Genomic DNA, 53413 nt, shown 5'->3' with positions numbered 1-53413 from the left:
CCAGCAGCGGCACCGCGGCCAGGCCGGTCACCAGCGCGGCGACGGCCGTGGCGACGCCGGCCGCGCGGTCGGTGCCCTGGACGGCGGCGGTGGCGGCCAGCAGCCCGCTGACCAGGACCGCCCAGACCATCAGCGCCGAGCCGGCGCGGCGGGCGGCTGCGGCAGCGCCTGAGCCAGGGTGGTTCCGGCCGGGGGAGTCCCGGGGTAGGAGCCGGGCGTGAGCGGACACGTCTTCGTCGTCGGCGCCGATCTGACCCGCCTGGTCTGCGACGACGTCCTCGTGCCCACCGGCCGCAGCCTGCGGGTGGCCGGCAGCTGGCGGGACCTGCTGCCCGACGACCTGGTCACCGACGAGGACGCCGAGGGCGTCTGCGTCGACCTCGCCTGGTCGGGCGCCGAGCGGGTGGTGGAGGTCCCCGGGACGGGCGACCCGCGGGTCTGGCTGCTGGACACCGTCGACGACTGCGGCCGCGGCCTGGACTGGCTGCTCGACGGCGCCCGTGAGGCCCTGGCCGCCGTCGCCCGCCGGGAGGTCGGCGAGCCGGTGCACGGGCGGGCGCGGCGGCTGGTGGGCCTGCCGGCCCTGGGCACCGGCTGGGGCGGGGCCGCCGGGCGCCGGGGCGACCTGCTGCAGCAGCTGCTGCCGGTGCTGCGGGACGCGGCCGCCGAGCACGGCTTCGACGTGGCCCTGGTGCTGCGCGGGCCCAGCGACCTGGCCGCCGCCCAGCGGATCCGCCGCGGCACGGCCGGCTGGGACCTGCCCGACCCGCTGCGGGCGCTGGCCGAGCAGCTGGGGGAGCGGGCGCGACGGGGGCAGCTGGCGCTGTTCATCGGCGCCGGCGTCAGCGCGGCGGCGGGGCTGCCCACGTGGGAGCAGCTGCTCGACGAGCTGGCCGGGCGCTCGGGGCTGGACGGGGACCTGCGCGCCGGGCTGTCCCAGCTGCCGCCGCAGGACTCCGCGGCGCTGCTGGCCCGCGAGCTGGGGCGCGAACGGCTCGAGGAGTTCGTCCAGGAGCGGTTCGGTCCCGGCCCCTACGCGCTGGCGCACGCCCTGATCGCCGACCTGCCGGTGCAGGAGTTCGTGACGACGAACTACGACCCGCTGGTCGAGCTGGCCGCCGCCGACATCGGCCGCGAGCTGTCGGTGCTGCCCTACGACGAGGCGCAGCCGGGCCGGCCGTGGCTGCTCAAGCTGCACGGCGACGCCGCGCACCCGGCCAGCGTCGTCCTGACCCGCGAGGAGTACCTCCAACTGGGCGACTCGCGGGCGGCGCTCGCCGGTGTCCTGCACTCGCTGCTGCTCACCCGGCACGTGCTCTTCGTCGGCACCTCGATGCTCGACGACGACCTGATCCGCATCGCCCACCAGGTGCGCAGCGCCGTCAACGGGCCCGGCCGCGAGCCGCGCCACCGGTCGGGCACCGTGCTGGCGCTGCGCGAGGACCCCGCCCGCAGCCGGCTGTGGGAGCAGGATGTCGAGACGGTCGCGATGTCGCGCGGCGACACCCCGGCCGCCGAGGCCGCCCGGCGGCTGGAGGTCCTGCTCGACCTCATCGGCTGCCTGTCCACCCCGCCCACCGGCTACCTGCTCGACCCCGCCTACCGCGGGATGCTCGACGAGGAGGAGCGCGGGCTGGCCGAGGCGCTGCAGGCCGTCGCCGCCCGGGTGCCCGAGGGGTCGGCGACGACGTCGGCGGCCGGGGAGGTCGCCGGGCTGCTGCGCCGGCTCGGGCACGGCCGCTCGGCCGGCCGCCGTGACGACCGGCCGGGGGAGGAGTGGTCCGGCGACGGGCCGGCCGACGCCGCCACCGAGCCGTGCGACGACCGGCTGCAGCAGCAGCGGCCCGGCTGAGCGGTCGCCGCGACGGGGTTGCCGTCCGACCTGGCGGGAAAGGCCCCTCCATGCGCCTGGAGAACGGCCTCGCCCTGCTGACCAAGGGGTACGCCTGGATGCCCGACCTGCGCCGCGCCCGCGGCCTGCGCGCGGCCGGCACCCTGCTCGGCGGCCTGCCCGCGGTCGGCATCGAGGGTCCCGAGGCGGCGCGGTTCCTCTACGACGAGGACCACGTGCACCGCTCGCACGCCATCCCCGAGCCGGTGCAGGGGACGCTGTTCGGCAAGGGTGCGGTGCACACGCTCGACGGCGAGGCCCACCGGGTGCGCAAGGCGATGTTCGTCTCGGTGCTCATGGACCCCGCCGCCATCGAGGCCCTCGTGCGGCGGGCGTGCGCGGACTGGGACACCGCCGCGCGGGACTGGGAGACCCGGCCGGAGGTCGTGCTGTTCGACGAGTCGGCGCAGGTCATCGCCGGCGCGGTCACCCGGTGGGCCGGCGTCCCCCTCGCGCAGGACGAGGTGCCGGCGCTGGCCCGCGACCTGCTCGCGATGGTCGACGGCTTCGCCACCGGCGGCCCCCGGCACTGGCGGGCGCGGCGGGCGCGTGGCCGCCGCGAGGAGTGGCTGGCGCGGATCGTCGGGCAGGTCCGCGCGGGGGAGGACGTCGCGCCGCCGGGTTCGGTGCTGCAGGTGGTGGCCGGGCACCGCGACGCCGACGGCGGGCTGCTCGACCCGCGCGTGGCGGCCGTCGAGCTGCTCAACGTCATCCGCCCGACCACCGCCGTCGCCTGGTTCATGGCCTTCTCCGGGCACGCGCTGGCCCGGTGGCCGGAGCACCGCTCGCGGCTGGCCGGCACCGACGCCGTGTTCGCCGAGGCCTGGGCGCACGAGGTGCGCCGCTTCTACCCGTTCGCTCCGTTCATCGGCGGCCGCGCGCCGCAGCGGCTCGAGTTCGAGGGACGGACGATCCCGCGCAACTCCATGGTGCTGCTCGACATCTACGGCCAGAACCACGACCCGGACCTGTGGGAGGACCCCTACGCCTTCCGGCCCGAGCGCTTCCTCGGCCGGGAGATCGGCGAGTTCGACCTGGTCCCCCAGGGCGGCGGCGACCCGCGGACCAACCACCGCTGCCCGGGCGAGCAGATCACCGTCGCGCTGCTGGCCGCGCTGGCCCCGCAGCTGGCCCGGATGCCGTTCGAGATCCCCGCCGACCAGGACCTGTCGATCTCGCTGCGCCGGATCCCGGCCCGCCCGGCCAGCGGCGTCGTCCTCCGGCCCACCAGGCGCTGAAGCCCGGGGCGGCAGAGGCCCCGGCGGTCCTCGTGCTCTGCCGCCGGTGCGGACCAGAGCACGAGGACGGGGGGAGATCCTCCCCGGCTCCCTCGTGCTCTGCCCCCGGTGCGGACCAGAGCACGAGGACGCCCGGCCCTCCTGCAGGGGCCCGCCGCGAGCGTGCGAACGGGGCAGGAGGGTCCTCCGTCAGGCCGCGGCGGTCTCCAGCCGGGACAGCACCGCCGGCAGTGGCCCGGGGGCGAGCACGACCAGCCGCTGGGTGGCTCGGGTGAGCGCGACGTAGAGGTCGTTGACCCCGCGCACACCCTCGTCGAGCACCCCCTGCGGGTCGACGACGACCACCGAGTCGAACTCCAGGCCCTTGGCCTCGCCCGGGGTCAGCACGACCGGACCGAGCGAGGAGTCCGCGCCGGGGCCGGACTGCACGTCGGGTCGCAGCTCACCCAGCGCCGCGACGACGTCGGCCACCCGGCTCGGCGGCACGAGCACCGCCGTCGTCCCCTCGTCACCGGCCAGCTCCGCGGCCACCGACGCCACCCGCCCGGGCAGCCGCGCCGACCCGGTCGTCTCGGCCACCGGCGGCGTCCCCCCGGTGCGCACCGAGCGCGGTGGCCGGGCGTCCGAGCCGCCGGCGTCCAGCACGTCGGCGGCGACCTCCATGATCTCGGCCGGCGTCCGGTAGTTGACCGTCAGCTCCTCCAGCCGCCAGGCGTCGCCGACGTGCGGGCGCAGCACGGCGTCCCAGCGGTCCGCGCCGGCCAGGCTGCCGGTCTGCGCCACGTCGCCGACCACGGTCATCGACCGGGTGGGGCAGCGGCGCACCAGCAGCCGCCAGGCCATCGGCGAGAGCTCCTGCGCCTCGTCGACGACCACGTGCCCGAAGGTCCAGGTGCGGTCGGCGGCGGCCCGCTCGGCGGTGGTGCGCAGGTCCAGCTCGCGGTGCCGGTCGGCCAGGTCCTCGGCCGACAGCAGGTCGCCGGCGCTGAGCACCTCGGCCTCCAGGTGCTCGTCCTCGAGGTCCACCGAGCGTGAGCCGTGCAGCACGTCGAGCGTCTCCTGCGCCCGGGCCAGCGCCCGCCGGCGGTCGCGGTCGGCGCGGGCCCGCTGGGCGCTGTCGTCGAAGCCGAGCAGCTCCTCGGCCTCCTCGAGCAGGGGGACGTCGGCCGGCGTCCAGGCTGCCGGGGACGCGGCGCTCCCGCGCGGGCGGTGCAGCAGCGCCCGGTCGGCGTCCGACCAGCCGGGGGTGGCCGCCGCGATGCGGGCCGGGTTGGCGTAGAGGTCGGTCAGCAGCCGCTCGGGGGTGAGCACCGGCCACAGCTGCGCCAGCAGCGACCGGACGCCGGGCTCCTCGGCCACCTCGCGGCGCAGCGCGGCGACGTCCTCCCGGTCGAACAGGTCGCGGCCGACGTCGATCCCCGCGCCGATGCGCTCGGCGTAGCGGCGGGTGAGCAGGTCGACCACCCGCCGGACGAACACCGGCCGGGCCAGGTTGTGCAGCGGGTCGGCACGGCGCGCGGCGTTCCGCGCCCGGCTGACGTCGACCGGGCGCAGCCGCAGCGCGAACCCGTCGACGACGACCTCCCGCGGTGCGTCGGGCACGACCTGCCGGTCGGCGATCGCGGCGCGCAGCACGTCGACCATCTCCAGCCGGCCCTTGACCGCGGCCGCCTCCGGTGACTCCTCCCCCCGGGCGTCGAGGCCCGGCCGCAGCTGGCCGAGCCCGGCGAGCAGCACGCCGGTCTCGCCCAGGGAGGGCAGCACGTCGGCGATGTAGCGCAGGAAGGTCGGCGTCGGGCCGACCACGAGCAGGCCGCGCCGGGCCAGCCGCTCGCGGTGCGTGTACAGCAGGTAGGCCGCGCGGTGCAGCGCCACCGCCGTCTTGCCGGTGCCCGGCCCGCCCTGGACGACCAGCACGCCGCGGTCGTCGGCGCGGATCACCCGGTCCTGCTCGGCCTGGATGGTCCGGACGATGTCGGTCATCCGCCCGGTGCGGGAGGCGTCCAGGGCGGCCAGCAGGGCCGCCTCGCCGGTGAGCCCGGACCCGGCGACCCCGTCGGTGAGCACCTCGTCGTCGAGCCGGACGACGGTGCGTCCGCGGGTGCGGATGTGCCGGCGCCGCTCGATGCCCAGCGGGTGCACCGGGGTGGCCGTGTAGAAGGGCCGGGCCGCGGGCGCCCGCCAGTCGACCAGCGCGGGGTCGCTCGCGGCGTCGTCGGCGGGCAGGCCGATCCGGCCGATGTAGAGGGGGCCGTCAGCGAGACGGTCGATGCGGCCCACGCACAGGCCCGCCTCGGCGGCGTCGAGGGCGGTGACCCGCTCGGTCTGGAACCGCACGGTGGCGTCGCGCTCCTGCAGCGCCTGCGGGTCGACCGCCGGCCAGGTGATGGCCTGGCGCAGCCGCCGGGTGGCCAGCTCCCGGGCGGCGTCGAGCCGGGTGTAGAGGTCGGTGACGTAGTGCTGCTCGCGGGTGAGCTCGGGGTGGGGGACGACGTCGGACCGGGTCGTCGGCAATGCACGTCCTCTGCTAGAATGGTCGTCAGTTCTCTTCTGCCGCCATTTTCGCACCATTCTCGGCGCGTGCGGCAATCGACCATCCTGCGCCATTCCGGGCCCCGCTGTCACCTCCTCCCGGCGTGCGCCGCGTCTCGCGCAGGCAGGCGTCGAGCGCCGCGGCCAGCTCGGCCGGCCGGCTGAGGGCGGCCAGGTGGCCGCCGGGCACCTCGTCGACGTCGAGACCCAGCCGCTCGCGGGCCACCCGCCGCTGCAGTGCCAGGGGGAAGAACCGGTCGTCGCGGCCGGCCAGCACCCGGGTGGGCACGGCCGGCCAGGCGGCGAGTGGCCACGGCTCGGTGAACGGGGTGCCCGACTGGTCCCCGGACTGCGCGGCGGCCGCGGCCCACACCTCCGCCGGGACGTCGTGCGAGAAGTCGGACTCGACGTCGTCGTCCGCGGGGCGGCCCTGCTCCCGCGCGTACGCCGCGCGGGCCCCGGCCTGGTCGACCGCCTCCCACCACTGGGCGCCGGTCTCCCCGGGCCGCGGCACCATCGCGTTGAGCAGGACCACCAGCCGCACCGGCCGGCGGGCGGCGACCAGCGGTGCGGTCAGCCCGCCCATCGACTGCCCCACGACCACGACGTCGCCGGCCGGCGGGCCGCCGTCGGCGCCCGCCGCCTCCAGGGCGGCGAGCGCCACGTCGGTGTAGGTGCGCAGGCCCGCGGCGTCGTCGCCGGCCGGCAGGTCCACGGCGACCGCCCGGTGCCCGCGCCGCTCGAGCTCGGGCACCAGCCGGTGCCAGTACCAGGCGCGCCCGCCGGCGCCGGGGACCAGGAGGAAGGTGGTGTCCACCTCCTCCTGACCGTCCGGCGGTCCGGGACTCATCGGCGGGCGCCGGTCAGAACAGCGTGCGCAGCGCCTCGGCGACCAGGGCCCCCGGCTCGTCGTCCATCTGCGCGGGGACCGCCGGCTCCCCACCGGTCAGGGAGAGGATGCCGCTGTCGACGACGGCCTCGTCCGAGGCGAGGCCGTAGCCGTACTCGACGGTGGTCTCCCAGTAGAGCCAGCCGTCGGCCTCGGCGAAGACGTAGCTCACCGACGCGTACCCGTGGGACGTCGAGGTCGCGGGCTCCGACCAGTCGGCGTAGCCGTCGTCGTCGGTGTCGTAGGCCACCACGTCGACGAGGCCGTCGCGGTCGGAGTCGGCGCCCCACACGTCCGGCAGCGCGTTGTGGGTCGTGTCCACGCCGACCTCCTCGACGTAGCCGTCCTCGTCGCTGTCGAAGGCGAAGGTGTCGGCCCAGCCGTCGAGGTCGGTGTCGACGGCGACCTGCTCGACGAGGCCGTTCTCGTCCCAGTCGATCGCCCAGGTGTCCTCGTAGCCGTCGCCGCTGTCGTCGAAGGCGTAGGCGTCGTGGTAGCCGTTGGAGTCGGTGTCGTAGGCGTTGTAGGCGTACGGGTCGGCCGACGCGGTGCCGGCGGTGGCGACCACCGTGGCGAGCGCGGCCACGGGGACACCGGTGCGCAGCAGGGTGCGGGTGAGGCGGGTGCGGGTCATGGCGGGGTGCCTTCCTCGGTCGGGAGCCGTCCTCGGCTCGCTGCGGGGACGCTCCCGCGCGCCACCTGTGCGCCACTGGGATCCGTCTTGGACGCCGGCTTGCAGACCGCCTGCGGCGCCGGACCGACGCCGGTGCCCGCGGGACCCCGGTCACGGGCCGGCGCCTGCCCGCAACCCGGATGTCATCGAGACGTCATGACGCGTGACTACCGTCGGGGGCTCACCCGGACGACAGGGAGAGCCATGAGCACCACCACGACCGAGCGGACCACGGACCGGATGACCTGGACCTGCCCCAACTGCCGCGTCGAGACCACCACGGCCAAGAAGCGCTGCACCGACTGCGGCACGTCCCGCTGGTGACCGCCCGCTCCGGGCCCCCTGCAGGGTCCCGCCGCGGCCCCGTCCCGGGGCCCGCCCCGAGCCTGCGAGGGGTGGGGAGGACGGGGTCCTTCCACGGTGGGGGGTAGGGGGTCCTTCTTCAAGCCGCCGGCGGGGCGCCCCGCAGCCGCACCACGGCCGCACGGTGGCGGCCGCGGCCGACCAGCCGCCACAGCACCCGCGTCCCCCGGCCCACACCCGCGAGCAGCCGCGCCCGCTCGGCGGGGGACGCGTCCTCCAGCGCCAGTCCCAGCACGAGCAGCCGCTCCCGTCCGGACAGCCCCGGCCGTGCGGCGCGGGTGATCGCCGTCCAGGCCGCGGCCGGCAGGCAGGCCGCCACCCGGGGGAGCAGGTCGCGCTCCTCGGCCGCGGTGTGCACCTCGACGGCCGCGGCGAGGTCGAGGCACGCCAGGGCGAAGGCGTCGCGCGCCCGTGGCGACCGCGCCACCGCCCACTGCCGCCCCGAGGTGCCCACGCCGCGCAGCGCCGCGTCGACGACGGCGCAGCGCGCGTCCCACCCGTCCAGCAGGGCCCGCGTGGTCGCGGCGGCGTCCGCAGGCAGCGCGTGCAGCAGTGCCGGCCACAGCAGCTCCCGCTCGAGGGCGAGGTGGGTCCGCAGCACCCGGCCGAGCAGGTCGGCGTGGCGGGTCAGCATCGCGGTGCGGGCCGCCTCGTCCGGCGGCGCCCAGGTGACGAGGTCGGCCAGCAGCGGCAGCTCCCGGCGGAGCAGCCGGTGCACGACGAGCTGGTGGTCGACGGCCCGCGACGCCGGGACGGGGGGCGGATCGGGGCGAGGCGCGACGGCGGTGCGGCGACGGACCACGGTGACGCTCACGGGACACCTCGGGTGGTGCTGGGCCGGCCCGGTACGACGGCAGCGTAGGGACGCCGGCTGCGGCCCGACAGGGGTCCCGGCGCGGTTCCGACTCCGACGCGGGTGCTCCCGGGCGGCGACAGGGACGGCGCCGTCCGTTACGTTCGGAGCGTGAGCGCCATCACGCGGAACTGTGTGCGCGTGAGCGGCCCGGAGGCCGGCCGGCCGATGCTGTTCGCCCACGGGTTCGGCTGCGACCAGACCATGTGGCGGGCCGTCGCGCCCGGCTTCGCCGCCGACCACCGGGTGGTCACCTTCGACCACGTGGGCTCCGGCGGCTCCCGGATCTCGGCCTACGACCCGCAGCGCTACGGCTCGCTGCGCGGCTACGCCGACGACGTCGTCGAGATCTGCCGGGCGCTGGAGCTGACCGACGTCGTCTTCGTCGGCCACTCGGTGAGCGCGATGATGGGCGTCCTCGCCGTCGCGCAGGCGCCGGAGCTGTTCGGCGCGCTGGTCATGGTCGGCCCCAGTCCCCGCTACGTCGACGAGGAGGGCTACACCGGCGGCTTCTCCCGCGCGGACGTCGCCGCGCTGCTGGACTCCCTCGACAGCAACCCCCTGCAATGGTCGGCGGCGCTGGCGCCGGTGGTCGCGGGCCCCGGCAACGCCGAGGTGGCCGAGGAGCTGGCCGAGAGCTTCTGCCGCACCGACCCCACGGTGGCCCGCCAGTTCGCACGGGTCACCTTCCTGTCCGACAACCGCGGCGACCTGCCCGGGGTCGGTGTCCCGACGCTGGTCCTGCAGTGCAGCCAGGACGCCATCGCCCCCGAGGTCGTGGGCCGCTACGTGCACGAGCACGTGCCCGGCAGCGTCTTCACCCAGCTGTCGGCCACCGGGCACTGCCCGCACCTGTCGGCGCCGGAGGAGACCACGGCGGCCATCCGTGCCTTCCTCCGCCGCATCGAGAGCTGACCGGGCCGGCCGGCATGGACCGCGCGGAGAACGAGCCCCGCGACGAGGGGCTGGCCCGGCTGCTCGAGGAGGACCCCGCCGACCTCTACGAGAACGCGCCCTGCGGCTACCTCTCGATGGTCCCCGACGGCCGCGTGGTCAAGGTCAACGGCACCTTCTGCGCCTGGACCGGACGGCACCCCGACGACGTGCGCGGCCGGCGGCTGCCCGACCTGCTCAGCGCCGGCGGCCGCGTGTTCTACGAGACCCACCTCGCGCCGCTGCTGCGGCTGCAGGGGGCGGTGCGGGAGGTGGCGCTCGACGTCGTCCGCGCCGACGGCTCGGTGCTGCCCTGCCTGGTCAACGCCGTGGAGGTCCGTGACGCCGAGGGGCAGCCGGTGCTGGTGCGCGCCACGGTCTTCGAGGCGACGTCGCGACGGCGCTACGAGCGGGCGCTGCTGAGCGCGCAGCGGGCCGCCGCCGACTCCGAGGCCCGGGCGCGCACGCTGCAGCAGGTGGTGTCCGAGCTCGCCGCCGCGGCCTCGGCCGAGCAGGTCGCCGACGTGGTGGTGCGCCGCGCGCGGTCGGCGGTCGAGGCCGGCGGCGCCGGGTTGTGGCTGGCCGACCCCGTCCCGGGTAAGCGGGTCGAGGGGCAGCCGGTCCCGGTCACCCTCGCGGCCGCCGACGGGCTGTCGGCCGAGCTGCTCGCCGAGCTGGCCACGGCGGCACCGGCGGGAGCGGAGCTGGTGCGCAGCGGCGGGGTGCGGGCGGCACCGGTCGGGCCGGAGCTGCGGCAGCGCTGGCCGGGGCTGGCCGCGACCATGACCGAGGCCGGGCAGGAGGCGCTCGTCGTCGTCCCGGTGTCGGCCGCCGACGACCGGCACCTGGGCGCCCTGGTCCTCGTCCTCGGGGTCACCGACGACAGCGAGCTGATCAGCCTCTCCGAGCCCGGCACCCGGGGCGCGCTGTCGCCGGCCGACGCCGAGCTGCTGGCCACCCTCGGCCGCCAGGCCGGGCAGGCGCTGGAGCGGATCCGGCTGTACGAGGAGACGGTGCGGCAGGCGGCCCGCTCGGCGTTCCTGCTGGACGCCGCCCGGCTGCTGGCCGCGCCGCGCGAGGTCGGGGAGACCGTCGAGCACCTGGCCGAGCTGGCGGTGCAGCAGCTGGCCGACGTCTGCGTCATCGACCTCGTGACCGAGCGCGGACTGGTCGCGCCGGTGGTGGCGCACGCCGACCCGGCCCGCCGGCACCTGGTCGAGCAGCTGCGCGACGAGCACCTGCCGCGCCGCGACGGCAGCCACCCGAGCGTCCGGGCCATGGTCGAGCACCGCACGATCTGGGCGCGGGGGGTCGACCCGGCCCTGATGGAGCTGCTGAGCACCTCCCCGGCGCACCTGGAGGTCACCCGGGCGCTCGAGCTCGCCGACCTCATCTGCGTGCCCCTGATGGTCGAGGGCCGGCCGCTCGGGGTCATCTCGCTGGGCGCCGACGCCCGCCGCGGCCGGTTCACCGAGGCCGACGTCGAGACCGCCGAGCAGCTGGCGCTGCAGATGTCGCAGGGCATGGACGTCGCCCAGCGCTTCGAGCTCGAGTCGCGCACCTCCCACACCCTGCAGGGCAGCCTGCTCCCGCCGGACCCGCCCGAGGTGCCCGGGCTGGCGCTGGCCGTGCGGTACCTGCCGGGCAGCCGCGGCGCCGACGTCGGCGGGGACTTCTACGACGTCGTCCCGCTACCCGGCGGCACCGACGTCGCGCTCGCCGTCGGTGACGTCGTCGGCCACGACGTCACGGCCGCCGCGACGATGGGCCAGCTGCGCAGCGTGCACCGGGCGCTGCTGGTCGACCGGCCGAGGCCCGGGGCGCTGGTCGAGCGGCTGCACGACAGCTGGCCGCTGCTCGGGCTGCCGCGGATGGCCACCGCGCTGTTCGCCACGCTGCGCCCGTCGACCGGCGAGCTGCGGATCGCCTCGGCCGGGCACCTGCCGCCGCTGCTGGTGACCGGCGGGCGTGCGGGGCTGCTGCCGGTGTCCCCGGGCCGCGTCCTCGGGGCGCCGCCCGGCCCGGCGCCGGAGTGGTCGGGCCGGCTGCCGGCCGGCGCGTCGCTGGTGCTGTTCACCGACGGGCTCGTGGAGAGCCGCACCGCCGACCTCGACGCGGGGCTCGACCGGCTGCGCGCGGTCGCGGAGGAGGTGGCGGCGGAGGCACAGGGGCCGGTGGACCCGGACGTGCTGTGCGACCGGCTGCTGGCCGTCCTCACCGGCCCGCGCCGGGCCGACGACGTGGCGCTGCTGGTGCTCACCCGCCTGTGCGGCACGGCAGGGGACGGGACGGGGGCGGACGACGTCGCCGTGCTCGACCCGGCCCCGGGCCCGGCCGGCCCCGCGGTCGTCCCCGCGCCCGACCCCGACCTGGCCGACGCGCTCGACGGGGCCGGCGGCGACGTCACCGTCTCCGGCGACGCGATGCGCTGGTCACCCGCGCGGGTGGAGCCGCCGGCGCCCGCGGTCGGCTTCACGGGGCTCGACGTCGCGGCGGGGCTGGGGATGGCGCTCGGGCTGGACCCCGCGTCGGTGCGCCGGCTGGTGTCCGGGGCGCTGCACCGGCTCTCGGGCGTGGCCGGTGACGTCGTCGGGGAGCTGCGGCAGCTGGCCCGCGACGTCCGGCCCGGCGACGACGAGGACCGCTGACGCCGTCCCCTGAGGAGACCGGCGGGCGGGCGACCTGTACAACCGACGCAGGAGAACTGCCACGCCGACGTGGGGACGGATCCGGTATGACCAGCAACCAGTTGACCCTGGCGCCCGCGCCACCCTCGGCGGCCGCCGAGCAGGTCCGGCTCGAGGTGCGGCAGTTCCTGGCCGAGGAGCTGGCCGCCGGGAGCTTCAGCACGCACGTGGACACCTGGCTGTCCGGTGTGGACCCCGAGTTCTCGAGGAAGCTCGGCGCCCGCGGCTGGCTGGGGATGACCTGGCCCAAGCAGTACGGCGGGCACGAGCGCACGGCGATGGAGCGCTACGCCGTCACCGAGGAGCTGCTGGCCGCCGGCGCGCCGGTGGCCGCGCACTGGATCGCCGACCGGCAGTCCGGGCCGAACCTGCTCCGCTACGGCACCGAGGAGCAGCGCAAGGAGATCCTCCCGCGCATCGCCGCCGGGGAGTGCTACTTCGTCATCGGCATGAGCGAGCCCGACAGCGGCTCCGACCTGGCCTCCATCCGCACGCGGGCGACCCGGAAGGCCGACGGCGACTTCGTGGTCACCGGCGCCAAGGTGTGGACGAGCAACGCGCACCACTCCCACTACGGGATCGTGCTGGTGCGCACCGGCCCGCCCGGCGAGGGCCCGCGCGGCAAGCACCAGGGCCTCACCCAGCTGCTGGTCGACCTGTCGCTGCCGGGCATCACCATCAACCCGATCCGCATCCTCGACGGCGGCCACCACTTCAACGAGGTCGTGTTCGACGACGTGGTCGTCCCCGGCGACATGCTGCTGGGCACCGAGGGCGCCGGCTGGCACCAGGTGACCGCGGAGCTGGCCTTCGAGCGCTCCGGCCCCGAGCGGTTCCTCTCCACCTGGCCGCTGCTCGCCGAGTTCGGCCGCCGCGCCGCGTCCACCGGCGACCCCGCCCAGCTGGCCACCCTGGGCCGGCTGTCGGCGCGGGCGCTGGCGCTGCGGCAGCTGTCCCTGCGGATCGCCGCGGCGCTGGACCGCGGGGAGCTGCCCGACATCCCGGCCGCGCTGGTCAAGGACGTGGGGACGACGTTCGAGCAGGACGTCGTCGACGAGGTGCGCCGGGTGGTCGACGTCGTCCCGTCGCTGGACAGCCCCGACCCGCTGGGCCGGGCGCTGGCCGAGGCGCAGCTGCACGCGCCGGGCTACACGCTGCGCGGCGGGACCAACGAGATCCTGCGCGGGATCGTGGCACGAGGGCTGGGACTGCGATGAGCGATCAGGACCTGGTGGTCGAGACCGTCCGGGACATCCTCACCGGGCACGAGCCGCTGCTGCTCTCGGCCGAGCGGCCGTGGGACGAGGGCCTGTGGACGGCGCTGGCCGAGGCCGGGCTGACCGGGGTCGGCCTGCCCGAGGAGGCCGGCGGCTCCGGCGGCGAGCTCGCCGACGCCGTCGCCGTGGTGCGCACGCTGGCCGCCGGCGCCGGGGCGGTGCCCGTGGCCGAGCAGCTGCTCGTGGCCGCGCCGGCGCTGCTGGCCGCCGACCTCGACCTGCCCTCGCCGGAGGAGCCGCTGACGATCGCGGTCGACGGCGCGGTCACCGCCGAGCCGTCCGACGACGGCGACGGCCCGGGCCGGTTCACCCTCACCGGCACCGCCGTCGACGTCCCCTGGGCCGGCGTCGCCCGGCACGTCGCGGTGCTCGCCGCCCCGCCGGCCGGCATCGAGGGCGCGGTGCTCGCCGTGGTCGACGTCTCGGGACTGGGCGCCTCGCGGGCGGTCAACCTGGCCGGCGAGCCGCGCGGGTCGCTGGTCCTCGACGGTGTCGGCGTCTCCGGGGCACTGCTGGGCCCGGCACAGGCGGACACGGTGCGCGCCCGGTACGCGCTGGCGCGGGCGGTGCAGATCTCGGCGGCGCTCGAGCAGGTGCTGGCCTGGACGGTGCAGTACGCCGGCGAACGCGTGCAGTTCGGCCGGCCGCTGGGCAAGTTCCAGGCCATCCAGATGGAGCTCGCGCAGATGGCCGGCGAGGTCACCTCGACCGCCGCGCTGGTCGACGCCGCCGTCCAGGCGCTCGACCGCGGCGAGGACACCGTCGTGCTGGCCGCCGCGGCCGCCAAGGTGCGCGCCGGGGCCGCCGTCGAGGTGGTCGCCAAGCTGGCCCACCAGGTGCACGGCGCGATCGGCTTCACCCAGGAGCACCGGCTGCACCACCTCACCCGCCGCTGCTGGTCCTGGCGGGACGAGGGCGGCACCGAGCTGATGTGGTCGCGGGCGCTGGGCGCGGGCCTGGTCGCCGCCGGCGGCGACGACCTCTGGCCGGCGCTGACCCGCGTCGTGTGAGCACCCCGGCCCGGCCGGCCCCCGGGGCCCGGCCGGGCCGCGCGCCCTCAGACCATCTCGGGGATGCGCAGGTGGGCGAGCACCAGGTCGAACTCGTCGTGGTCGGTGATCTCGAGCCGCATGAGGCGGGCGAAGTCGTCGCGGCTGGCCCGGGCGTGGGTGCGCGAGGCCTCCATGCACTCGCGGTCCTCGAAGGTCACCGCGGACGCGGACCGGCCGGTGGCGCGGTCGATCATGAGGCTCACGCTGCAGAAGCCGCCGTAGTCCTCCATCCGCGGCACCATCACCGCCCGGTAGGCGTCGAGGACCCGGTCGACGTCGGCGGGGTCGCACCGGCTCCAGGTGACCCGGGTGCAGGCGCCCGACGGCGCCTCGGAGCGGCGGTGCATGACGGCGACCTCCCACTCCTGCACCTCCGGGGGGCCGCCGAAGATGCTCCCGGCACGCTCCCGCAGGCCCCGGACGCCCTCGTCGCTGGCCCGCATCGACTCGGCGTCGCGCCAGGACGAGGTGACGATGCAGCGTCCGCTCTCCCGGTCGGCCAGCATCGACAGGCCCACGCAGCCGGGCATCTCCGTGACGGCCGGCATGACCTCGTCACAGACATAGGCGATGCCGTCGTCGACGGTCATGGGTGTGCCGTTGATCGTGGTCGAGCGTGCGTACATGCCTGTCCTCCTCGTCGGCCGGCGGCACCCGCGCGGCCCCGCCGCGCCCGCCAGCGTCCTCGCAGCGGCGGCCCGGGGGAAGCCCTGGCGCCCGACACGTCCGGGGCCCGGTGCGCCCCCGCCGATACTGGGGGCATGGGAACCGCCCTCGTCCTCGTCCACGACGCCGACCCCTCCCGCGGGCACCGGCTGGTCGGCAGCCTGCGCCCGGCGCTGGAGGCCCAGGGGCTCACCGTCGTCGTCGGGACGGCGGTCGGCCCCTCGCCGCTGCTGACGGCGCTGCCGGAGCCGGGCACGCTGCGCACGCTGGTGGTCATGGGCTCGGGCGCGGCCGCCCACGACGACACGGTGCCGTGGCTGGGTGCGGAGCTGGCCTACCTGCGGCGGGCGGTGGACGCCGGGACGCCGGTGCTCGGGGTCTGCTTCGGGGGGCAGGCGCTGTCGCGGGTGCTCGGCGGGGTGGTGTCCGAGGCGCCGGCGGGGGAGCACGGCTTCCTCGACGTCGAGACCCTCGATCCCGCCCTCGTGCCGGCCGGGCCGTGGTTCGAGTACCACGGCGACCGGTTCACGGTGCCGCCCGGCGCGGTCGAGGTGGCGTGGACCGACCGGGCGGTGCAGGCGTTCACGTACGGGCCGCACCTGGGCGTGCAGTTCCACCCGGAGATCGACCCGGGCGCCTTCTCCGCATGGGAGGAGACCTGGGAGCTGACCGGCCCGCCGCCTCCGGAGGCCGCCGCGCTGGTGCCCGGGCTGCGGAGGGAGATCGCGTCGCGCGCCCCCGAGGCGGCGGCGGCCTGCGCGCGGCTGGTCGAGGCGTTCCTCGCCCGGGCCTCGTCGGAGGACGAGGCCGTCGCCTGACCCAGGGGTGCCACCGCCGCGCCGGGCGGGGCAGCATGCGGGTCGTGAGCAGCGACGCACACGGACACACCCACCGGCTCGACCTCGCCGACGCCACCGTGCGGGAGTGGGACGCGACCGTGCTGGCCGCCGACCCCGAGCAGGGCATCGTGCTCGACCGGTCGGCGTTCTACCCGGGCGGCGGCGGGCAGCCGCCGGACGAGGGTGTGCTGCTGTGGGGCGGCGTCCGCACCCGCATCGCCGGCACCCGCAAGGGCGACGAGCTGTACCTGATCCCGGTCGAGGGCGACCCCGTGCCGCCGCCGGGCACCGCCGTCCGAGGTGCGCTGGACGACGAGCGGCGCACCCAGCTGATGCGCACCCACTCGGGTCTGCACGTGCTCACCGGGGTCGTCTTCCGCGACTTCGGTGCGCTGGTGACCGGGGGCAACATGGAGCCGCTGACCGCGCGCATGGACTTCGACCTCGCCGAGGTGCCGGCCGACTTCAAGGACCGGGTCGCCGAGGCGGTGAACGTCGAGATCGCCGCCGACCGGCCGATCGAGGTCAGGACGCTGCCGCGCGACGAGGCGTTCGCCATCCCGGACGTCATCCGGACGGCGACGAACCTGCTGCCGCCGGACATCGAGGTGGTGCGGATCGTCGACATCGTCGGTCTCGACACCCAGGCCGACGGCGGGACGCACGTGGCCTCCACGGCGATGGTCGGCCGGGTCGAGGTGGTCAAGATGGAGAACAAGGGCCGCGGCTTCCGGCGGCTCCGGGTGCGGATCGTCTGAGTGCTGCGGACGCCGTTCCGTCTCCGCTGGTCCCGTTCTCTCGTCGTTCCGCAGGCGGGTCCGCCGGGGCGCCCCTAGCCTGGGGCCGTGCAGGGGAACGACTCGGCACGGACGGCTGCGGGCTCCGCGGCCACTGCCCGCTGCGTTCCTCGTGCCCTCCTGCTCGCGGTCCTGGTGGGCTGCCTCTACGCCCTGCTCTCGGTCCTGTCCGGGACCGCGCGTGCCCACGACGGTGACGACCCGCCGGGTGTCGTCCCCGAGGTCGTCGACGCCGGACCCGCACCGGTGGCGGACGTCGCACTCCCCGAGGTCGTGGCGCCCGTCGAGACGCGAACGGAGACGGAGACGGTCGTCGAGGCGGCCACCGAACCGGTGGACCACGAGGTGGCCCACGTGGTGGAGGTCGTGCCCCGGGTGGACGACGAGGTGAACCCCGTGGTGGAGGTCGTCCCCCCGGCGGTCGACGAGGTCGTCGAGGTCGTCGAGGTCGTCGAGCCGGTCGTCGAGCCGGTCGCGCCGCCTGCTGCCGCACCCGTCGGCCCACCGGTCGACCGGCCCGTGGTCCCGCCGGTGGTCGAGCCGGTGGTCGACGAGGTCGTCGAGCCGGTCGCGCCGCCTGCTGCCGCACTCGTCGGCCCACCGGTCGACCGGCCGGTCGACCCGCCGGTGGTGGGCGGGGTGGTGCCGCCGGACGAGAGCGTTGCCGCGGGAACGTCGGATCCGGCGGTCGAGCCGGTGGTCCTCGTGGTCCCCCCGGCCGTCGGCGAGCCTGCGGGGACACCTGAGCTCGACGTCGACGTCGTGCACCCAGCGGTCCACGTGGCGGCCCCGGTGACCGCGCGCGTCGTCGAGGTCGAGACCCCGGTGGCGAGGCCGTTGCCCGACCGCGGGCCGCCGGTCGTCACCCCGGTGGCCCCGCCGCCGTTGGTCGACGGGGTCCGGCCGTTGGCCGAACACGTCGTCCCGGCGCCCCGGCAGGTGCGAGGCCCCGTCCCGTCTGACGTCGAGGCCGTCGCCCCCGCGACCGAGCCGGCGGTCGAGGTCGTCGCTCCGGTGCGCGAGGTTCCCGTCCCCCCGGTTGGGACGACCGGCCCGGTGGTCGAGCCGGTCGTCGATGCGCCCGTCCCGGTGGTCGACGTCCCGGCTCCCGGGAGCGACGTGGTCGCCGACGCCCCGCCCGCCGCCGTGCCGTCACCCGAGCCGGTGGCCGGGGACGTGGCCCCGGGAGTCGAGCCGGCTTCCGGGACGGCGTCCCCCGTCGACGAGCCGGTGGCCGAGCACGCGACCCCGGGAGTCGAGCCGGCTTCCGGGACGGCGTCCCCCGTCGACGAGCCGGTGGCCGAGCACGCGGCCCCGGGAGTCGAGCCGGCTTCCGGGACGGCGTCCCCCGTCGACGAGCCGGTGGCCGAGCACGCGGCCCCGGGAGTCGAGCCGGCTGCCGAGACCGTCGAGCCGACGGTCGCCGGGACCGTGGAGCCGGCGGTCGCCGGGACCGTGGAGCCGGCGGTCGCCACCGTCGCCGGTACGGCGCCGACCCCCCCGGCCGACACCGCGGTCACCACTCCGGTCGCGGCCTGCGACGGCGCGGTCCCGGCGACCGCCCTGGCTGTCCCCGTGCTGCCCCGCGTCCACACGGCCGCGGCCGACCTGCTGGGGCACGGGACGTCCAAGGCCGATCCGCGGACCTCCGACCCGGCCGCTCCGCCGCCTGCTCCCGCCGCTGCCGAGCCGGTGCCGGCACCCCTGCCCGCCGACCCGGCGCCCGCGCCTGCTCCACCGGCCCCGACTCCGGCTCCGGCTCCGTCCGGGCCGTCCACGCTCACCTCGTCGTCGACACCGCTGGCCGCCCTCGCCGCGGTGTTCGAGTCCGACCTGCCGCGCGTCGCCACGCGCGCGGTCCTCGTCGGGTCCCCGGTCCACGACCCGGTGGGCCCCACGCTGTCCGACCCCGGCTTCTCGCCCGACTGACCTCCCCTCCGGCGTGCGCACGGCCGTCGCGAGGGAGAGCACTGTCCGCTCCCCGTATCCCGGTCGGTGGTGCACGCCTCCCTGGCGTGACCTCGACCTGGCTCCCGCTGGGCCGGGGCCACCGGGCGGGGAGGTATCGGGGATGGGGGTACCAGGCGCACCGGCCGCTGCCGTGCCGGGGACCCCTGACCTCCCCGCCCGTTTCCGAGAGGACGGCGGGGGCGGCGCTGCCGCGGCGCCGCCCCCGCCGTCCGGTGTGCCAGGACGTCCGCACGCGGCGGGACACCATCCGCGTGCGGACTCCTGCCGCGCGGCAGCCCCGTCGGGCACAGTGGGCGGCATGACGGCGGTCGTGGTGGTCGGGGTGGTGGCAGTGCTCCTGGTCATGGCGCTGGGCCTGTGGCGCGCCTGGACGGTCACCGAGCGGCGGAGCCGCGTGTCCGCGGGCAGATCCCCTTCCAGCCTGCGGTCGAGGCCTGCCCACCACGCCGGGTACGTCGCCGGTGGTGGCGTCGTCAGCGGTGGCCTCGTCAGTGGTGGCGGCTTCGACGGCGGTGGCGGCTTCGGGGGCGGAGGCTGCGACGGCGGCGGCGGAGGAGGCGGGTTCTGACCTCCCGACCGGCCGATCAGGCCGGCCGGGGTCGCTGACCTCGCTCGCCGTCCGGACGGTGGCCGATGCCGCCGGGACCGTGGTCGGCCGGGACCTCCTCGCCCTGCGCGACCGGGCCGGGTGGCGTGCCGTCGCCGAACGGTGCGCCGCCGAGCTCCTCGCGGCCGTGCGGGGTCAGCCAGTTCGACGTGTCCGGGCCCTGCGGGATGACCTGCGTCGGGTTGATGTCGGCGTGCACGACGTAGTAGTGCTCCTTGATCTGCGGGAAGTCGGTGGTGTCACCGAACCCCGGCGTCTGGAACAGGTCGCGCGCGTAGGCCCACAGCGCCGGCATCTCGGCCAGCTTCTGCCGGTTGGCCTTGAAGTGGCCGTGGTAGACGGCGTCGAAGCGGGCCAGGGTGGTGAACAGCCGGACGTCGGCCTCGGTGATCGTGTCGCCCATGAGGAAGCGCTGCGTCGACAACCGCTCCTCCAGCCAGTCCAGCGCCGTCCAGAGCCGGTCGTAGGCCCGGTCGTAGGCGCGCTGCGAGCCGGCGAAGCCGCACCGGTACACGCCGTTGTTGACCTCGGTGTAGACGCGCTCCATCACGTCGTCCATCTCGTCCCGCAGGTGCTCGGGGTAGAGGTCGGGCGCGCCGTCGCGGTGGTGCGCCGTCCACTGGGTGGAGAAGTCGAGCGTCATCTGCGTGAAGTCGTTGGTGACGACGGCCTTGGTGGCGACGTCGACCATCGCCGGCACCGTGATGCCGCGCGGGTACTCGGGGTCGCGGGCGAGGAAGGCCTCCTGCAGCCGCTCGTAGCCGAGCACCGGGTCGCGGCCACCGGGGTCGAGGTCGAAGGTCCAGCTGCGCTCGTCGTGGGTGGGGCCGCAGATGCCCATCGAGAGGACCGGCTCGAGGCCGAGCAGCCGGCGCACGATCGCCGCGCGGTTGGCCCACGGGCAGGCGCGGGCGATGACCAGCCGGTAGCGGCCGGCCTCGACCGGCCAGGGGCTCGACCCGTCGGAGGTGATCCGGTCGGTCAGGTAGTTGGTGTCCCGGCTGTACTCCTGGCCGTTGGCCACGTACCCGGATCCCGTGTCGTCGCTCACGCCGTCCAGCCTCGCCGACGCCGGTCGGCGCCGCGCGGGGAGTGCTGCGCGCGACCTCGTGCTCTGGTCCGCACGTGGACCAGAGCACGAGCGTCGGCAGCGGTCACAGCCGGGACGTCGTCGCGTCGTCCTCCGCACCGCCGAAGTACTGGTCGAGGACGGCCCGGAAGACCGGCTCGTCCGGGGCCGCGTGGGCGAACAGCGTCATCGACGAGCGCAGCTTCACCGCGTCGACCGGGCCGAGCACCCGCACCGGGTCCGACCCCGGCAGCGCGGTGAGCGCCCGCGCGCACTCGACCAGCCGCGGGCCCAGCACCGGGTGGGCGAGGTAGGCCCGGGCCTCGTCCAGCCCGCTGATCGCGTAGTGCTGGGCGGTGGCGCTGCGGCCGAGCCCGGCGACCTGCGGGAGGACGAACCACATCCAGTGGCTGGTCTTGCGCCCGGCGCGGAGCTCGGCGAGGGCACGGTCGTACGTGCCGGACTGGGCGTCGACGAAGCGCTGCAGGTCGGGGGTCACCTGATGAGCATGCGACCCGTGGACGGCGCGGGCGAGCACCGCCCCGGCAGGGTCAGGCGGCGTGCAACCGCGGCAGCACCGCGGCCGTGAACAGGTCGACGGCCGCCCGGCGCCGGTCGCCCGACCCGACCGGGGAGAAGACCAGCGTCTCGGCACCGGCGTCGGCGTACTCGCGGGCCCGGGCGACCACCCGGTCGGGGTCGCCGTGCAGCAGGTAGCGGTCGGCGAGGCGGCTGAAGTCCTGCTGGTAGACGGCGCTGACGTGCTCGACCACGTCGCGGCGGGCGACGGCGGCGTCGGCGTCCACGCCTCCCCAGCAGAAGACGGCGCCGCGGACGCCGGCGGGGTCCCGGCCGGCCGCCTCGGCGGCGGCACGCACCTGCGCCAGGCTCTCGGCCATCTGCTCGGGTGTGTACATGTAGGGCATCCAGACGGCGGCGGAGCGGCCGGCGCGGCGGATGGCGGCGGGGCTGCGGCCACCGAGCCAGATCGGCGGGCCCCCCGGCTGGACCGGGCCGGGGGAGAGGGTCACGCCGTCGACGCGGGTGAAGCGGCCGGTGAAGTCCACCGGACCACCGCCCCACAGCTGCCGCATCAGCTCGAGCGCCTCGTCGGTCCGGGCACCGCGCTCGCCGACGTCGACGCCGGCCGCGACGAACTCCGGCGGGTACTCACCGCCCACCCCGACGCCCATGTCGAAGCGCCCGCCGGAGACCTGGTCGAGCGTGGTCGCCAGCTTCGCGGCCAGCGCGGCCGGGTAGAGCGGCAGCACGGTGAGCGAGCTGAGCAGCCGGATGGACCGGGTGACCCCGGCGGCCGCAGCCAGGGCCACGAACCCGTTCGGGTGCGCGCTGTGGAAGAACAGGTGCTCGCCCGTGCCCACCCCGTCGTAGCCGGCGTCCTCGGCGGCGCGCGCCTCGGCGGCCACCGCCGGCTGGTCGGAGCTGAGCGTCAGGACCACCCGCACGGCTGCCTCCTCCTGCGGTGCTCAGCCGACCCGCGTGAGCCGGTCCCGGTAGCGCCGGGCGTTGGCCACGTACAGGGGGACGGCGTAGTCGAGCTGCGCCGCGATCCCCGCGCCCTCACGGATCCTCGCGGGGACGCCCAGCGCCCGCGAGTCCGGAGGCACCACGGTGTCCTCGGCGACGAGGGCACCGGCACCGACGAGACAGCCGTCGCCGACGACGACGCGGTTGAGCACCACGGAGCCCGAGCCGATCAGGCAGCGGTCGCCGACCGTGCACCCCTCGAGGTGGGCGAGGTGGCCGACGACGCAGTCCGCGCCGATGACCGTCGGGTGGGTCTCGGTGGTGTGCAGCACCGTGCCGTCCTGGATCGACGTGCGGGCGCCGACGCGGATCTCGCCGTAGTCACCCCGCAGCACCGCCTGGGGCCAGACGCTCACGTCCGGGCCGAGGACGACGCGGCCGACCACCGTGGCGTCGGGGTGGACCCACGCCGTGGGGTGCACCTCCGGGGCGACGCCGTCGAGCGCCCAGAGGGTCACGACCCGTCGGCCACGAGCTCGGTGTCCACGCCGATCCGGCCGACCTGGGACGCGCCGCCGGGGCTCCCGAGCGGGGCGTCGCGACCGGGCAGGGGCTCGACGAAGAAGCGCCGGTTGTCGGCGATGTGCGGTTCGTTCTCGTCGCTGACCCGGCGGTCCTGGGCGATCGCCTCGACGGGGCACACCGGCTCGCAGGCCCCGCAGTCGATGCACTCCTTGGGGTTGATGTAGAGCTTGCGGTCGCCTTCGTAGATGCAGTCGACCGGGCACTCCTCGACGCAGGACATGTCGGTGGTGTCGATGCACTCGGCGCCGATGACGTAGGGCACGGGGTCGTCTCCTCGCGGTTCGGTGAGGCCGGGTCAGGCGGGCGCGGCCGCGCCGGTGCCGGCGGGGTCGTCGCTGCTGTGGCCGGGGAAGAGCGGCTGGTCGGGGTCGAGGTGGGTCGCGGCGGTGTCGGCGACCGGCGGTGCCGTGTCGCCCGGTGGCCTCGCCGGCCCGGTCACTCGGGACCCCCGGTGATCGGTGTGAGGTCGGGCTTGGCGGCGCCGCCGAGACGCTCGAGGGCCAGCTCGCGGATCCGGAAGCGCTGCAGCTTGCCGGTGGCGGTGGTGGGCAGCTCGTCGAAGACGAGGATGTGCCGCGGCCGCTTGAACGCCGCCAGCCCCTCCCGGCAGAAGGCGACCAGGTCCTCGGCGCCGGCCGTCGAGCCCGGCACGAGGACGACACAGGCGACCGGCTTGTCCAGGCCCGTCTCGTCGGGCACCGAGACGACGACCACCTGGTTGACCTCGGGCGAGGCCCGCAGCCGCTCCTCGACCTCGGTGGGCGAGACCCAGATGCCGCCGGCCTTGATGATGTCGTCGGTGCGGCCCAGCGAGGAGTAGTAGCCGTCGGCGCTGCGCACGTAGGTGTCGCCGGTGCGCACCCACTCGCCCTGGAAGACCCGCCGGCTCACCGCGGTGCGCGACCAGTAGCCGGTGGCCGCGGACGAGCCGCGCACCCACAGGTTGCCCGGGGTGCCGTCGGGGACCGGCCGGCCGTCGTCGTCGAGGATCCTCGCCTCGTAGCCGGCCACGATCTCGCCGGTGGAGCCGGGGCGGGTCCGGCCGGGGCGGCCGCTGATGAAGATGTGCAGCATCTCCGTGGAGCCGATGCCGTCGAGCATCTCCACGCCGAAGGTGCTGGTGAACCGCTCGAAGAGCGCCGCGGGGAAGGCCTCCCCGGCCGAGACGCACGCGCGCACGCCGGTGAAGGTGTCCCGGGGGAGGCCGGCGGCGAGCAGCGCGGCGAAGTAGGTGGGCCCGGCGAAGAACAGGGTGGGCCGCTGCTCCCGGAGGACCCGCGCGGTGCCCGCGGGGCTCGGCCGGGACCGGTCGAGCACCGTGCTGGCGCCGACGGAGAACGGGAAGGTGAGGGTGTTGCCCAGCCCGTAGGCGAAGAAGAACTTCGCCACGGAGAAGGTGACGTCGTCCGGGCCGATGCCCAGCACGTCGCGGGCGTAGGTCTCGGCGGTGTCGCGCAGCGACCCGTGCCGGTGCATGGCGCCCTTGGGGGTGCCGGTCGTGCCGGAGGTGTAGAGCCAGAAGGCGGGGGAGTCGGCGATCGTGGGGTAGGGCTCGGCGACCGCCTCCAGGAAGTCGGCGCCGGCCGAGACGAAGGAGTCCCAGCTGCGCACCCGGGCACCGGTGACCTGGGGGAGCTCGTCGTCGGTGAGGACGACGACGTCGGCGAGGTCGCGGGACCCGCTCACCGCGGGGCCCAGGCCGGCGAACTCCGAGCTCAGCGCCACCAGGCGGGCCCGGCTGTCGCGCGCGAGCGTCGTGATGTCCGCGGGCGTGAGCATCGTGCTCACCGGCACCGGGACCGCGCCGATGCGCATCCCGGCGAGGAACGCCGTCAGCAGCTCCGGGGTGTCGCCCATGCACAGCAGCAGCCGCTCCTCGGGTCGCACACCGGAGGCGACCAGGGCCGCGGCGAAGCGCCGGACGTCGTCGTCGAGCTGGGCGTAGGTGAGGGTCCGCACGCCGCCGTCGAGGTCGATCGCGGTGATCGCCCGCTTGCCGGGCGTGGCCCGGGCGTGGCGGGTGACGAGCCACTCGGTGGCGTTGAAGACCTCGGTCGCGGAGGACGCGGCGACCGCGGGCACGGCACGGGGGGCGGGCGGGGCGGTGTCGAGCGTGGCCACGGTGCTCACTCCTTCGCAGAGACCGGTCCGGCGGGGCCCGGCCGGGGCGGGTGGTGCGCGGGAACGGGTCACGGCCGCGGCCGGGTCCGGTCGGGGACCCGGCCGCAGCGGTGGCGGGAGGGTCCTCCCTCAGAAGCGCACGTAGTCGTACTCGACCGGCAGCGAGTTGATGCCGACCGACGGCGGGGCGATCCAGCCGGCGAACTCGCCGGGCTCGTAGTGCGGGACCATCAGCTCGGCGACGCGCTCCCGGTCCTCGGGAGTGGGCAGGTACTCGCCGACCCGCTGCTCCCAGGTGGCCGCGTCGACGATGTCTCCCTCGGGCGTGATGTGGTGCCCGGCGAAGGCGCCGACCTTGCGGTTGAAGCCCTGGTGCGGCAGGAACAGCCGCTGCTCGAGCCCGGCCTCCTCCAGCTCCTGGTTCCACCGCCGGACGCCGTTCTCGCAGTCGGCGGCGTACTCGTTGCGCAGGTCGAGGTTGAGCGCGGTCAGCATCGGCACCGTGCGCGTGCTCAGCCGCCCGTCCTCGACGACCGGCACGTCCATCGTCAGGTCGTGCAGCTGGTGGTCGTCCTTGCGGCGGGTCTCCATCCACCGGCCCTTGAGCCCGGATGTGTAGTACGCGGCGACGTTGGACGAGGTCTCCGAGCCGAAGAGGTCCATCGAGACGGAGTACTGGAAGTTCAGGTACTTCTGGATCACCGACAGCGGGATGCCGCCGTACTCCCAGATGTCGTCGGTGCCGTGCTCCTTCATGAGCTGGGCGGTCCGCTGGACGGTGCGCTGGACGCCGGTCGTCCCGACGAACATGTGGTGCGCCTCCTCCTTGAGCATGAACTCGCAGGTTCGCGCCAGCGGGTCGAAGCCGCTCTCCTTGAGCGTGCCGAGCTGGTACTTGCCGTCCCGGTCGGTGAAGTAGGTGAACATGAAGAACGACAGCCAGTCGGTCGTCTCCTCGTTGAACGCCCCGAGGATGCGCGGCGAGTCGAAGTCGCCGGAGTTGCGCTTGAGCAGCTGCTCGGCCTCCTCGCGGCCGTCCTTCCCGAAGTAGGCGTGCAGCAGGTAGACCATCGCCCACAGGTGCCGGCCCTCCTCCACGTTGACCTGGAAGAGGTTGCGCATGTCGTAGAGCGACGGCGCGGTCATGCCCAGGTGCCGCTGCTGCTCCACCGACGCGGGCTCGGTGTCGCCCTGGACGACGATCAGCCGGCGCAGGTCCGACCTGTGCTCGCCGGGCACCTCCTGCCAGGCCGGCTCGCCCTTCCTGTCCCCGAAGTTGACCTTCCGGTCCGGGTCGCGCTCGGCGAGGAAGATGCCCCAGCGGTAGTCCTCCATCGGCACCCGGTCGAAGTGCGCCCAGCCGTCGCGGCCGACGGCGATCGCCGTCCGCAGGTAGACGTCGTGGGTCGGGATGGACGGGCCGAGGTTCTTCCACCAGTCGAGGAACTTCGGCTGCCAGCCCTCCAGCGCCCGCTGCAGCTTGCGGTCGCCGGACAGGTTGACGTTGTTCGGGATCCGCTCGCTGTAGTCGATCCTCGACAGCGGCCCGGTGGGCGTCGGGGCCTCGCCGGTGACGGTGCCGTCCTGGGGGTTGCTCTCCGTCGTGGTCATGGTCAGACCCGCTTCCTGTCGTAGTCGGCCCGCTTGCCGGTTCCGTAGCGGCGCAGGGCGCCTTCGGGGCCAGCGGCGTTGGGCCGCTGGAAGATCCAGTTCTGCCAGGCGGTGAGCCGGCCGAAGACCTTGGTCTCCGGGGTCTCGCGGCCGGCGAAGCGGAGGTTGGCCTCCATGCCGGTGAGCGCGTCGGGGGAGAAGCTGGCGCGCTCCTCGATGACCAGGCGGACCTCGTCCTCCCAGTCGATGTCGTCCGGGGTGCTGGTGACCAGGCCGAGCTCCGCGGCGTCGGCGGCGGCCAGGTCGCGGCCCACGGCGGCCTCGGCGGCGGCCAGCTCCGCGGCGGAGCCGAGGAAGCGGACCTGCAGCCGGGACAGCCCGTTGCCCATCGGCAGCAGGCCGGTGTTGAACCCGTCCAGCCGGACGACCGCCGGCGGCAACGGGTCCTCGTCGTCCTCGAACTGGCCCTCGAGCATGTACTGGCGGTCGGCGGCCAGCGCGATCTCGGCCAGGGCGCCGACGAAGCACGAGCCGGGCTCGATCAGCGCGAAGAGGCTGCGGCTGGTGGTGTCGAGCCGCTTGAGGGTCCGGCGGTGGAAGCCGATCGTCTCGTTGACCAGCCAGTGCTCGCGGTGGGCGAGCAGGAACTCGTCGTAGGCGGCCGCGGTGGCGACGGCGTCCTCGGTGCGGCCCTCGGTGCGCAGCAGCCAGGTGCCGACGCTCAGCTCGTTGGTGCGCAGCCGCAGGATCGCGTCGTCGAGCTCGCGGGTGGCGGCCAGCAGCCAGGCGGCGTCGCCCTGCTCGTGCAGCTCCTCGACGCTGCCGGGGACGGCGGTGGGGCCGAGGACCGTGATCGTGGCGGTGCCCGAGTCGCGGTCGAGGACGACGCGCACGTGCTCGTAGCGGGTCGTGTCGCCGTCGACCTCGCGACGCAGGGGGGTGAGCGGCACGCCGGTGGTGCCGGCGCCCGGCCGGCTGGACGCGGCGGCCGCCTCGGCGGCCCGCCGCGCGATCTCGGCGTCGAAGTCGCGGGCCTTGACGCTGGCGTCGACCAGCCGCCACTGCACGGCGCGCTCGCCGCGGATGCCCTCGGCGGTCGTGGCGAAGACGTCGGCCAGGTCGCGGCGGACGCCGCGCTTGTCCACCACCCGCGTCAGGCCACCGGTGCCCGGCAGCACGCCGAGGAGGGGCACCTCGGGCAGGGAGACCGCCGAGGAGTTGTCGTCGACCAGCACGATCTCGTCGCAGGCCAGGGCCAGCTCGTAGCCGCCGCCGGCGGCGGTGCCGTTGACCGCGGCGATGGAGCGCAGGCCGGAGTGGGCGGAGGCGTCCTCGAGGCCGTTGCGGGTCTCGTTGGTGAACTTGCAGAAGTTCACCTTCCAGCTGTGCGGCGACGCCGCGAGCATCTTGATGTTGGCGCCGGCGCAGAACATCCGCTCCTTGCCGCTGGTCACCACGACGGCCTTGACCTCGGGGTGCTCGAAGCGGATCCGCTGCACCGCGTCGTGCAGCTCGATGTCGACGCCCAGGTCGTAGCTGTTCATCTTCAGCTCGTAGCCCGGCACGATGCCGCCGTCCTCGGCGACGTCGAGGACGAGCGTGGCCACCTCGCCGTCGACCCGGAGCGTCCAGTGCCGGTACCGCTCCGGTGAGGTGTCGAAGGAGACCTCGGTCGTGGCGGCCGGTTCGGCGCCGGGGGCCGGGCCCTCCATCGCCGCCGAGCGGTCTTCGAGGGTCGTCACGGTGCCTCCAGGGAGTCGCGGGCGCCACGGTGCACGGGCCTGCCGGCACCCATCGTGACGTGCTACACGACCTTGCGCAAGTGGCTCACCACCTGTAGACATGTGGCACAGACCACAGCCCTGCGGGTCGTGCGCGCCGCGCGGCTCCGGATCCCGGACGGGGGTCGGACATGGCCGTTCCCGACACGGAGGCGGACGCCCTGCGCTGGGTGCGCGAGGACGACCCGCGGTGGGACGCCGACCGCGAGCGGGTCTTCGCGACCGTCCCCGAGGGCGTCTTCCGCACCGACTCCCGCGGGCACGGCGAGCGGTTGTCCAGCGACTGGTGGCGCGTCGAGCGCGCCGGCTCCGTCGTGGGCTATGGCTGGCTGGACGACGTCTGGGGCGACGCCGAGGTCCTGCTGGCCGTCGAGGGCGGCGCGCGGGGGACCGGCGTGGGCGCCTTCGCCCTGCGCCACCTCGAGGAGGAGGCCGCCGCACGGGGACTCAACTACGTCCTCAACGTGGTCCGCGACACACACCCGGAGCGGGGGGTGGTGACGGCCTGGCTGGAGCGGCAGGGCTTCACGGCCGCCGAGGACGGCCGGCTGCGCAAGCGGGTCGGTGACCGGGTCCGCGACATCGGCCAGCACCAGGCCGGCCGGCCGGGCACCGGCCGGGCGACACCCCCGGACGGGGACCGGCAGGCGCGGTACCTCGCCGAGCGGGAGCGGGCCGAGGGCCGGCCCCGGCCGGACACCGAGCCCGCCGTCGTCGGCGCCGACCGGGGGCCCGGCGAGGAGGAGAGCGGCGGGTACGTCGACCCCGAGCGGCACCGGTACTGACGGCCGCTCAACCGACCGCGACCGGCCGGCGGCGCGGCGCGACCACGAGGGCGACGCCCAGCGCGGTGACCGCGACGCCGGCCAGCGACACCGGCGGCGGGACCACCCCGAACAGCAGCCAGGCCTCGAGGGCCACGGCCGGCGGCACGAGGTAGAAGAGGCTGGACACCTCGGCGGCCGTGCCCCGCCGGAGGAGCAGCATCAGCAGCAGGACCGCGCCGAGGGAGAGTGCCAGCACCAGCCAGACCATCGCCAGCACGAAGTCGCCGGTCCACCGGATGGTCATCCGCTCCGTCGCGACCGCGCCCAGCAGCAGGACCGCCGCCGCGGCCGCGTACTGCACGGCCGTGCCCCACAGCAGCGGGACCCCGGCGCCGTACCGCTTCTGGTAGACCGTGCCGGCGGTGCCCGAGGCGAGCGCCACCAGGCAGGCGAGCAGGCCCGGCGTCGACAGCGCCCCGGCCCGCCCGGCCGCCGCGGTGAGTCCCGGCCAGACGACCACGACCACGCCGGCCACCCCGAGCGCGAGGCCGAGCCACTGGCGCAGCGCCGTCCGCTCCCCGAGCACCCGCCCGGCCAGCACGACGGTGAGGACCGGCTGCAGGCTGACCACGACCGCCGACACGCCCGCCGGGGTCCCGAGCGAGATCGCGACGAAGACCCCGCCGAGGTAGCCGGCGTGCAGCAGCAGGCCGACCGCCGCGGAGTGGCCGTACTGCGCCGGCCGGGCGGGGACGGCCGCGCGCAGGGCGAGCGCGAGCAGCGCCAGCAGCGACGCGGCGATCACCATCCGCAGCCCCAAGAAGGTCAGCGGCTCGGCGTAGGGCAGGCCGTACTGCGCGCCCACGAAGCCGGTGCTCCACAGCAGCACGAAGAGCGCGGGCACACCGAGCCGCTGCAGGCGCGACCGGCCGGGGTCGGTCACGGGGAAGTCAGGCCACGCCGAGGAGCCGGTGGGCCACCGAGCTGTCGCTGCGGAACTCCGGCGTCGAGCAGCGGTGCACGATCCGGCCCTTCTGCACCACCGCGATCTCGTCGGCGACGGCGAAGGCCAGGTGCAGGTCCTGCTCGACCACCAGCAGGGTCACGCCCTCCGCCTTCATGCCGACGACGACCTGGCCGATCACGTCGACGACGGCGGGGGCGAGCCCGTCCGACGGCTCGTCCATGAGCACCAGCCGCGGGTTGGTCAGCAGCGCCCGGGCGATGGCCAGCATCTGCTGCTCCCCGCCCGAGAGCTGCCCGGCGCTGTGCCGCAGGCGCTCCCCGAGCCGCGGCAGCAGCTCGACCACCCGGCGGGTGTCCCAGGGACCGCGCCCCCGGCCACGGCGCGCGGCCAGGTCGAGGTGCTCGGTCACGGTGAGCGGCGCCCAGACCCGCCGCCCCTGCGGCACGAGGGCCACCCCGGCCCGGGCGACGACGTCGGGGCGGCGGCCGGTGAGGTCCACGCCGCCGAGCCGGACGGTGCCGGCGGAGGCCCGCACCAGCCCCATGAGCGTGTTGACCAGCGTCGTCTTGCCGACGCCGTTGCGGCCGAGCACGCCGAGCACCCGGCCGTCGGACAGGTCGAGGTCGACGCCCTGCAGCACGGTGCTGTGCTTGTACCCGGACTCGAGTCCGCGGACCTCGAGCACTCAGCTCACCCCCAGGGAGGCCGGTCCGGCCGAGTCGGTGAACAGGGCCTCCCGGCCGGTGCCCAGGTAGGCCTCCTGCACGGCGTGGCTGGCGCGCACCTGCTCGGGGGCGCCGGTCAGCAGCACCCGGCCCAGGTGGAGCACGGTCACCGACCGCGCCAGGGCGAAGACGACGTCCAGGTCGTGCTCGACGATGACCACGGTGATCGACTCCGGCAGCGCCCGGACCAGCTCGACCAGCCGCGCGCTCTCGGCGGGGGACATGCCCGCCGCCGGCTCGTCGAGCAGCAGCAGCTGCGGGTCGCAGGCCAGGGCGACGGCCACCTCCAGCTGCCGCCGCTCGCCGTGGGACAGGTCGGCCACGGGACTGCCGCTGCGGGACCCGAGGCCGACGTCGGCGAGCAGGGCGGCGACCCGCTCCCGGGCGGCGGCCTGCCGCCGGGGCACGAGGGACGCGCGCGACCCGCGGCGCCGCTGGGCGGCGAGCAGCACGTTCTGCTCGACGGTCTGCGAGGTGAACAGGCTGGAGTGCTGCAGGGTCTGGCTGATCCCCAGCCGGGCCCGGGCGTGCTCCGGCAGCCGGGTGACGTCGGTGCCGGCGAAGGACACCCGCCCGGCCGACACCGGCATGCTGCCGGTCACCAGCTTGAACAGGGTGCTCTTGCCCGCGCCGTTGGGACCGATCAGCGCGTGGCGCGCGCCGGCCGGGACGTCGAGGGTCACGTCGTCGACCGCCGTGAGCGCGCCGAAGTGCCGGCTCACCCCCGACAGGGACAGCAGGGCCCCGCTCACGTCGCCCCTCCCCGGGCCGCGCGCCGGCGCCGCAGGGCGCCGGAGACCCCGGCCAGGCCGGCGAAGCCCCGCGGCAGCAGGTAGACGGCGAGCACGAAGACGATGCCGAGGACCAGGGGGCCGTGCCCGTCGAGGGTCGGGCCCAGGGCGTCGCGGACGAGGACGACGACGGCGGCGCCGAGCACCGGCCCCCACAGCGAGCCCGCCCCGCCCAGGACGACCGCGAGCAGGGCCAGCGCGCCGGTGGTGAAGCCGGCCTCGCTCGGCGTGACCAGGCGGACCTGCGCGGCGAAGAGGCCACCGGCCACCCCGGCGAAGGCGCCGGCGATCACGAAGGCCACGTACTTGTAGCGGAACGGGGAGTACCCGAGCGACCGCATGCGGGGCTCGTTGTCGCGGATGCCGCGCAGCACGCCGCCGACGGGAGAGCGGGAGACCAGCCAGAGGCAGGCGAAGCCGGCGACCGTCACCGCCAGGACGAACCAGTACACGTACCCGGCGAGGGTGAGCGGCGTGCCCCCGAGCCGGACGGCCGGGATGCCGTAGAGGCCGTTGGAGCCGCCGGTCACCGAGTCCAGGGTCGTGGCCAGCTGGAAGACGATCTCGCCGATGGCCAGGGTGAGCATGAGGAAGAAGACCCCGCTGCTGCGCACCGCCAGCCACCCGGTCGCCGCGGCCGCGACCGCCCCGGCGAGCCCGGCGGCCAGGACCGGGACCACCCCCTCGCTGGTGACGTGGACGGACACGAGCCCGGCCGTGTAGGCACCCACGCCGAAGTAGGCGGCGTGCCCCAGCGACGGCAGGCCCGTGACCCCGACCAGGAGGTCGAGGCTCACCGCGAACAGCGCGAACACCAGGACGCGGCCGAGCACCGTCGTGGCGAACGGGGCGAGGAAGAACGGCGCGGCGGCCAGCAGCACCAGGGCGAGGACGGCCGGGAGGGCACGCAGCAGCGGCGGGGGACGCCGTCGCCCGTCGGGCCGGTCGGCGGACACCGGGGTGTCGGCCACGGTGGACTCCACGGCGGCGCTCACGTCCCCGCCAGCTTCCTCGGGCCGAACAGCCCGCGCGGCCGCAGCACGAGGACCAGTGCCAGGGTGCCGAACAGGATGAAGGAGGCCACGTCGGGCAGGAGCGCCCGGCCGAGCGACTCCACCTGCCCGATGACGAGGGCGCCGACGAGCGCTCCCTTCACCGAGCCGAGCCCGCCGATGACGACGACCACGAGGGCGAGGATGAGGATGGTGTCGTCGAGTCCGGGCCGGGCGCCGTAGACGGGCGCGCCGAGCACCCCCGCCACGGTCGCCAGCATGGAGCCGATGCCGAGCACGGCCACCTTGACCTTGCGGTTGTCGATGCCCATGGCCGAGACCATCTCGCGGTCGGCCACGCTGGCGCGGACCAGCGCGCCGACCGAGGTCCGCTCGACCACGACGTAGACGACGGCGGCGAGCACCAGGCCGACCCCGATGAGCGCCAGGCGGTAGGCCGGGTAGGAGCGGCCCAGGAAGGACACGCTCTCCGCGAGCCCGGGCGGTGCGCCGACGGAGAGCGCGTCGTTGCCGTAGACGATCGACAGCACCTCCGCGACCACGAGCGACACCCCGAGCGTCAGCAGCGCCTGGTCGAGGATGGGCCGCCGGGCCAGGGGCTCGGTCATCACCGACAGGACGCCGCCGGCGAGCAGCCCCACGAGCGCGGCGATCCCCAGCGCGGCGAGGAACCCACCCCACGTCGCGCCGTCGGAGAGCAGGTTCCAGGCGAGGTAGGCGCCGACGAGGAACAGCGCCCCGTGGGCGAGGTTCAGCACGTCCATCATGCCGAAGACGATGGACAGGCCGACGGCGAGGATGAACAGCAGCGAGCCGATGGCGAAGCCGTTGAGGATGCTGACCAGGTTCTGGTCGAACCAGCCGATCACGGTCTGCGGCCTCCTCCCGGCCTCCCCGCCGCGGCGGCGGGGGAGGGCGGCGACGGGGACGACCGGGACACCGGGCTCAGCTGCCCGGCTGGGGGAAGGTGCCCAGATCGGTGACGACGCTGTTCACGAGCGTCCCGCCCTCGTCGGTCACCTCGCGCAGGTAGATGCTCTGCTCGGGCGTCTGGCCGTTGAAGCTCCACGGGCCGCGCGGGCTGTCCTCGATCTCGCCGAGACCCTCGAGGGCGGCAGACAGCTCCTCGCCGCTGAGTCCCCCCGCCTCGGCGAGGGCGTCGGCGAGCACGTTGGCCGTGTCGTAGGTGGTCATGCCGAACACCGTCGGCGGCTCGTCGTAGGCCGCCTCGTAGGCCTCGACGAAGTCGGTGTTGACCTCGTTGTCGATCTCCGTCGAGTAGTGCAGCGTCGTCTGCACGCCGACGGCGGAGGGCCCCTGGGCCTCCAGGACGCTGCCCTCGGTGAGGAAGCCGGAGCCGTACAGCGGGATGTCGGCCTTGAGGCCGAACGAGTCGTACTGCTGGACGAAGCTGACCGCCTCGGCGCCGGAGTAGAAGACGAACGTGGCGGCCGCGCCGGACTCGCGGATCCCCGAGAGGAACGGCTGGTAGTCCTGGGTGGTCCCGAACGGGGTCAGCGCCTGGCCGGCCACCGTCCCCCCGCCGGCCTCGTAGGCCTCGGTGAAGCCGGCGACGACCTCCTGCCCGGCGGCGTAGTCCGGCGCCATGACGTAGACCGGGCCGACGCCCTCCTCGGCCAGGTGCTGGCCCATGGCCGCGGCGACCTGGGCGTTGGTGAAGGAGGTCCGCCAGACGTAGGGGGAGGTGGCCTCGCCGGTGATCGCACCCGCCCCGGCGTTGGCGACGATCAGCAGCTTCTGCGCCTCGGTGAACTGGTCGGCCGCGCCGAGGGCCGTCGCCGAGTTGACGATGCCCACCACGACGTCGACCTGCTCCTCCTGGAGCAGGCGCTGGATGGCGGGCACGCCGGTGTCGGGGCCCTCCCCCTCGTCGGCGACGACGGTCTCCACCTCGTAGTCGCCCATCCGGCTGTCGTTCTGCTCGAGCCACAGGTCCCAGCCCTGCTGCATGTCCTCGCCGAGCGGGGTGTAGACGCCGGCCTGCGGGATCACGAGGCCGACGCGGATGGTGCCGCCGCCGCCACCGTCACCCTCGCCGCCGGACTCCTCGCCACCGCCCAGGCTCCCGCCACCGCAGGCGGTCGTGGCCGACAGCAGCGCCACCGCGCCGAGCGAACCGAGCAGCCGTCCCCGGGGCAGGCCGTGCACCGTCATGCAACTCTCCGTCGAGTCAGGACGTGCTACAGCGACACGTCTGTTGGTGGCAGAGCATGTAGCGGGCCCGTCGATTGTGTCAAGGCTCACACCCGCGCGCCCGGGGGCCGGACCCTCGTCGTCGACCGCGAGGGGGGTGTGGTCGGGGTGTCACGATGTGTGCGTGGAACTCGTCGAGGGGCCGGTCGTGACGCGGCGCCAGGAGCTGGGGGCCGCCAGTGCGCGCAGCCTGCTCCTCACGGTGCTCGGTGAGTTCGTGCTGCCCAGCGGCGCCCCGGTGTGGACGGCGACGCTGATCGACCTCCTGGCCGACCTCGACGTCGCCGAGAAGGCCGCCCGGCAGGCGATCATGCGCACCGCGGACAGCGGGTGGATCGCCGGCAGCCGGGTCGGCCGGGAGACCCGCTGGTCGCTCACCGAGGCCGGGACGGCGCTGCTGCGCGAGGGCACCGAGCGCATCTACGGGTTCGCGGCGGAGGACGGTTCCTGGGACGGGCGCTGGCTGGTGCTCGCGGTGGGCGTGCCGGAGAACGCGCGCCCGCTGCGGCAGCGGCTGCGGACGCAGCTCGGCTGGGCCGGCCTGGGGTCGATCGACACGACCACCTGGGTCACCCCGCGCATCGACCGGGAGCAGGCGGCCCGCCGGGTGCTCGAGGACCTGGGCCTGCTGTCCGGCAGCTGGTCGTTCGTCGCCGAGGCCGGCGCCGTCGGCGACGAGCGGTCCCTGACGCGCACGGCGTGGGACCTCGACGCGATCGAGGGCCGCTACGAGGACTTCCTGGAGCTGGTCGGGAGCCGCCGGCCCCGCACGGACCGGCAGGCGCTGGTCGCCCAGGTGCGGCTGGTCCAGGAGTGGCGCCGGTTCCCGCTCCTCGACCCCGGGCTGCCGCGGGAGCTGCTGCCGCCGCGGTGGAGCGGCAACCGGGCGGCGGAGGTCTTCCGCGAGCGGCACGCCGCCTGGGCGCCGCGGGCCCACGCGGCCTGGCGCGAGCTCAGCCGCGACGGCTGAGGGGCCCGGAGCCACCGGTCCCGGGCCCTCAGGCGGTCGGGGCGTGCGCGGCCAGCCAGGAGCGGCCCGCCTCGGTGAGCACCCGCATGTCCCGATCGGCCTGCAGCAGCGGCGGGTCCTGGCGGTAGAGCCGGGCGACCAGGTGGCTGTCCGGGGCCAGCTGGCGCGCGATCTGGTGCGCCTCGAGCTTGTGCAGCCGGCCGCCGGGCGCCTCGGCGAAGCGCCGCAGCAGCGCCGCCTGGGCCTCCTCGGGGTCGCGGGCGGAGCCGTTGCGGGCAGAGCCGTCGGCGGTGGCCGGGGCGGGCTCCTCGTCGAGCAGGGACGTGACCGCCCGGGAGAACGTCTGCACGAGGTCGCGGATCCGGTCGTCGCGCGAGGGGGTGACCGTGTCGCCCCCGGACCCCTGCCAGGTGCGCTGCGGGTGGCGGCGCAGGTACTCCTGCTCCAGCTCGAGCATCCGCTCGGTGTGCGTGCGGAACTGCTCGGCGGTCCCGTGGAGGAACACCCAGTGGCGCATCGCGTGCGCGTGCACCCCCTGGCGCTCCAGGTCCTCGTCGGACAGCTCGCGGGCCGGGACGCCCGGTCGTTCGGTCATGACTGCTCCTCCGCTCGGCGCGGGTCCGTGGCCCGGGTCGCATCGTGCTCCTGGCCCGTGCGGCTGTCAGCACGCCGTGCTGCCCGCACGCGGGGGACCCCGGACGGGCTACACGTCGGTTGGCCCGACGACGCGTCACTGTAGGACGTTAAGGTGGTGACGTAGGCGCTCCGGGCGTCCGGGACGGGAGGACCACCGCATGCTCGACGGGCACGTCCTCGTGGACGCCCACGTCCACGTCCCCCGGCTGTCGTCGCTGACGCCGGCGTGGGTCGACTGGGCGCGGCAGTTCGGGCGGCCGGGGGTCCTGGAGGAGGTCTGGCGCGCCGACGGGACGCCGGACCCGGCGGCGCTCGACCGCCTCTTCGCCGACGAGGGCGTGGACGTCGCCCTGCTCTTCTGCGAGTACAGCCCCAAGGCGACCGGCTACCAGCTCTTCGACGACCTGCTGCCGATCGTGGAGCACAACCCGCGGCGGTTCCGGCCGGTCGCCAACGTCAACCCGCACCTGCACTTCCCGATCGCCCGCGAGCTGGAGCGCCAGCTCGACCTGGGCGCCGCCGCACTCAAGATCCACCCCGTGCACGGCGGCTTCCGCCCCGACGACGCGGCGATGTACCCGGCCTACGCCGTGCTCGTCGAGCGCGGCGTCCCGCTGGTCGTGCACTGCGGGACGAGCAGCTTCCCCGGGTCGACGAACGCCTACGCCGACCCGCAGCTGCTCGACGCCGTCCTGCGCGACTTCCCCGACCTGCACGTGGTGCTGGCCCACGGCGGCCGCGGCTGGTGGTACGACGCGGCGGCCTTCCTCGCCGTCTCGCGGCCCAACGTGTGGATCGAGCTCTCCGGTCTGCCGCCCAAGCGGCTGCCCGAGTACTACGCGCGCTTCGACCTCGGCCGCCTGGCGCGCAAGTTCGTCTACGGCACCGACTGGCCGGGCGTCCCCGGGCAGGCGGTCAACGCCCGGGCGGTCGCCTCGCTCGGCCTGCCCGACGACGTCGTCCCGCTCGTGCTCGGCGGGAACGCGCTGCGGGTGTACGCCGACCTGGCGCCCGCGGTCCCGTGACGGGAGGCGGTGACGGTGTGGCTCCTCGGCCGGTCGCTCAGCCGGACGTGCGGGCCGGCCTGACCATGCAGGTCAGCCGGGCGCTGGCGGTCAGCCGGCCGCGGTCGTCGGCCACCTCGATGACGAAGGTCGACAGGGGCAGCTGCGCGCCGGCGGGCGTGCAGACCGCGGTCACCCAGCCGGACGTCACGGCCGCGACGTAGCTCGCGTTCAGCTCGATCCCGACGACCGTGGCACCGGGCCCGGCGTGCAGCGCCGCGGCGTAGGACCCGACGGTCTCGACCAGGCTGCAGGTGGCACCGCCGTGCAGCAGGCCGTGGGGCTGCGTGTTGCCCTCCACGGGCATCCGGGCGACGACGTGGTCGGGGTCCCAGTCGGTGATCTCGATGCCGAGCTTCTCGTCCAGGGCACTGGCGAGGTCCGACGGCAACCAGGCCGGCGCTTCCGCGGTCACCCCCGGGACCCTACGGCCGCCCGCTCAGCGCGGCGTCGAGGTCCCCGGGCGGAAGGGCGCACCGTGGCCGGGGACGACCAGGGTCGCGAGGTCCAGCACCCGCTCCCGCTGCCGCCGCAGCTCCTCGCGGTCGGGGGCGTAGGGGTCGTCGGCGGGACCCTCGCCGGTCCACCACAGGTGCGTCAGGGCGACGACGTCGTCGGCCGTGCCCACCAGCGTCGTGACGTCCTGCGGCGTGTGCCCGGGCGTGGCCAGCAGCCGGATCGACGGGCTCAGGTCGACGCCGTCGGCCGGGCGCTGGGTGAACACGTCGCCCTCGATGACGGACTGGAAGTCGTGCACCGGGACCACCGGGAACAGCGCCACGTTGAGCGTGTGGTCGAGGTGGTGGTGGCTCAGGACGACGTCGGTGACGTCCTCCGGCCGGACGCCGAGCGCGCGCATCGGCGCGAGGATCAGCTCGCGGTCGGCCACCATGCCGGGGTCGACGACGACGACCCGGCCGGCGTCGCGGACCAGGCTCACCGTGCCGGCGACGTTCGGCAGGCGGGCGTAGCCCTCGACGAGGACGTCGACGCGGGCGGTGCGGGAGAGGTCGGCCACGCGCGGACCGTAACCCGCAGGTCACCCGGCCAGCGACCGGTGGCTCCCCGGCCGGGGCTGCTGCCCCCGGCCGGGGACGGGCGACGGAGGACGTCACCCGCAGTGGCCCCCGTCCGTCACGCAGTGCGACGAGGCCGACCGCGGGAGGCCCAGCGCCGGGTTGCGGTCGAAGAAGCCGACCGGCTCGAGCGTGAACCCGGAGTAGCCGGTCGGCATGACCGGCCAGTCCTCGGGCCGCGGGAAGTGGGTCGACCCGAAGGTGTGCCACAGCACGACGTCGGTGTCCTCCAGCGGGGCGTCGTCGGCGACGAACGCCGGCAGCCCGCCGTCCCCCGGGTGCTGGTTGACGAAGTCGCCGGCCGGATACCGCTCGGCCGGATCGTACGCGGTGACCCACAGGCTCCTCGTCGAGAACGCGGCCCGCTCGTGGATGGAGGACCCCTCGTCGGCCAGCAGCACCGGGCCGTTCTCCGGGTGCAGGGCGTAGCCCACCGGCTGCCCGAGCCGGTTGGTCTTCGACGGGTTGACGACGTGCCAGGTCCGCCCGACGGTGGCGTCGGTGAGCCGCTGGGCCTCCGACCAGCGGGGTCAGCGGGGTCAGCGGGGTCAGCCGGCCGCCGGCACCTCGGCGCCGGTGCCGGCCGGGCGACCTCGACGTGCGTGGGAGCGGTCCCCGGCGCTCACGGGGCCGGGTCCGGGAAGACCTTCCCGGGGTTGAGGATCCCGTGCGGGTCGAGCGCGGCCTTGACCGCCCGCTGCATGGCGACCACCTCGGCGGAGAGCTCGTGGGCCAGGCCGTCGCGCTTGAGCAGGCCCACGCCGTGCTCGCCGGTCACCGTCCCGCCCAGCGCCACCGCGTCGCGCATGATCTCGCCGAACGCGACCTGGGCGCGCGCCCGCGCCTCGACGTCGCCGGGCGGGGTGATGAGCAGCGGGTGCAGGTTGCCGTCGCCGGCGTGCGCGATGTTGGCGATGAGCACGTCGTTGCGGACGGCCGCGGCCTCGATGCGGGCCAGCATCTCCGGGACGGCGGCCTTGGGCACGCAGACGTCCTCGGTCAGCAGCGGTCCCAGCCGTTCCAGCGCCGGGTAGGCCAGCCGGCGCGCGGAGAACAGCGCCTCGGCCTCGGCCGGGTCGGTCGACGCCGCGGCCCAGGTGGCGCCCCCGGCCTCGAAGCAGCGCAGCATCGCCTCGGCCTCGGCGTCCCCGGCCGGGCCCGGGGCGTCGGTGCGGCCGAGCAGCACCACGGCCGCCTCCAGCGACAGGCCCATGTTCTTCCACTCGTCGACGGCGGCCAGGCAGTGCCGGTCGACCAGCTCGAGCGCCGAGGGCGTCACCCCGGCTGCGCCGACGGCCTCGACCGCCCGCCCGGCGTCGACGACGGAGTCGAAGTAGCCGACGACGGTCCGCTCCGGCTCCCGCGCCGGGCGCAGCCGCACGGTCACCTCGGTGACCACGCCGAGCGTGCCCTCCGATCCCACCATCAGCCCGACCATGTCGTAGCCGACGACGCCCTTCGCGGTCCGGCGGCCCAGCCGCACGACCTCGCCCAGGCCGTTGACCACCTCGAGCTCGAGGACGTAGTCGCGGGTGACGCCGTACTTCACGCAGCACACCCCGCCGGCGTTGGTGGCCACGTTGCCGCCGAGGGTCGACCACGGCGAGCTGGCCGGGTCCGGCGGGTACCAGAGCCCCTGGGCGGCGCAGGCGGCCCGGAGGTCGTCGTTGACCACGCCCGGCTGCACCACGGCGTAGCGCTCCACCGGGTCGATCGCCACGACGTCGCGCATGTGCTCGGTGGAGAGCACGACGCAGCCGTCGACGGCGTTGGCGCCGCCGGACAGGCCGGTGCCGGCGCCGCGGGGCACCACCGGCGTCCGGTGCTCGAGGCAGGCGCGCACCACCGCCTGCACCTCGGCGGTGGACCGCGGGCGGACCACCGCGAGCGGGGTGCCGAAAGGCGCCCACTCGGCCTCGTCGTGCACGTAGGAGCGGACGACGTCGTCGTCGCCGAGGACCCGGTCGGCGGGGAGGGCGGCCAGGAGCGCCGCCACGACACCTTCGCGCGCAGGAGCCTGTGTCACGGCCGTCAGTCAAGCACTGGGTCGCGCCCGCCCGCCGTCGCCGCGACGGGTGTCCGGCCCCGCGACAGCAGGAGGGCGCCGGCCGCCGAGAGCAGCATGGCGATGCCGACCAGCCACAGCGCCGGCCGGATGCTGCCGGTGGCGTCGGAGATCCAGCCGGTGAGGTACGGGGCGGCGAAGCCGGCGGTGTTGCCCAGCGAGTTGATCAGCGCGATGCCCGCCGCGGCCCCGGCGCCGGTGAGGAACAGCGGCGGGAAGTGCCAGAAGACCGGCAGCGCGCAGCAGATGCCGACCGCGGTCAGCGTGATGACGGCCATGACGGTGAACGGCGAGTCGAGGTAGAGGGCCACCGGGATGGTCACGCCGCCCAGGGCCGCCGGCACGGCCAGGTGCCAGCGGCGCTCGCCGGTCCGGTCGGAGTGCCGGCCCCACAGCACCATCGTGACCGCGCCGGCCAGGAAGGGCACCGCGACGATCGCCCCGGTCTCGAAGATCGAGTAGGTGGCGTCGAAGCGCTCCGCGAAGCCGGCCACGACGGTGGGCAGGAAGAACGAGACCGCGTACAGGCCGTAGACGACGCCGAAGTAGACGAACCCGAGGCCGACCACCCGCAGGTTCGCCATCGCCCGCCAGGGGGAGGCCTCCCGGCCGGGTGTCGCGCCCTCGGCGGCGATGGTCCGGGCCAGCCAGCCGCGCTCGTCGGCGGTGAGCCACCTCGCGTCCTCGGGGCGGTCGGTCAGGTAGAACCAGCAGACGACGCCCAGCAGGACGGCGGGCAGGCCCTCGACGAGGAACATCACCCGCCAGCCCTCGAGGCCGAACAGCCCGTCGCCGTACTGGATGACCGCGCCCGAGAACGGCGCGCCGAGCGCCGAGGAGAGCGGCACGGCCACCAGGAAGGCGCCGATCAGCTGCACCCGCTGCGCGCGCGGCAGCCACCAGGTCAGGTACAGCAGCACCCCGGGGAAGAAGCCGGCCTCGGCGATGCCGAGCAGGACGCGCAGCGCGTAGAGCCAGCCCGCCGAGTCGACGAAGGCCATGGCGCTGGCGACGACGCCCCAGGTGACCATGATCCGGGCGATCCAGCGGCGGGCGCCGAACCGGTGCAGCGCCAGGTTGCTCGGCACCTCGAAGAACAGGTAGCCGATGAAGAACAGCCCCGAGGCCAGCCCGAACATCGTCTCGGTCAGGCCGAGGTCCTCGCTCATCGTGAGCTTGGCGAAGCCGATGTTGGTGCGGTCGAGGTAGTTGACGAAGTAGAGGAGCCCGAGGAAGGGCACCAGCCGCCACGCGACCTTGCGCAGCGCGCTCCTCCCGACCGGGTCGGTCTCGGTGTGGGTCACGGCTCCTCCAGACGACGTCCGTGCGGGTGTGCGCGGGCAACGGTAGAGAGGCGGGGACGCGTGCCAGGTCGGCGTCCGGGTGGGTGCGGGATGGACGTTCTGGCTCTCGCTCTCGGGAGACGGCGTCCACGACGCTCGGGCGGTTCCCACTCCTGAGGAGGCGCGCATGTCCACCCCCTACTGGGTCGCCGGCCGGCCGGTCACCGGCACCGAGGTGCTCGAGGTCCGCTCGCCGCACGACGGCGCCCTCGCCGGGACGACCACGACCGCCACCGCCGAGGACGTCGAGGCCGCGGTCGCCGCCGCCGAGGCGGTCCGCGCCGAGTACGCCGCGACGCCGGCCCACGTGCGCGCCGCCGCGCTCGACACCGTCTCCCGGCGGCTGGCCGAGCGCAGCGAGGAGGTCGCCGCGCTGATCACCGCCGAGTCGGGCAAGCCGCTCAAGTGGGCGCGGCTGGAGGTGGCCCGCGCGGTGTCGACCTTCCGCTGGGGCGCGGAGGAGGCCCGGCGCTGGTCGGGCAGCCTGCAGCGGCTGGACACCGACCCGGCGGCCACCGGCCGCCTGGCCCTGGTGCGTCGTGTGCCGCGCGGCCCGGTGCTGGGCATCGCCCCGTTCAACTTCCCGCTCAACCTGGTGGCCCACAAGGTCGCCCCGGCGATCGCGGTCGGGGCGCCGATCGTGCTCAAGCCCGCACCGGCCACGCCGCTGACCGCGCTGCTGCTCGGGGAGGTCCTGGCCGAGACCGACCTGCCGGCCGGCGCCTGGTCGGTGCTGCCGGTGCCGAACGAGGTGGCCGCGCAGCTGGTGCAGGACCCGCGGCTGCCGGTCGTCTCGTTCACCGGCTCGGTGCCGGTCGGCTGGTCGATCCGCGAGTCGGCGCCGCGCAAGCACGTGACCCTCGAGCTCGGCGGCAACGCCGCGGCCGTCGTCGCGCCCGACCAGGACGACGTGGCCCTGGGCTGGGCGGCCTCCCGCATAGCCACCTTCGCCATGTACCAGGCCGGGCAGTCCTGCATCTCGGTGCAGCGGGTGTTCGCCCACCGCGCCGTCGCGCAGGCGCTCGGCGACCGGGTGGTCGAGGCGGTGGGCAAGCTGGTCACCGGCGACCCCACGGACGACGCCACCGACGTCGGCCCGCTGATCGACGAGCAGGCCGCCCGGCGGGTGGAGAGCTGGGTCGCCGACGCCGTGGCCGCCGGCGCGCGGGTCCTCACCGGCGGCACCCGCGAGGGCGCCTCCTACGCGCCCACGGTGCTCACCGACGTCCCGGCCGACGCCAAGGTGTCCCGCGAGGAGGTCTTCGGGCCGGTCGTCGTCCTCGAGACCGTCGACTCGGTGGACGAGGCGTTCGCGCGGGTGAACGACAGCCGCTTCGGGCTGCAGGCCGGCGTCTTCACCCGCGACCTGCAGGTGGCCTTCCGCGCCGCGCAGGTGCTCGAGGTCGGGGGCGTGATCGTCGGTGACGTGCCGAGCTTCCGCGCCGACCAGATGCCCTACGGCGGCGTCAAGGACTCCGGCACCGGCCGCGAGGGCGTGCACGCGGCGATGGAGGACCTCACCGAGGAGCGCGTCCTGGTGCTCACCGGCATCTCCGTCTGACCGTGGCGCCGCCCCTGGTGGCCGCCTCCGGAGGCGGCCACCATGGGGCGATGACCGGGACGACGACCTTCGACGTCGAGCGCCTGCTGCAGCTGTGGAGCGATCCGCTGCCCCACGGGCCGGCCGCGGAGGACGCCTTCCGGTCCCTGTACACCGACCCGGTCACGGTCAACGGGCAGTCGCTCACCGTCGCCGACCTCGTCGCCCGGGCGCGCGCCGTGCAGGGCACGTTCGAGGAGGTCGAGCGCCAGGTCGTCTCGGTCGTCGAGGACGGCGACCGGGTCGCGGTGGCCTTCCGCATGGGCGGCCGGCAGGTGGGTCCGCTGCAGACCTCGGCCGGCCCGCTGCCCCCGACCGGCCGGCGCCTCGAGCTGCGGGTGATCGACGTCCTGACGCTCACCGGCGGCCGGATCAGCGAGATCGTCATGGTCGCCGACGAGCTCGGCGCGCTCGTCGCCCTGGACGCCGTCCGGCTGGCCCCGCCGACGGATTGATCATCGAGTCGTTGCCGCCGACACGCGCCGACACGCTGCGCGGGGCGGCAACGACTCCATGATCGACGAGCCGGGCGCCTCAGCTCTCCAGGTTGGCCATCACGTGCTTGATGCGGGTGTAGTCCTCGAACCCGTACATCGACAGGTCCTTGCCGTAGCCGGAGTGCTTGAAGCCGCCGTGCGGCATCTCGGCGACCAGCGGGATGTGCGTGTTGATCCAGACGCAGCCGAAGTCCAGGGCCCTGCTCATCCGCATCGCCCGGCCGAAGTCCCGCGTCCAGACGCTCGAGGCCAGCCCGTACTCGACGCCGTTGGCCCAGGCGAGGGCCTGCTCCTCGTCGGAGAACCGCTGCACGGTGATGACCGGGCCGAAGACCTCCCGCTGCACCAGCTCGTCGTCCTGCCGGAGCCCGGCGACGACGGTGGGCTCGACGAAGAAGCCGCGGTCGCCCTGGCGGTGGCCGCCGGCGGTGATCTCGGCGTGGTCGGGCGCGCGGTCGAGGAAGCCGGTGACGTGCGCGAGCTGGTTGGCGTTGTTCACCGGGGGGACGAGCGCGTCCTCGTCACCGGCGCCGCCCTCGTACGTCGTCCGGGTGTTGCGCGCCTGCTCGGACAGCGCCGCGACGAAGTCGTCGTGGATGCCCGGCCCGGCCAGCACGCGGGTGGCGGCGGTGCAGTCCTGCCCCGCGTTGAAGTAGCCGGCGACCGCGATCGCCTCGGCGGCGGCCTCGAGGTCGGCGTCGTCGAAGACGACCACCGGGGCCTTGCCGCCGAGCTCCAGGTGCACCCGCTTGACGTCGCGCGCGGCCGACTCGGCCACCGCCATGCCCGCGCGCACCGACCCGGTGATCGAGACCATCTGCGGGGTGCGGTGCTCCACCAGGGCCCGGCCGGTGTCGCGGTCGCCGCAGACCACGTTGAGGACGCCCGGCGGGAGGAACTCCGCGGCCAGCTCGGCCATCCGCAGCGTCGTCGCCGGGGTGGTGTCGCTGGGCTTGAGGACGACGGTGTTGCCGGCCGCGATCGCGGGCGCGAACTTCCAGACCGCCATCATCATCGGGTAGTTCCAGGGCGTCACCTGGCCGATCACCCCGACCGGCTCGCGCCGGATGAAGGACGTGTGCCCGGCCATGTACTCCGCCGCGGCCTTGCCCTCGAGGTTGCGCGCGGCGCCGGCGAAGAACCGGATCTGGTCGACCATCGGCGGGATCTCCTCGCTCGCGGTCAGCCCGAGCGGCTTGCCGGTGTTGCGGCTCTCCAGTGCCACCAGCTCCTCGCCGTGCGCCTCGATGGCGTCGGCGAGGCGGTACAGCGCCAGGGACCGCTCCGACGGCGTGGCGTCCCGCCAGCCCGGGAAGGCGCCGGCCGCCGCGCTGTAGGCACGGTCGACGTCCTCGGCCGAGGACACCGGGGCGGAGGCGAACACCTCGCCGGTGGCCGGGTCCACCAGGTCCATCCGGTGACCGTCGGTGGCGTCGACGTGCTCCCCACCGACGAAGTTGCGCAGCTCGAGCTTCTCGCTCACCGCAGGTCCCTCTCGTTCGACTGTGCTGATCCGATCGTCATCGTGCCTCGGGACCGTCGAACGGTCCAGTCTCCGGGTTCAAAACCTGCGGATTCGGTCGTCCAGCGGTCTCGGCCTCGACCTCGGCGAGGATCTCCGACCCGGTCACCACCGTCTCGGCGAAGTGCCGGTGCATCCACGCGAGGTGATCGTGGCGGCTGCGCATGATCCGGAGGGTGTCCCAGTTGGGGAACACCTGCTGCAGCACGTGCTCCTGCATCAGTCGCGGGTCGACCTCGTAGACGTGCTCGAAGGTCGTCTGCGCCACCTCGCTGGCCCGCAGCGCGGGCGGCGGGGTGTGCTGCTCGGCGAACCGGTACGGCGCGGTGGCCGCCGGTCCGGTGGGCTGGTCAGTGCCGGACATCGGGGTCCTCCCCGTAGGCGCGGTCGAGCAGGTACTTGCCCGGGTTCATGACGTTGTTGGGGTCCAGCGCCCGCTTGACCTCGAGCATGACGTCGAAGCCCCTGCCGAGCTCCTGCGGCAGCAGGTCGACCTCGCCCTCGCGGCAGGACCCGTGGCAGGCGCTCATCGAGCCGCCGTGCGCGATCGCCACCGCGGCGATGTCCCGCTTGGCCTGCACCCAGGCCGCCCAGGCGGCGTCGTCGAGGCGCTGCTCCCAGATGCCGACGTCGATCTCGGTCAGGTAGTCGACCCCGGTGCTCGCCGACGTGTAGGCGAACATCCCCCAGTCGTCGAAGACGTCGGTCTTCCGGCGCAGGTCGGCCAGGATCTCGTGCCAGGCCCGGCTGACCGCCGGCACGTTCGAGAAGTTGACCGCGGCGTCCTCGCAGTGCCAGGACATCGGGATGACCTGGCCGTCCTTGGTGCGGCCGTGCAGGGGGGTGGCGTAGCGGTCGTGCCGCGCGGCCCAGTCGCCCTCGGAGATCTCGTCGCCCAGGTAGCGGGCGCCGTGCTCCTTGGCGATGCGGAACAGCCGCTTGCCGCCGGCCCGGACCTCGTCCTCGTAGCCGTACATGACCGAGCAGACCAGCGCCCGGACGTCGGAGGGCTGCGGGATGTAGGCCTCGTCGTCGCGGCGCAGGTAGGCGACCTTGTGCTCGTCGAAGAGCACCGCGCCGGCGAAGGTGGCCACCCCGGCCCGGGCCAGGGCGCCGGTGCAGGCGTGGGCGTCGTCGTAGCTGTCGAACGCCCAGAACGGCGAGAGCTCGGCCTCCGGCTTGGGGAACAGCTTCAGCGTCGCCCTCGTCGCGATGCCGAGGGTGCCCTGGTGGCCCATGAACAGGTGCTTGAGCTGGTAGCCGCTGGAGCTCTTGCTGATCTTGCGCCCGATGCCGTCACCGACGTGCAGCACGTCGCCGGTGGGCAGCACGTGGTCGAAGCTGAGCACCAGGTCGCGGGTGTGCCCGTAGCGGGAACCGATCAGCGACCAGCCGCTGGTGCCGATCCGGCCACCGACCAGCGAGCACGGGTAGGACGCCGGGTCGTCCGGGTAGAAGAGCCCGTGCTGGGCCAGCCGCTCGTTGAGCTTGAGCATGCTGATGCCGGTGCCGACCGTGACGGTGCGGTTGACCAGGTCGAGCTCGTGGATCTGGTTCATCCGCTTGACGTCGACGACGATGCCGCGGCGCATGGGCACCGCGCCGTCGGTCAGCCCGGTGCCGCCGTCCCGGGGGACCACCGGGACGCGCAGGTCGTTGGCGATGCGCACCACGGCCGCCACCTGCTCGGTCGAGGTGGGCAGCACCACGAGGTCGGGCACGCGCTCGGACCAGCGGTGCACCGGGAAGGGCGCGGGCACCCGGGCGCGGTTGTAGCGGTCGGTCTTCGCCAGGAGGATCTGGTCGTCGGCGAGCACCGGCCGCAGCGCCGCGACGAGGGTGGCCAGGCGGGCGTCGTCCATCGGCTCCGTGGTGAACGGGGCCGTGCCGATCGTCCCGAGGGTCGGTTCGGTCGTCGTCATGGTCAGTGCCCTCCGCACCCGCAGCCGCCGGAACCGTTGCCGCACCCGCCGCCGCAGCCGCCGCCACCGCAGCCGCCGCGTGAGCTGCCGGAGGCCCGCCGGGCCCGGCCCGGGACGCCGGTGCGCTCCTGCGCGAGCCGGCGGTCGCCGACGTCGCCCCGGGAGCCGCCCACGGTGATGCCGAGCGACTGGGCGAACAGCTCGTGCAGGTCGACGACGTCGATGTCCTGCGCGTCGCCGGCCTCCGACAGCGGCCGCTCCGACCACGGGCAGGCGCTGACCAGCGTGTCGACGTCGAGCTCGGCGGCCCGCTCCAGGCGCATCGCGCTGATCTTCGCGGTGAGCTCGGGCTTCTCCACGGGCAGCCCGCCGCCACCGCCGGAGCAGTAGGACCACTGGGTGACCCGGTCCACGTCCTCGAACCGCAGCCCGGGGATGGCCCGCAGCAGCTCACGGGGCTCGGCCCAGATGCCCTTGCGCTTGTTGAGCCGGCACGGGTCGTGGTACGTGATCGCCCGGTCGACCGGGACCGAGGGGGTCAGCCTCCCCTCGCGCAGCAGCTGGGCCAGGACCTCGATGACGAGGACGACCTCGATGTCGAACTCCTCGCCGAAGTACTTCGGGTAGTCCTCGGTGAAGCTGATGTAGTCGTGCGGGTCGAGCACCAGCACCCGCTTGGTGCCGGTGGCCCGCCAGTTGTCGAGGTTGTGCCGGGCGAAGCGCTGGGCCTGCTCGGCGTAGCCCATCTCGGCCGCCGGCCCGCCGCAGCACCACTGCTCGCCCATGAGGCCGAACTCGTAGCCGGCCATCTGCAGCATCTGGGCCACCGCCCGCGGCACGGACGTGCGGTAGAAGGCGGCCTCGCAGTCGACGAAGAGGACCGTCTCGCCGCCGATCGGGATGTCGAGGCCCTCGGCCCAGTCGCGCACCCTCTCCTGGCTGACCGGCGTCTCGCCGAGGACGGGCTCGTGCGTGCGCAGGTCGGTGCGCTCGTTCCAGATCTGCCAGTTCGGCTGGTGCACGCCGCTCTCCACGGCCAGGGAGCGCACCGCCTTGACGACGTCGACCGTGCGGGTGCGGAACCGGTAGAAGTCGCCGGTGAACAGCGTGTTCGGGCACCGGAGCTCGCACGCGCCGCACTGGGTGCAGTTGACGTAGTCGGCGGCGATGTCGGCGATGTCGAGCTCGCCGCGCTCCATCGCGATGACGTTGGCGTGGAACGCCGTGGGGGTCCAGGACTCGTTGCGCTCGACCTGGGTGACCGGGCAGACCTCGCGGCAGAACTTGTGGCCCGACGAGAAGCAGTTGTAGGACGTGTTGCGCCACTGCTCGACGAACGCGGCCGTCCTCGGGTCCTGGTTCGGCGGCGGGATCGGACCGGCGAGCGTCTCCGGGTAGTCCGCCAGCTCGGGCGGGTTGGACGGGGCGCCCGGGGTGAACGGCTCGGAGAGGGCGTCTGCTCCCGGAGCCCGCTCGGGCTGGACCTGTGTCACTGGGTGCTCCTCGTCACAGGGCGGCTGGGTCTGCGTCACGCTAACGGTCAAAACCTATGGAATCAACGGTTAAGGCCGTGGGTCGCGGATGGGACACTCGTGGTCACCACGGTCACGGGAGGCGAGGGTGCAACTGCTCAGCGGTGACGCCCGGCGCGCCGTCTTCGCACCGCTCGACGACGGCGCGCTGCGCAGCGAGGCCGTCGTCCGCCGGGTGGGCAGCGCCATCGCCCTCGGTCTCCTGGCCGACCGTGAGCAGCTGCCCACGGAGACCGACCTGGCCACCATGCTCAAGGTCTCCACGGTGACCCTGCGCGAGGCCCTGGCCGAGCTGCGCAAGCTCGGTCTGGTCGAGACCCGCCGCGGTCGCGGCGGCGGCAGCTTCGTCCGGTCGCGGGACGACGTCCTGACCGAGCTCGCCGACGCCCGCCTGGCCGAGCTGGGCACCACGGACCTGCGCGAGCTCGGCGACGTCCACAGCGCGGTCGCGGCGGCGGCGGCGCGCCTCGCGGCGTCGCGGGCCTCCCGCACCGAGATCGCCCGCCTGCGCGACATCGTCGACCGGCTGGCCTCGGCGGGGTCGGTGACCGGCCAGCGGCGGACCGACGGCCGGTACTACATCGAGCTCGCCGCCTGCGCCCAGTCGGTCCGGCTGACCATGCAGGAGATGGACCTGCACCTGGAACTCGGCCAGCTGCCGTGGCCGCCGTCGCACGCCCCCGGGCTGCTCGACGTCATCGTCGCCGGCCACCGGGCCGTCATCGACGCGATCGAGGACCGCGACGCCGCCCGGGCCCGGGCGCTCACCGAGGCGCACATCGAGACCCGCACGGTCTGGGCCATCGAGCTGCGGCTGCAGCGCCTCGGGGACCTGACCGCGCCGCAGCGGGAGGTCTCGTGACCCTCGGGGGAGCGGAGGAGGTCGCGCGGGTCGCCGCAGCGGTGTCCGACCTCGTCGAGCAGGTGTTCGTCACCGTCGCCAGGGTCCGCGAGGCGGTGCTGCGGTCGGTCGAGCGCGACGGGCTGCGGGCCGGGAGGTGGGTCCTGCCGGACGGCGTGCAGGAGCTGCTGCGCGAGCCCGGGCAACTCGCCGTCGGGCTGGGACTGGTCGTCGCGCCCCGGCCCGAGCAGGGCCTGCCGCAGCGGCTGGAGTGGTGGCAGGTCGACCCGGACGGTGGGGAGCTGCACACCCTCGAGCCGGACCTGCGGCCGACCAGCCTGGGCTACTACGACTACACGGCCACCGAGTGGTACGACGTCCCGCGGCGGACCGGGCAGCGACACGCCTTCGGCCCCCACGTCGACGTCCACGGCACCGGGCGCTACGTGCTGACGCTGACCGAGCCGGTCGTGGCCGGGAGCGGGTTCGTCGGCGTGGCCGGCGCCGACGTCCCGGTGCGTCGGTTCGAGACCCACCTGTTGCGGGCCCTCGGCCGCCTCCCGGCGCCCTTCGTCCTGCGCAACGACGAGGACCGGGTGGTCCTCTCCACGGCGCCGCGGTACCTCGTCGGCAGCCTGCTGCCGACAGGAGCCGGGACGCCGGAGTCGGAGGTGCCGGTCCCGGGTGTGCCCTGGCGGCTGCTGCTCGTCGACGGCGGGCGCCTCCTCACCGCCTGACCCGGTCCCGGGGTCCGGAGACCAGAACGAGACCGGACGTCACCGCCGGGTGTCTTGTCCTGTGAACTCTGGCTCTATAGGTTTCCGGCCGACCTTGTGGCCTGGGGCACACCGACGTCCGTCGGTGCGCCGCGCCACCGAGCCGAGGAGACCCGGTGACACCACCCGGAGCACACGGCGGCCCGACCGCCGACGACGCACAGCTCGCCGCGCTGGGCTACACCGGCCAGTTCCACCGCAGCATGGGCCTGTGGGCCAACATGGCCCTCGGGTTCACCTACCTGTCGCCCCTGGTGGGCGTGTACTCGCTGTTCGCCTACAGCCTGTCGATCGGTGGCCCGCCGGCGATCTGGTGGATCGTCATCGTCGGCGTCGGGCAGCTGCTGGTGGCGCTGGTCTTCGGCGAGGTGGTCTCGCAGTACCCGCTGGCCGGCGGCATCTACCCGTGGACGAGGCGGCTGTGGAACCGGCGGTACGCCTGGATCGTCTCGTGGGTCTACATCTGGGCGATCATCGTCACCGTCACCGCGGTCGCCGAGTTCGGCGGCGGTTTCGTGGCCGCGCTGTTCGGCGTCGAGGCCACCCCGGGGGTCGTCCTGCTGACCGCCGTCGCGCTGCTGGTCATCGCCTTCGTCGTCAACTACAGCGGCACGCGCATGCTGGCCCGCATCGCCAAGGTCGGCCTCGCCGCCGAGCTGATCGGCGTCATCGCACTGGGCCTCTTCCTGCTGCTGTTCCGCCGGGAGCAGCCGTTCTCGGTCTTCTTCGACACCCTCGGCGCCGGCGGTGACGCGGGGTACGTCGGTACCTTCCTGGCCGCCGCGCTCTCCGGGCTGTTCCTGTTCTACGGCTTCGAGGCCTGCGGCGACGTCGCCGAGGAGGTCGCCGACCCGACCCGCCGCATCCCCAAGGCGATGGTCCTCACGATCCTCGTCGGCGGCGTCTCCGGCCTCCTCTCCTACGCCGGCTACGTGCTGGCCGCGCCCGCCGCCCAGCTGCAGGCCATCGTGGCGGGGGAGGACGTGGACCCGATCCCGACGATCCTGGTGAGCGCACTCGGCACCGTGGGCTCCAAGGTCTTCCTCGTCGTCACGGTGGTCGCGTTCGTCTCCTGCGTGCTCTCGCTGCAGGCGGCGGGCAGCCGGTTGCTCTACGCCTTCGCCCGCGACCGCATGCTCCCGGCCAGCGGCTGGCTCTCGCACGTCTCCGACCGGCACGCCGTCCCCACGAACGCGCTCCTGGTCGTGTGCGTGGTGCCGGCGCTCATCTGCCTGTTCGTCTACTGGCAGCCCGACAGCCTCGCCCGCGTCACCGCCTTCGCGGTGCTGGGCATCTACATCGCCTTCCAGGCCGTCGTCCTCGCCGCGCTCCGGCAGCGGCTCAGGGGCTGGCGCCCGGCCGGCCTGTGGAACCTGGGCTCCGCCGGTCTGGTCGTCAACGTCCTGGCCCTGGCCTACGGGGTCTTCGCCATCGTCCTGCTGGTCAAGCCGGCTCCGGGGACCGAGACCTTCCTCGACCGCTGGATCGTGGCCGTGGGCCTGGCCGTCGTCGCCGGTACGGGGCTGCTGTACCTGTTCACCGCCCGTCCGGACCGGCACTCTGCGCACATCCCCGAGGGCGATGCCCGCGAGGTGGCCGCACAGCTCCACCAGATCCGGCGCGGCGCCTCGATGCAGGCCCGTGCCCAGGCGAGCGAGGAGATCCGATGAAGTTCAGCTATGCCATGCTCCCCGACTACCCCCTCGAGGAGTCGCTGCGGGCGATCGAGGTGGCCGACGAGCTCGGCTTCCACGCGGTGTACGCGGCCGACGAGACCTGGCACAAGGACCTCTGGCTGCTGTTCGCCGCCGCGGCCGCCCGGACCTCCCGGGTCCGCATGGGTCCCAGCGTCTCGGCGGTCACCCTCCGCGAGCCCACCCTGATCGGGCAGGCCGCCGCCACGCTGGACGAGCTGACGGGGGGCCGGGCGGAGGTCGTGCTCTCCAGCGGCAACTTCGGCCTGCTCGCGCAGTACAAGCTCGACTGGACGAAGACCAAGCCGCTGTCGCGGGTCGTCGAGGGGGTGCACGTGCTCCGGACGTTCCTCGACGACGGTGCCATCACCTTCGACGGCGAGTTCTTCCGCTACGACGGCCTGTTCACCTTCGCCCGGCCGGTGCAGGAGCGGGTGCCGGTGAAGATGGGCGCGATGCGGGGGCCGAAGTCGTTCGAGGCCGCCGCCGAGCACTCCGACGGCTGTCACCACGCGCTGAGCTACACCCGTGGGGCCTACGAGTACGCCGCCGAGCACCTGCGGATCGGCGCCGAACGGGCCGGCAAGGACTGGACGTCGCTGGACTTCGGCGCGTGGGTCGTCGTCTCCGTCGGCCGGGACTCCGCGGCGGCCAAGGACGCCGCCCGCAGCATGGTGGGCATCTACGCCTCGTCGATGCCCGCCGAGCAGCTCGAGCGCAACGGCGTGGACCCCGAAGACCTCAAGCCGATCGTCGACGCGATCGCCGGCGGGGACCTGGCCAAGGGCATCGAGCTGACCAGCCCGGAGCTCGCCGACAAGCTGTCGTTCTCCGGCACGCCCGAGGAGGTGACGGCGAAGATCAAGGAGATCGAGCCGGCCGGCGTCAACCACCTCATCGCCGCCATCACCGACGCCGCCATGGTCAAGGCCTTCACCGGCCGCGAGCTGGCCGGCGTCGCCACGGTGGAGGAGCAGTTGCGGCTGCTGCACGACGAGGTGATGCCCGCCTTTGCCTAGCGGAGCCCGGCCCCCTCGCAGGGCCCCGCCGCGAGCGTGCGAGCGGTGGGGGGCGAGGGGGTCCTTCGTCACCGAGTGGGCGGGTGGAGGGCGAGCCAGAGCTCGGCGCGCACGCCGGGGGAGTCGAGGTCGCGGCCCAGCAGCTCCTCGGCGCGCCGGATGCGCTTGCGCAGCGTGTGCCGGTGCACGCCGAGGCGGGCCGCGGCCGGCTCCCACTGGCCGTGCGCGGCGAGCCAGACCCGCAGCGACTCGACCAGATCGCCGGGGCCGGCCCGGTCGGCGGCGACCAGCGGCGCGAGCGCGGCCTCCGCGAAGGCGGTGGTGGCCGCCGGGTCCAGGAGACCGGCCAGCCCGCGGCCGGCCAGGTCGGCGAAGGCGGTGACCGGCCGCCCGGCGGCCCGGGCGCCCCGGGGCGGGCCCCCCGCCCCGGGGGGCCCCCGGGGGGGGCCCCCCCCC

Annotated in this window: 49 protein-coding genes and 1 pseudogene; 19 read left to right on the top strand and 31 right to left on the bottom strand. The window is 75.0% G+C overall.

Annotated elements, in window-relative coordinates; translation table 11 throughout:
* Positions 1-217 precede the first annotated feature (217 nt).
* Positions 218-1852: an SIR2 family protein gene (locus tag ABQ292_RS10195; protein ID WP_369205876.1), complete on the top strand. Its 1635-nt coding sequence runs from the start codon at positions 218-220 to the stop codon at positions 1850-1852.
* 50 nt (positions 1853-1902) lie between these two features.
* Positions 1903-3129 carry a cytochrome P450 gene (locus ABQ292_RS10190; protein WP_369205874.1) on the top strand — a complete coding sequence of 409 codons (1227 nt, stop codon included), beginning with the start codon at positions 1903-1905 and terminating at the stop codon, positions 3127-3129.
* 189 nt (positions 3130-3318) lie between these two features.
* Here ABQ292_RS10190 and ABQ292_RS10185 read toward each other — a convergent pair whose 3' ends face one another.
* From ABQ292_RS10185 to ABQ292_RS10170, 4 genes are all read right to left on the bottom strand, one after another.
* On the bottom strand, positions 3319-5643 hold the full coding sequence (locus tag ABQ292_RS10185; RefSeq protein WP_369205872.1) for a HelD family protein: 2325 nt from the start codon (positions 5641-5643) through the stop codon (positions 3319-3321).
* 25 nt (positions 5644-5668) lie between these two features.
* On the bottom strand, positions 5669-6478 hold the full coding sequence (locus ABQ292_RS10180; RefSeq protein WP_369205870.1) for an alpha/beta fold hydrolase: 810 nt from the start codon (positions 6476-6478) through the stop codon (positions 5669-5671).
* Between the two features lie 46 nt (positions 6479-6524).
* Positions 6525-7184, bottom strand: coding sequence for a hypothetical protein (locus ABQ292_RS10175; protein ID WP_369205868.1), 660 nt, complete (start codon positions 7182-7184; stop codon positions 6525-6527).
* A 481-nt stretch (positions 7185-7665) separates the two neighbouring features.
* A complete protein-coding gene (locus ABQ292_RS10170) occupies positions 7666-8400 on the bottom strand; it encodes a hemerythrin domain-containing protein (protein WP_369205866.1) in 735 nt (244 codons plus the stop codon).
* A 150-nt stretch (positions 8401-8550) separates the two neighbouring features.
* Here ABQ292_RS10170 and ABQ292_RS10165 point away from each other — a divergent pair, with 150 nt between their 5' ends.
* From ABQ292_RS10165 to ABQ292_RS10150, 4 genes are all read left to right on the top strand, one after another.
* Positions 8551-9354, top strand: coding sequence for an alpha/beta fold hydrolase (locus ABQ292_RS10165; protein WP_369205864.1), 804 nt, complete (start codon positions 8551-8553; stop codon positions 9352-9354).
* A 14-nt stretch (positions 9355-9368) separates the two neighbouring features.
* Positions 9369-12020: a SpoIIE family protein phosphatase gene (locus ABQ292_RS10160; RefSeq protein WP_369205862.1), complete on the top strand. Its 2652-nt coding sequence runs from the start codon at positions 9369-9371 to the stop codon at positions 12018-12020.
* Positions 12021-12106: 86 nt separating this feature from the next.
* Positions 12107-13276, top strand: a complete 1170-nt coding sequence (locus ABQ292_RS10155; RefSeq protein ID WP_369205860.1) for an acyl-CoA dehydrogenase family protein — start codon at positions 12107-12109, stop codon at positions 13274-13276.
* On the top strand, positions 13273-14346 hold the full coding sequence (locus ABQ292_RS10150; protein WP_369205858.1) for an acyl-CoA dehydrogenase family protein: 1074 nt from the start codon (positions 13273-13275) through the stop codon (positions 14344-14346). Before ABQ292_RS10155 ends, ABQ292_RS10150 begins: the two co-directional genes overlap by 4 nt.
* 47 nt (positions 14347-14393) lie before the next feature.
* Here the strand turns inward: ABQ292_RS10150 and ABQ292_RS10145 are convergent, their stop codons facing one another.
* A complete protein-coding gene (locus ABQ292_RS10145) occupies positions 14394-15014 on the bottom strand; it encodes an antibiotic biosynthesis monooxygenase family protein (protein ID WP_369205856.1) in 621 nt (206 codons plus the stop codon).
* Between the two features lie 135 nt (positions 15015-15149).
* Here ABQ292_RS10145 and ABQ292_RS10140 point away from each other — a divergent pair, with 135 nt between their 5' ends.
* From ABQ292_RS10140 to ABQ292_RS10125, 4 genes are all read left to right on the top strand, one after another.
* Positions 15150-15872, top strand: coding sequence for a type 1 glutamine amidotransferase (locus tag ABQ292_RS10140; RefSeq protein WP_369205854.1), 723 nt, complete (start codon positions 15150-15152; stop codon positions 15870-15872).
* A 44-nt stretch (positions 15873-15916) separates the two neighbouring features.
* Complete coding sequence (locus tag ABQ292_RS10135) at positions 15917-16651, top strand: alanyl-tRNA editing protein (protein ID WP_369205852.1); 735 nt, start codon at positions 15917-15919, stop codon at positions 16649-16651.
* Positions 16652-16738: 87 nt separating this feature from the next.
* Positions 16739-18619: a hypothetical protein gene (locus ABQ292_RS10130; RefSeq protein WP_369205850.1), complete on the top strand. Its 1881-nt coding sequence runs from the start codon at positions 16739-16741 to the stop codon at positions 18617-18619.
* Between the two features lie 340 nt (positions 18620-18959).
* Positions 18960-19229: a hypothetical protein gene (locus ABQ292_RS10125; RefSeq protein ID WP_369205848.1), complete on the top strand. Its 270-nt coding sequence runs from the start codon at positions 18960-18962 to the stop codon at positions 19227-19229.
* Between the two features lie 16 nt (positions 19230-19245).
* Here the strand turns inward: ABQ292_RS10125 and ABQ292_RS10120 are convergent, their stop codons facing one another.
* The 9 genes from ABQ292_RS10120 to boxC all read right to left on the bottom strand — a co-directional run bounded on the left by ABQ292_RS10120 (position 19246) and on the right by boxC (position 27884).
* Positions 19246-20319 (bottom strand): glutathione S-transferase family protein, encoded by a 1074-nt coding sequence (locus ABQ292_RS10120; protein WP_369205846.1) that lies wholly within the window; start codon positions 20317-20319, stop codon positions 19246-19248.
* A gap of 103 nt (positions 20320-20422) precedes the next feature.
* On the bottom strand, positions 20423-20836 hold the full coding sequence (locus ABQ292_RS10115; protein ID WP_369205844.1) for a DUF1810 domain-containing protein: 414 nt from the start codon (positions 20834-20836) through the stop codon (positions 20423-20425).
* 52 nt (positions 20837-20888) lie between these two features.
* Positions 20889-21803 (bottom strand): LLM class flavin-dependent oxidoreductase, encoded by a 915-nt coding sequence (locus tag ABQ292_RS10110; RefSeq protein ID WP_369205842.1) that lies wholly within the window; start codon positions 21801-21803, stop codon positions 20889-20891.
* 21 nt (positions 21804-21824) lie between these two features.
* Entirely contained in the window at positions 21825-22343 is a 519-nt protein-coding gene (locus tag ABQ292_RS10105; RefSeq protein ID WP_369205840.1) for a gamma carbonic anhydrase family protein, read from the bottom strand.
* Entirely contained in the window at positions 22340-22672 is a 333-nt protein-coding gene (fdxA, locus tag ABQ292_RS10100) for a ferredoxin (protein ID WP_369205838.1), read from the bottom strand. Before fdxA ends, ABQ292_RS10105 begins: the two co-directional genes overlap by 4 nt.
* Before the next feature lie 33 nt (positions 22673-22705).
* Positions 22706-22849 carry a hypothetical protein gene (locus ABQ292_RS10095; RefSeq protein ID WP_369205836.1) on the bottom strand — a complete coding sequence of 48 codons (144 nt, stop codon included), beginning with the start codon at positions 22847-22849 and terminating at the stop codon, positions 22706-22708.
* Positions 22846-24531, bottom strand: coding sequence for a benzoate-CoA ligase family protein (locus ABQ292_RS10090; RefSeq protein WP_369205834.1), 1686 nt, complete (start codon positions 24529-24531; stop codon positions 22846-22848). The genes ABQ292_RS10095 and ABQ292_RS10090 overlap by 4 nt, the downstream gene beginning before the upstream one ends.
* A gap of 129 nt (positions 24532-24660) precedes the next feature.
* On the bottom strand, positions 24661-26142 hold the full coding sequence (gene boxB, locus ABQ292_RS10085) for a benzoyl-CoA 2,3-epoxidase subunit BoxB (protein ID WP_369205832.1): 1482 nt from the start codon (positions 26140-26142) through the stop codon (positions 24661-24663).
* Positions 26143-26144: 2 nt separating this feature from the next.
* On the bottom strand, positions 26145-27884 hold the full coding sequence (boxC, locus tag ABQ292_RS10080; RefSeq protein ID WP_369205830.1) for a 2,3-epoxybenzoyl-CoA dihydrolase: 1740 nt from the start codon (positions 27882-27884) through the stop codon (positions 26145-26147).
* Positions 27885-28054: 170 nt separating this feature from the next.
* Between boxC and ABQ292_RS10075 the strand changes: the two genes are divergently transcribed.
* The gene (locus tag ABQ292_RS10075) at positions 28055-28708 is read left to right on the top strand and encodes a GNAT family N-acetyltransferase (protein WP_369205828.1); all 654 of its coding nucleotides are present in this window, start codon (positions 28055-28057) and stop codon (positions 28706-28708) included.
* Between the two features lie 7 nt (positions 28709-28715).
* Here the strand turns inward: ABQ292_RS10075 and ABQ292_RS10070 are convergent, their stop codons facing one another.
* The 6 genes from ABQ292_RS10070 to ABQ292_RS10045 all read right to left on the bottom strand — a co-directional run bounded on the left by ABQ292_RS10070 (position 28716) and on the right by ABQ292_RS10045 (position 34361).
* On the bottom strand, positions 28716-29633 hold the full coding sequence (locus ABQ292_RS10070; protein ID WP_369205826.1) for a DMT family transporter: 918 nt from the start codon (positions 29631-29633) through the stop codon (positions 28716-28718).
* Positions 29634-29640: 7 nt separating this feature from the next.
* On the bottom strand, positions 29641-30342 hold the full coding sequence (locus ABQ292_RS10065) for an ABC transporter ATP-binding protein (RefSeq protein ID WP_369205824.1): 702 nt from the start codon (positions 30340-30342) through the stop codon (positions 29641-29643).
* Positions 30343-31134: an ABC transporter ATP-binding protein gene (locus ABQ292_RS10060; protein WP_369205822.1), complete on the bottom strand. Its 792-nt coding sequence runs from the start codon at positions 31132-31134 to the stop codon at positions 30343-30345.
* Positions 31131-32168, bottom strand: a complete 1038-nt coding sequence (locus ABQ292_RS10055; RefSeq protein ID WP_369205820.1) for a branched-chain amino acid ABC transporter permease — start codon at positions 32166-32168, stop codon at positions 31131-31133. Before ABQ292_RS10055 ends, ABQ292_RS10060 begins: the two co-directional genes overlap by 4 nt.
* Positions 32165-33055 (bottom strand): branched-chain amino acid ABC transporter permease, encoded by an 891-nt coding sequence (locus ABQ292_RS10050; protein WP_369205818.1) that lies wholly within the window; start codon positions 33053-33055, stop codon positions 32165-32167. Before ABQ292_RS10050 ends, ABQ292_RS10055 begins: the two co-directional genes overlap by 4 nt.
* 76 nt (positions 33056-33131) lie before the next feature.
* The gene (locus ABQ292_RS10045) at positions 33132-34361 is read right to left on the bottom strand and encodes an ABC transporter substrate-binding protein (protein ID WP_369205816.1); all 1230 of its coding nucleotides are present in this window, start codon (positions 34359-34361) and stop codon (positions 33132-33134) included.
* A 163-nt stretch (positions 34362-34524) separates the two neighbouring features.
* Between ABQ292_RS10045 and ABQ292_RS10040 the strand changes: the two genes are divergently transcribed.
* Complete coding sequence (locus ABQ292_RS10040) at positions 34525-35370, top strand: PaaX family transcriptional regulator (protein ID WP_369205814.1); 846 nt, start codon at positions 34525-34527, stop codon at positions 35368-35370.
* A 28-nt stretch (positions 35371-35398) separates the two neighbouring features.
* On the opposite strand, the gene ABQ292_RS10035 is transcribed toward ABQ292_RS10040, so the two are convergent.
* Positions 35399-35965, bottom strand: coding sequence for a DUF6158 family protein (locus ABQ292_RS10035; protein WP_369205812.1), 567 nt, complete (start codon positions 35963-35965; stop codon positions 35399-35401).
* A gap of 199 nt (positions 35966-36164) precedes the next feature.
* Here ABQ292_RS10035 and ABQ292_RS10030 point away from each other — a divergent pair, with 199 nt between their 5' ends.
* On the top strand, positions 36165-37031 hold the full coding sequence (locus tag ABQ292_RS10030) for an amidohydrolase family protein (RefSeq protein ID WP_369205810.1): 867 nt from the start codon (positions 36165-36167) through the stop codon (positions 37029-37031).
* A gap of 37 nt (positions 37032-37068) precedes the next feature.
* Here ABQ292_RS10030 and ABQ292_RS10025 read toward each other — a convergent pair whose 3' ends face one another.
* The 5 genes and pseudogenes from ABQ292_RS10025 to ABQ292_RS10005 form a co-directional block, all read right to left on the bottom strand.
* Positions 37069-37485 (bottom strand): PaaI family thioesterase, encoded by a 417-nt coding sequence (locus tag ABQ292_RS10025; protein ID WP_369205808.1) that lies wholly within the window; start codon positions 37483-37485, stop codon positions 37069-37071.
* Positions 37486-37509: 24 nt separating this feature from the next.
* A complete protein-coding gene (locus tag ABQ292_RS10020; protein ID WP_369205806.1) occupies positions 37510-38088 on the bottom strand; it encodes an MBL fold metallo-hydrolase in 579 nt (192 codons plus the stop codon).
* A gap of 93 nt (positions 38089-38181) precedes the next feature.
* Positions 38182-38652 (bottom strand): annotated as a pseudogene (locus ABQ292_RS10015) (copper amine oxidase); the annotation flags it as partial.
* A 116-nt stretch (positions 38653-38768) separates the two neighbouring features.
* On the bottom strand, positions 38769-40142 hold the full coding sequence (locus ABQ292_RS10010; RefSeq protein ID WP_369205804.1) for an FAD-binding oxidoreductase: 1374 nt from the start codon (positions 40140-40142) through the stop codon (positions 38769-38771).
* A gap of 35 nt (positions 40143-40177) precedes the next feature.
* On the bottom strand, positions 40178-41515 hold the full coding sequence (locus tag ABQ292_RS10005) for an MFS transporter (protein WP_369205802.1): 1338 nt from the start codon (positions 41513-41515) through the stop codon (positions 40178-40180).
* 166 nt (positions 41516-41681) lie between these two features.
* Here ABQ292_RS10005 and ABQ292_RS10000 point away from each other — a divergent pair, with 166 nt between their 5' ends.
* Both ABQ292_RS10000 and ABQ292_RS09995 read left to right on the top strand, forming a co-directional pair.
* Positions 41682-43115 (top strand): aldehyde dehydrogenase family protein, encoded by a 1434-nt coding sequence (locus ABQ292_RS10000; protein WP_369205800.1) that lies wholly within the window; start codon positions 41682-41684, stop codon positions 43113-43115.
* A 50-nt stretch (positions 43116-43165) separates the two neighbouring features.
* Complete coding sequence (locus ABQ292_RS09995; protein WP_369205798.1) at positions 43166-43609, top strand: ester cyclase; 444 nt, start codon at positions 43166-43168, stop codon at positions 43607-43609.
* 79 nt (positions 43610-43688) lie between these two features.
* Here the strand turns inward: ABQ292_RS09995 and ABQ292_RS09990 are convergent, their stop codons facing one another.
* Genes ABQ292_RS09990 through ABQ292_RS09975 form a run of 4 tightly spaced genes read right to left on the bottom strand, consistent with a single transcriptional unit; the run spans position 43689 to position 48588 of the window.
* A complete protein-coding gene (locus ABQ292_RS09990) occupies positions 43689-45134 on the bottom strand; it encodes a gamma-aminobutyraldehyde dehydrogenase (protein ID WP_369205796.1) in 1446 nt (481 codons plus the stop codon).
* A gap of 37 nt (positions 45135-45171) precedes the next feature.
* Entirely contained in the window at positions 45172-45537 is a 366-nt protein-coding gene (locus ABQ292_RS09985; protein WP_369205794.1) for a hypothetical protein, read from the bottom strand.
* Positions 45524-47095, bottom strand: coding sequence for an FAD-binding oxidoreductase (locus ABQ292_RS09980; RefSeq protein ID WP_369205792.1), 1572 nt, complete (start codon positions 47093-47095; stop codon positions 45524-45526). Before ABQ292_RS09980 ends, ABQ292_RS09985 begins: the two co-directional genes overlap by 14 nt.
* A 2-nt stretch (positions 47096-47097) precedes the next feature.
* A complete protein-coding gene (locus ABQ292_RS09975) occupies positions 47098-48588 on the bottom strand; it encodes a (Fe-S)-binding protein (protein ID WP_369205790.1) in 1491 nt (496 codons plus the stop codon).
* Between the two features lie 127 nt (positions 48589-48715).
* Here ABQ292_RS09975 and ABQ292_RS09970 point away from each other — a divergent pair, with 127 nt between their 5' ends.
* The 4 genes from ABQ292_RS09970 (at position 48716) to ABQ292_RS09955 (ending at position 52957) form a co-directional block, all read left to right on the top strand.
* Complete coding sequence (locus ABQ292_RS09970; RefSeq protein ID WP_369205788.1) at positions 48716-49489, top strand: FadR/GntR family transcriptional regulator; 774 nt, start codon at positions 48716-48718, stop codon at positions 49487-49489.
* A complete protein-coding gene (locus ABQ292_RS09965) occupies positions 49486-50205 on the top strand; it encodes a PDC sensor domain-containing protein (protein ID WP_369205786.1) in 720 nt (239 codons plus the stop codon). The genes ABQ292_RS09970 and ABQ292_RS09965 overlap by 4 nt, the downstream gene beginning before the upstream one ends.
* 155 nt (positions 50206-50360) lie before the next feature.
* Complete coding sequence (locus ABQ292_RS09960; RefSeq protein WP_369205784.1) at positions 50361-51914, top strand: APC family permease; 1554 nt, start codon at positions 50361-50363, stop codon at positions 51912-51914.
* A complete protein-coding gene (locus ABQ292_RS09955) occupies positions 51911-52957 on the top strand; it encodes an LLM class flavin-dependent oxidoreductase (RefSeq protein ID WP_369205783.1) in 1047 nt (348 codons plus the stop codon). The genes ABQ292_RS09960 and ABQ292_RS09955 overlap by 4 nt, the downstream gene beginning before the upstream one ends.
* Before the next feature lie 68 nt (positions 52958-53025).
* On the opposite strand, the gene ABQ292_RS09950 is transcribed toward ABQ292_RS09955, so the two are convergent.
* A partial coding sequence (locus tag ABQ292_RS09950; RefSeq protein ID WP_369205781.1) for a PucR family transcriptional regulator occupies positions 53026-53413 on the bottom strand: 388 nt, incomplete at its 5' end.

Source organism: Geodermatophilus maliterrae (assembly GCF_041018925.1).
Classification (GTDB): domain Bacteria; phylum Actinomycetota; class Actinomycetes; order Mycobacteriales; family Geodermatophilaceae; genus Geodermatophilus; species Geodermatophilus maliterrae.
This window is presented reverse-complemented; position numbering and strand designations above follow the sequence as displayed.

Coding starts and splice junctions, on each gene's coding strand:
- ABQ292_RS10190 (WP_369205874.1), top strand. CDS start 1,903: ATGCGCCTGGAGAACGGCCTCGCCCTGCTGACCAAGGGGTACGCCTGG.
- ABQ292_RS10175 (WP_369205868.1), bottom strand. CDS start 7,184: ATGACCCGCACCCGCCTCACCCGCACCCTGCTGCGCACCGGTGTCCCC.
- ABQ292_RS10160 (WP_369205862.1), top strand. CDS start 9,369: ATGGACCGCGCGGAGAACGAGCCCCGCGACGAGGGGCTGGCCCGGCTG.
- ABQ292_RS10155 (WP_369205860.1), top strand. CDS start 12,107: ATGACCAGCAACCAGTTGACCCTGGCGCCCGCGCCACCCTCGGCGGCC.
- ABQ292_RS10150 (WP_369205858.1), top strand. CDS start 13,273: ATGAGCGATCAGGACCTGGTGGTCGAGACCGTCCGGGACATCCTCACC.
- ABQ292_RS10145 (WP_369205856.1), bottom strand. CDS start 15,014: ATGTACGCACGCTCGACCACGATCAACGGCACACCCATGACCGTCGAC.
- ABQ292_RS10140 (WP_369205854.1), top strand. CDS start 15,150: ATGGGAACCGCCCTCGTCCTCGTCCACGACGCCGACCCCTCCCGCGGG.
- ABQ292_RS10125 (WP_369205848.1), top strand. CDS start 18,960: ATGACGGCGGTCGTGGTGGTCGGGGTGGTGGCAGTGCTCCTGGTCATG.
- boxB (WP_369205832.1), bottom strand. CDS start 26,142: ATGACCACGACGGAGAGCAACCCCCAGGACGGCACCGTCACCGGCGAG.
- ABQ292_RS10075 (WP_369205828.1), top strand. CDS start 28,055: ATGGCCGTTCCCGACACGGAGGCGGACGCCCTGCGCTGGGTGCGCGAG.
- ABQ292_RS10045 (WP_369205816.1), bottom strand. CDS start 34,361: ATGACGGTGCACGGCCTGCCCCGGGGACGGCTGCTCGGTTCGCTCGGC.
- ABQ292_RS10035 (WP_369205812.1), bottom strand. CDS start 35,965: ATGACCGAACGACCGGGCGTCCCGGCCCGCGAGCTGTCCGACGAGGAC.
- ABQ292_RS10030 (WP_369205810.1), top strand. CDS start 36,165: ATGCTCGACGGGCACGTCCTCGTGGACGCCCACGTCCACGTCCCCCGG.
- ABQ292_RS10000 (WP_369205800.1), top strand. CDS start 41,682: ATGTCCACCCCCTACTGGGTCGCCGGCCGGCCGGTCACCGGCACCGAG.
- ABQ292_RS09995 (WP_369205798.1), top strand. CDS start 43,166: ATGACCGGGACGACGACCTTCGACGTCGAGCGCCTGCTGCAGCTGTGG.
- ABQ292_RS09985 (WP_369205794.1), bottom strand. CDS start 45,537: ATGTCCGGCACTGACCAGCCCACCGGACCGGCGGCCACCGCGCCGTAC.
- ABQ292_RS09980 (WP_369205792.1), bottom strand. CDS start 47,095: ATGACGACGACCGAACCGACCCTCGGGACGATCGGCACGGCCCCGTTC.
- ABQ292_RS09955 (WP_369205783.1), top strand. CDS start 51,911: ATGAAGTTCAGCTATGCCATGCTCCCCGACTACCCCCTCGAGGAGTCG.